General features: G+C 65.3%; 56 protein-coding genes and 1 pseudogene (2 of these 57 cut by a window edge). 41 read left to right on the top strand and 16 right to left on the bottom strand.

Annotated features, from left to right (window positions below; genetic code table 11):
• Window positions 1-1,618 carry the 5' portion of a ShlB/FhaC/HecB family hemolysin secretion/activation protein gene (locus tag LRR16_RS17445; protein WP_023264560.1) on the bottom strand. The gene continues 62 nt to the left of window position 1, outside the view, so 1,618 of the gene's 1,680 nt are visible here — the first part of the coding sequence; it begins with the start codon at window positions 1,616-1,618; its stop codon lies beyond the left edge, outside the window.
• Window positions 1,619-1,790: 172 nt separating this feature from the next.
• On the bottom strand, window positions 1,791-3,407 hold the full coding sequence (locus LRR16_RS17440) for a collagen-like triple helix repeat-containing protein (RefSeq protein WP_232206665.1): 1,617 nt from the start codon (window positions 3,405-3,407) through the stop codon (window positions 1,791-1,793).
• A gap of 112 nt (window positions 3,408-3,519) precedes the next feature.
• Here LRR16_RS17440 and LRR16_RS17435 point away from each other — a divergent pair, with 112 nt between their 5' ends.
• From LRR16_RS17435 to LRR16_RS17365, 15 genes are all read left to right on the top strand, one after another.
• Complete coding sequence (locus tag LRR16_RS17435; protein ID WP_232206664.1) at window positions 3,520-3,771, top strand: hypothetical protein; 252 nt, start codon at window positions 3,520-3,522, stop codon at window positions 3,769-3,771.
• Between the two features lie 266 nt (window positions 3,772-4,037).
• The gene (locus tag LRR16_RS17430; RefSeq protein ID WP_232206663.1) at window positions 4,038-5,141 is read left to right on the top strand and encodes a collagen-like triple helix repeat-containing protein; all 1,104 of its coding nucleotides are present in this window, start codon (window positions 4,038-4,040) and stop codon (window positions 5,139-5,141) included.
• A gap of 361 nt (window positions 5,142-5,502) precedes the next feature.
• Window positions 5,503-5,700 (top strand): Flp family type IVb pilin, encoded by a 198-nt coding sequence (locus LRR16_RS17425; RefSeq protein ID WP_023264562.1) that lies wholly within the window; start codon window positions 5,503-5,505, stop codon window positions 5,698-5,700.
• A 21-nt stretch (window positions 5,701-5,721) separates the two neighbouring features.
• On the top strand, window positions 5,722-6,222 hold the full coding sequence (locus LRR16_RS17420) for a prepilin peptidase (protein ID WP_370646839.1): 501 nt from the start codon (window positions 5,722-5,724) through the stop codon (window positions 6,220-6,222).
• Between the two features lie 53 nt (window positions 6,223-6,275).
• Window positions 6,276-6,749, top strand: coding sequence for a TadE/TadG family type IV pilus assembly protein (locus LRR16_RS17415; protein ID WP_023264564.1), 474 nt, complete (start codon window positions 6,276-6,278; stop codon window positions 6,747-6,749).
• A 79-nt stretch (window positions 6,750-6,828) separates the two neighbouring features.
• On the top strand, window positions 6,829-7,773 hold the full coding sequence (cpaB, locus tag LRR16_RS17410) for a Flp pilus assembly protein CpaB (protein ID WP_232206662.1): 945 nt from the start codon (window positions 6,829-6,831) through the stop codon (window positions 7,771-7,773).
• A 76-nt stretch (window positions 7,774-7,849) separates the two neighbouring features.
• Window positions 7,850-9,268 carry a type II and III secretion system protein family protein gene (locus LRR16_RS17405; protein WP_232206661.1) on the top strand — a complete coding sequence of 473 codons (1,419 nt, stop codon included), beginning with the start codon at window positions 7,850-7,852 and terminating at the stop codon, window positions 9,266-9,268.
• A 14-nt stretch (window positions 9,269-9,282) separates the two neighbouring features.
• Window positions 9,283-10,548: a pilus assembly protein gene (locus tag LRR16_RS17400; protein WP_232206660.1), complete on the top strand. Its 1,266-nt coding sequence runs from the start codon at window positions 9,283-9,285 to the stop codon at window positions 10,546-10,548.
• A 9-nt stretch (window positions 10,549-10,557) separates the two neighbouring features.
• Window positions 10,558-11,883 carry a CpaF family protein gene (locus tag LRR16_RS17395; protein WP_232206659.1) on the top strand — a complete coding sequence of 442 codons (1,326 nt, stop codon included), beginning with the start codon at window positions 10,558-10,560 and terminating at the stop codon, window positions 11,881-11,883.
• Entirely contained in the window at window positions 11,876-12,802 is a 927-nt protein-coding gene (locus LRR16_RS17390; protein WP_232206658.1) for a type II secretion system F family protein, read from the top strand. Before LRR16_RS17395 ends, LRR16_RS17390 begins: the two co-directional genes overlap by 8 nt.
• A gap of 10 nt (window positions 12,803-12,812) precedes the next feature.
• Entirely contained in the window at window positions 12,813-13,925 is a 1,113-nt protein-coding gene (locus LRR16_RS17385; RefSeq protein WP_232206657.1) for a type II secretion system F family protein, read from the top strand.
• A gap of 206 nt (window positions 13,926-14,131) precedes the next feature.
• Window positions 14,132-14,950, top strand: coding sequence for a tetratricopeptide repeat protein (locus LRR16_RS17380; RefSeq protein WP_232206656.1), 819 nt, complete (start codon window positions 14,132-14,134; stop codon window positions 14,948-14,950).
• Window positions 14,951-15,004: 54 nt separating this feature from the next.
• Window positions 15,005-15,370 carry a DUF3613 domain-containing protein gene (locus LRR16_RS17375; RefSeq protein ID WP_232206655.1) on the top strand — a complete coding sequence of 122 codons (366 nt, stop codon included), beginning with the start codon at window positions 15,005-15,007 and terminating at the stop codon, window positions 15,368-15,370.
• The gene (locus LRR16_RS17370; RefSeq protein WP_370646838.1) at window positions 15,370-17,106 is read left to right on the top strand and encodes a TadG family pilus assembly protein; all 1,737 of its coding nucleotides are present in this window, start codon (window positions 15,370-15,372) and stop codon (window positions 17,104-17,106) included. The genes LRR16_RS17375 and LRR16_RS17370 overlap by 1 nt, the downstream gene beginning before the upstream one ends.
• Before the next feature lie 58 nt (window positions 17,107-17,164).
• On the top strand, window positions 17,165-18,535 hold the full coding sequence (locus LRR16_RS17365) for a sigma 54-interacting transcriptional regulator (protein ID WP_023264610.1): 1,371 nt from the start codon (window positions 17,165-17,167) through the stop codon (window positions 18,533-18,535).
• 68 nt (window positions 18,536-18,603) lie between these two features.
• Here the strand turns inward: LRR16_RS17365 and LRR16_RS17360 are convergent, their stop codons facing one another.
• Together LRR16_RS17360 and LRR16_RS17355 are read right to left on the bottom strand one after the other, a co-directional pair.
• Window positions 18,604-18,954, bottom strand: a complete 351-nt coding sequence (locus LRR16_RS17360) for a helix-turn-helix domain-containing protein (protein ID WP_370646842.1) — start codon at window positions 18,952-18,954, stop codon at window positions 18,604-18,606.
• Between the two features lie 21 nt (window positions 18,955-18,975).
• Window positions 18,976-19,371, bottom strand: coding sequence for a hypothetical protein (locus tag LRR16_RS17355; protein WP_370646837.1), 396 nt, complete (start codon window positions 19,369-19,371; stop codon window positions 18,976-18,978).
• Between the two features lie 237 nt (window positions 19,372-19,608).
• On the opposite strand from LRR16_RS17355, the gene LRR16_RS17350 reads away from it, so the two are divergent.
• A complete protein-coding gene (locus LRR16_RS17350) occupies window positions 19,609-19,872 on the top strand; it encodes a helix-turn-helix transcriptional regulator (protein ID WP_006575377.1) in 264 nt (87 codons plus the stop codon).
• Window positions 19,873-19,874: 2 nt separating this feature from the next.
• The gene (locus tag LRR16_RS17345) at window positions 19,875-21,224 is read left to right on the top strand and encodes a type II toxin-antitoxin system HipA family toxin (protein WP_232206652.1); all 1,350 of its coding nucleotides are present in this window, start codon (window positions 19,875-19,877) and stop codon (window positions 21,222-21,224) included.
• A gap of 58 nt (window positions 21,225-21,282) precedes the next feature.
• On the opposite strand, the gene LRR16_RS17340 is transcribed toward LRR16_RS17345, so the two are convergent.
• Together LRR16_RS17340 and LRR16_RS17335 are read right to left on the bottom strand one after the other, a co-directional pair.
• Complete coding sequence (locus LRR16_RS17340) at window positions 21,283-23,406, bottom strand: TonB-dependent siderophore receptor (RefSeq protein ID WP_232206651.1); 2,124 nt, start codon at window positions 23,404-23,406, stop codon at window positions 21,283-21,285.
• A 223-nt stretch (window positions 23,407-23,629) separates the two neighbouring features.
• Entirely contained in the window at window positions 23,630-24,565 is a 936-nt protein-coding gene (locus tag LRR16_RS17335) for a LysR family transcriptional regulator (RefSeq protein ID WP_232206650.1), read from the bottom strand.
• 152 nt (window positions 24,566-24,717) lie between these two features.
• On the opposite strand from LRR16_RS17335, the gene LRR16_RS17330 reads away from it, so the two are divergent.
• The 3 genes from LRR16_RS17330 (at window position 24,718) to LRR16_RS17320 (ending at window position 28,710) form a co-directional block, all read left to right on the top strand.
• Window positions 24,718-26,238, top strand: coding sequence for a CoA-acylating methylmalonate-semialdehyde dehydrogenase (locus LRR16_RS17330; RefSeq protein ID WP_232206649.1), 1,521 nt, complete (start codon window positions 24,718-24,720; stop codon window positions 26,236-26,238).
• 285 nt (window positions 26,239-26,523) lie between these two features.
• Window positions 26,524-27,510: a tripartite tricarboxylate transporter substrate binding protein gene (locus LRR16_RS17325; protein ID WP_232206648.1), complete on the top strand. Its 987-nt coding sequence runs from the start codon at window positions 26,524-26,526 to the stop codon at window positions 27,508-27,510.
• 6 nt (window positions 27,511-27,516) lie between these two features.
• On the top strand, window positions 27,517-28,710 hold the full coding sequence (locus tag LRR16_RS17320) for a CaiB/BaiF CoA-transferase family protein (RefSeq protein WP_232206647.1): 1,194 nt from the start codon (window positions 27,517-27,519) through the stop codon (window positions 28,708-28,710).
• 31 nt (window positions 28,711-28,741) lie between these two features.
• Here the strand turns inward: LRR16_RS17320 and LRR16_RS17315 are convergent, their stop codons facing one another.
• Window positions 28,742-29,641, bottom strand: a complete 900-nt coding sequence (locus LRR16_RS17315; protein ID WP_064574091.1) for a LysR substrate-binding domain-containing protein — start codon at window positions 29,639-29,641, stop codon at window positions 28,742-28,744.
• A gap of 359 nt (window positions 29,642-30,000) precedes the next feature.
• Here LRR16_RS17315 and LRR16_RS17310 point away from each other — a divergent pair, with 359 nt between their 5' ends.
• Together LRR16_RS17310 and LRR16_RS17305 are read left to right on the top strand one after the other, a co-directional pair.
• Window positions 30,001-30,981: an LLM class oxidoreductase gene (locus tag LRR16_RS17310; protein WP_232206674.1), complete on the top strand. Its 981-nt coding sequence runs from the start codon at window positions 30,001-30,003 to the stop codon at window positions 30,979-30,981.
• Window positions 30,982-31,222: 241 nt separating this feature from the next.
• Window positions 31,223-32,401 (top strand): MFS transporter, encoded by a 1,179-nt coding sequence (locus tag LRR16_RS17305; protein WP_232206646.1) that lies wholly within the window; start codon window positions 31,223-31,225, stop codon window positions 32,399-32,401.
• Window positions 32,402-32,426: 25 nt separating this feature from the next.
• On the opposite strand, the gene LRR16_RS17300 is transcribed toward LRR16_RS17305, so the two are convergent.
• The 3 genes from LRR16_RS17300 to LRR16_RS17290 form a co-directional block, all read right to left on the bottom strand.
• Complete coding sequence (locus LRR16_RS17300) at window positions 32,427-32,990, bottom strand: 2,4'-dihydroxyacetophenone dioxygenase family protein (protein WP_232206645.1); 564 nt, start codon at window positions 32,988-32,990, stop codon at window positions 32,427-32,429.
• Entirely contained in the window at window positions 32,977-33,411 is a 435-nt protein-coding gene (locus LRR16_RS17295) for an ester cyclase (protein ID WP_232206644.1), read from the bottom strand. Before LRR16_RS17295 ends, LRR16_RS17300 begins: the two co-directional genes overlap by 14 nt.
• Window positions 33,412-33,473: 62 nt before the next feature.
• Window positions 33,474-34,436, bottom strand: coding sequence for a tripartite tricarboxylate transporter substrate binding protein (locus LRR16_RS17290; protein ID WP_232206643.1), 963 nt, complete (start codon window positions 34,434-34,436; stop codon window positions 33,474-33,476).
• Between the two features lie 203 nt (window positions 34,437-34,639).
• Between LRR16_RS17290 and LRR16_RS17285 the strand changes: the two genes are divergently transcribed.
• The 4 genes from LRR16_RS17285 (at window position 34,640) to LRR16_RS17270 (ending at window position 38,116) form a co-directional block, all read left to right on the top strand.
• Entirely contained in the window at window positions 34,640-35,179 is a 540-nt protein-coding gene (locus LRR16_RS17285) for a VOC family protein (protein ID WP_232206642.1), read from the top strand.
• Window positions 35,176-35,952, top strand: coding sequence for an SDR family NAD(P)-dependent oxidoreductase (locus LRR16_RS17280; protein WP_232206641.1), 777 nt, complete (start codon window positions 35,176-35,178; stop codon window positions 35,950-35,952). The genes LRR16_RS17285 and LRR16_RS17280 overlap by 4 nt, the downstream gene beginning before the upstream one ends.
• 95 nt (window positions 35,953-36,047) lie before the next feature.
• Window positions 36,048-37,124: a LacI family DNA-binding transcriptional regulator gene (locus tag LRR16_RS17275; RefSeq protein WP_232206640.1), complete on the top strand. Its 1,077-nt coding sequence runs from the start codon at window positions 36,048-36,050 to the stop codon at window positions 37,122-37,124.
• Between the two features lie 98 nt (window positions 37,125-37,222).
• Window positions 37,223-38,116, top strand: a complete 894-nt coding sequence (locus tag LRR16_RS17270) for a LysR family transcriptional regulator (protein WP_232206639.1) — start codon at window positions 37,223-37,225, stop codon at window positions 38,114-38,116.
• 42 nt (window positions 38,117-38,158) lie between these two features.
• Here LRR16_RS17270 and LRR16_RS17265 read toward each other — a convergent pair whose 3' ends face one another.
• Window positions 38,159-38,617, bottom strand: coding sequence for a PaaI family thioesterase (locus LRR16_RS17265; protein ID WP_064574077.1), 459 nt, complete (start codon window positions 38,615-38,617; stop codon window positions 38,159-38,161).
• 135 nt (window positions 38,618-38,752) lie between these two features.
• Between LRR16_RS17265 and LRR16_RS17260 the strand changes: the two genes are divergently transcribed.
• The 6 genes from LRR16_RS17260 (at window position 38,753) to LRR16_RS17235 (ending at window position 44,566) form a co-directional block, all read left to right on the top strand.
• Entirely contained in the window at window positions 38,753-39,340 is a 588-nt protein-coding gene (locus LRR16_RS17260) for a helix-turn-helix domain-containing protein (protein ID WP_232206638.1), read from the top strand.
• Window positions 39,341-39,460: 120 nt separating this feature from the next.
• A complete protein-coding gene (gene fabF / locus LRR16_RS17255; RefSeq protein ID WP_232206673.1) occupies window positions 39,461-40,732 on the top strand; it encodes a beta-ketoacyl-ACP synthase II in 1,272 nt (423 codons plus the stop codon).
• A gap of 144 nt (window positions 40,733-40,876) precedes the next feature.
• Complete coding sequence (locus tag LRR16_RS17250) at window positions 40,877-41,683, top strand: SDR family oxidoreductase (protein WP_232206637.1); 807 nt, start codon at window positions 40,877-40,879, stop codon at window positions 41,681-41,683.
• 204 nt (window positions 41,684-41,887) lie between these two features.
• The gene (locus LRR16_RS17245; protein ID WP_232206636.1) at window positions 41,888-43,015 is read left to right on the top strand and encodes an alkene reductase; all 1,128 of its coding nucleotides are present in this window, start codon (window positions 41,888-41,890) and stop codon (window positions 43,013-43,015) included.
• Window positions 43,016-43,047: 32 nt separating this feature from the next.
• Window positions 43,048-43,797: an SDR family NAD(P)-dependent oxidoreductase gene (locus LRR16_RS17240; protein ID WP_232206635.1), complete on the top strand. Its 750-nt coding sequence runs from the start codon at window positions 43,048-43,050 to the stop codon at window positions 43,795-43,797.
• 91 nt (window positions 43,798-43,888) lie between these two features.
• On the top strand, window positions 43,889-44,566 hold the full coding sequence (locus LRR16_RS17235; protein WP_064574067.1) for a peroxiredoxin-like family protein: 678 nt from the start codon (window positions 43,889-43,891) through the stop codon (window positions 44,564-44,566).
• A gap of 121 nt (window positions 44,567-44,687) precedes the next feature.
• Here the strand turns inward: LRR16_RS17235 and LRR16_RS17230 are convergent, their stop codons facing one another.
• Window positions 44,688-45,605, bottom strand: a complete 918-nt coding sequence (locus LRR16_RS17230; protein WP_232206634.1) for an MBL fold metallo-hydrolase — start codon at window positions 45,603-45,605, stop codon at window positions 44,688-44,690.
• Window positions 45,606-45,949: 344 nt separating this feature from the next.
• Window positions 45,950-47,629 carry an amidohydrolase gene (locus LRR16_RS17225; protein WP_232206633.1) on the bottom strand — a complete coding sequence of 560 codons (1,680 nt, stop codon included), beginning with the start codon at window positions 47,627-47,629 and terminating at the stop codon, window positions 45,950-45,952.
• A 252-nt stretch (window positions 47,630-47,881) separates the two neighbouring features.
• Between LRR16_RS17225 and LRR16_RS24525 the strand changes: the two are divergent.
• From LRR16_RS24525 to LRR16_RS17210, 4 genes and pseudogenes are all read left to right on the top strand, one after another.
• Window positions 47,882-48,082, top strand: a pseudogene (locus LRR16_RS24525) (ABC transporter ATP-binding protein); the annotation flags it as partial.
• A 60-nt stretch (window positions 48,083-48,142) separates the two neighbouring features.
• Window positions 48,143-48,934: a VWA domain-containing protein gene (locus LRR16_RS17220; RefSeq protein WP_370646841.1), complete on the top strand. Its 792-nt coding sequence runs from the start codon at window positions 48,143-48,145 to the stop codon at window positions 48,932-48,934.
• 77 nt (window positions 48,935-49,011) lie between these two features.
• Window positions 49,012-50,067: a glycerophosphodiester phosphodiesterase family protein gene (locus tag LRR16_RS17215; protein ID WP_232206631.1), complete on the top strand. Its 1,056-nt coding sequence runs from the start codon at window positions 49,012-49,014 to the stop codon at window positions 50,065-50,067.
• Window positions 50,058-50,582, top strand: coding sequence for a GNAT family N-acetyltransferase (locus tag LRR16_RS17210; protein WP_232206630.1), 525 nt, complete (start codon window positions 50,058-50,060; stop codon window positions 50,580-50,582). The genes LRR16_RS17215 and LRR16_RS17210 overlap by 10 nt, the downstream gene beginning before the upstream one ends.
• An 81-nt stretch (window positions 50,583-50,663) precedes the next feature.
• Here the strand turns inward: LRR16_RS17210 and LRR16_RS17205 are convergent, their stop codons facing one another.
• On the bottom strand, window positions 50,664-51,068 hold the full coding sequence (locus tag LRR16_RS17205) for a VOC family protein (protein WP_232206629.1): 405 nt from the start codon (window positions 51,066-51,068) through the stop codon (window positions 50,664-50,666).
• 131 nt (window positions 51,069-51,199) lie between these two features.
• On the opposite strand from LRR16_RS17205, the gene LRR16_RS17200 reads away from it, so the two are divergent.
• From LRR16_RS17200 to LRR16_RS17190, 3 genes are read left to right on the top strand one after another with little or no spacing between them, the layout of a single operon-like run.
• Window positions 51,200-51,412 carry a ParD-like family protein gene (locus LRR16_RS17200; RefSeq protein ID WP_232206672.1) on the top strand — a complete coding sequence of 71 codons (213 nt, stop codon included), beginning with the start codon at window positions 51,200-51,202 and terminating at the stop codon, window positions 51,410-51,412.
• A complete protein-coding gene (map, locus tag LRR16_RS17195; protein ID WP_232206628.1) occupies window positions 51,409-52,182 on the top strand; it encodes a type I methionyl aminopeptidase in 774 nt (257 codons plus the stop codon). Before LRR16_RS17200 ends, map begins: the two co-directional genes overlap by 4 nt.
• 60 nt (window positions 52,183-52,242) lie before the next feature.
• Window positions 52,243-52,845, top strand: coding sequence for an isochorismatase family cysteine hydrolase (locus tag LRR16_RS17190; protein ID WP_232206671.1), 603 nt, complete (start codon window positions 52,243-52,245; stop codon window positions 52,843-52,845).
• A gap of 99 nt (window positions 52,846-52,944) precedes the next feature.
• Here the strand turns inward: LRR16_RS17190 and LRR16_RS17185 are convergent, their stop codons facing one another.
• Together LRR16_RS17185 and LRR16_RS17180 are read right to left on the bottom strand one after the other, a co-directional pair.
• A complete protein-coding gene (locus LRR16_RS17185; protein ID WP_232206627.1) occupies window positions 52,945-53,274 on the bottom strand; it encodes a DHCW motif cupin fold protein in 330 nt (109 codons plus the stop codon).
• A gap of 131 nt (window positions 53,275-53,405) precedes the next feature.
• Complete coding sequence (locus tag LRR16_RS17180; protein ID WP_232206626.1) at window positions 53,406-53,885, bottom strand: YaiI/YqxD family protein; 480 nt, start codon at window positions 53,883-53,885, stop codon at window positions 53,406-53,408.
• 110 nt (window positions 53,886-53,995) lie between these two features.
• On the opposite strand from LRR16_RS17180, the gene LRR16_RS17175 reads away from it, so the two are divergent.
• Window positions 53,996-54,349 carry a YggL family protein gene (locus LRR16_RS17175; RefSeq protein WP_232206625.1) on the top strand — a complete coding sequence of 118 codons (354 nt, stop codon included), beginning with the start codon at window positions 53,996-53,998 and terminating at the stop codon, window positions 54,347-54,349.
• Window positions 54,350-55,062: 713 nt separating this feature from the next.
• Window positions 55,063-55,328, top strand: partial view of a serine protease gene (locus tag LRR16_RS17170; RefSeq protein WP_232206624.1) — the start only. It continues 724 nt past the right edge of the window; 266 of the gene's 990 nt are visible here — the first part of the coding sequence; its start codon is at window positions 55,063-55,065; its stop codon lies off the right edge, out of view.

The raw sequence follows: 55,328 nt of genomic DNA, 5'->3' as shown, positions 1-55,328 counted from the left end.
GCTTGTCGCCGACCGGTTGCGCCAGCGACAGGTCCAGCGTGTAGTAGCGCCGGTCGGAGAAGCGCACGCCCAGCGCCACCGACGACAGCGAGCGGTGCGTCAGCGAGTAGCTGTTCGAGTAGACACGCGCGACGTCGGCCATCACATACGGCTGCAGCGTCTTCAGATAGGTCATGTCCATGCCGAACAGCCGGCTGATCTCGGCCGACGCGCCCCAGCCCTTGTCGCCCGCCACTTCGCCGGCGGGGTAGCCGAGCCCGAAGAAGCGCCCGCCGAAGCTGATCTGCTCGCTCGACGCCAGCCGGTCGCCGCTGTACTGACCGGCGGCCGACACCGCCATGCCGAAGCCGAAGGGCAGGTCGGTGGCCTGCGACAGCAGCAGCCGCGTGCGCAGGAAGCTCAGGTCGTTGGCATTGTTCTCGCGGCGCGCGCCCAGCGCATCGACGCCCTTGTACAGGCCGAGCGTGGCGCTGCGCGAGACGCCTTCCTTGCGCTGGACATAGGCCAGCTCCGCATTGACGACCCGCACATTGGTACCGATCGCCACCGAGCGATCGGTGCCGGCCTGCGTATAGCGCTCGAACTGGTCGGTGCCGTAGAGACCGCCGCTCAGCGTCACCGAATGCCGCGCGCTCAGCAGCAGCGGATAGCTCAGGCTCGCGCCGAGCCGCTTGTTGTCATTGACGTAGCGCCGATTGAAGCCGATCTGCTCGAGCGTGGCGTTCTGCGGCACGCCGCGATAGTGCGACGCGTTGACGCGCGCGATCAGCCCTTCGGTGCCGATCGGTTGCGCATAGCCGAGCGCGTAGTACTCCTCGTCGTCGCGTCCCTTCGGAAACAGCGCCGATACCGTCAGCTGCTCGCCGAGCGGCGTCAGGCCGCTGGCAGTTGCCGTTGCAATCGCCCGCACGCCGGGCGACATGTAGTCGACGCCGGTGCCGAATGCGATCGGCTTGCGCTTGACGTCGAGCACCATTTCGCTGGCACCGTCGGTGGTGGTCGGCGGCTGCACCGTCGCGCCGACCTGCACGCCGGGCTGCAGGCCCAGCACGCTGGAATAGCGGTCGAAGCTGGCGCGCGTCAGCGGCCGTTCTTCCTTCAGCCGTTCCGCGATCGCGCGCAGCCGATTTTCCAGCGGGCCCGCATTGCCGCGGATGGTCACGCGCGCGACATAGCCCTCGACCACGGTGATCAGCACATTGCCGTTCTCGAAGGACTGCGCGGGAACGAAGGCGAACGACAGCGGATAGCCCTGCTGCTGGTACATCTCGGTGACCGCATTGGCGGCCTGCAGCAGTTCGGCGACCGTGATTTCCTTGCCGGCGAGCGGCTTGAACTTGTCGGCAATCTGGTCGAAGGGCAGCGTCTTGACGCCTTCGATCTGGAAGCGTGCCGGCGTCAGCTTGGCCGACAGCAGGTTCTGCATGGCCGGGTCCGGACGTTCTACCTGTACCTTGACTTCCCCGGTGGGCTTGGGCGGCGCGATCTTCGGCAGCGTTTGAGTCGGGTCCCCCTGGACCGGGCTGCGCGGATCGGCGGCCAGAACTGGATGCATGCCGCCTTGCCAGGCCCCGAGGCCGAGCAGCAGCATGGCGACGCGAGTGTGCGTGCGCGACATGGTCAATCCCCTTTCACAATAAAACGGATGCGGCTGTGGAAGCCGGTTCTCCACCGGCGCGCAGGCTGCCGCTGCCTGCGCGCTTATCGAAGTGGAGACCGGCTGTACTGCAGGACTGAGCGAGGGGATGCGCGCGTACGGAGGCGCGCATCAGGTGGCCATCAGGCCCCGATCAGCGGCGACCCCCCAGCAGCCCGCCGACGGTGCCGAGCACACCGCCGACAATGCCGCCGACCGCGCCGGTCACCGGACCCGTGGTCGCGCCACCGCCCGTGCCACCCGGAGCGGGAGCAGGAGCCGGCGCCGGAGCCGTGCCGCCGGTCAGGCCGCCGGTGACACCCCCCACCACGCCGCTGACCAGATTGGTCACCGGCGCCAGCGGACCGCTGCCGGCACCGCCGTTGCTGCCGCCGGTGAGACCGCCGGTCAGGCCGCCGACGAGGTTGGTGACGGGAGCCAGCGGACCGCTGCCGGCGCCGCCGTTGTTGCCACCGGTGATACCGCCAACCACGCCGCCGACCAGATTGGTCACCGGTGCCAGCGGGCCGCTGCCGCTGCCGCCGTTGTTGCCGCCGGCGAGGCCACCGGTCAGCCCGCTGACCAGGTTCGTGACCGGGGCGAGCGGACCCGTGCCGCCATTGCCGCCGCCGGCCAGTCCGCCGGTCAGGCCGCTGACCAGATTGCCGACCGGAGCCAGCGGACCGCTCGGGGTCGCGCCCGGCGCATGCACCGCGCCGCCCAGCGCGGCAACGGTGTTGCCGGCACCGGTCACGACGCCGCCCACACCGCTGACGACCGGCGTATTGGTCTGCTGCAGCTTGCCGCCCAGCTGTGCCACGGTGCCGCCGACCACGGTCAGCAGGTTGTTGACCGGTTGGCCGAGACCGGTGGCCGCCCCCAGCGACTGCGTGGTGCTGGTCAGCTGCGAGGTCAGCGGCACGATCGCGCGGCTGACGCCGCTGGTCAGCTGTTCGACCGGACCGGTCGACAGCACGGTGCCCAGCGTGCCGCCGAGCGTCTGCACGCCGGTACCCACCTTGTCGACCAGCGCGCCGACCGGCGAGGTCACCGCGCCCAGCGGCGACAGCGGGCCGGTGCCCACGCCGCTGACGGCGCTGCCGACCTGGCTGACCGCGGTGCCGACATGGGTGACCACGTTGCCGGTGCTGGCGACGGTGGTGCCGATCGGGTTGGCGCTGTTCGGAATATTGCCCAGGCCGTCCTTCAGTCCGGTGCCCAGCGAGTCGACCGCGTTGCCGACCGACACGATCGCGCCGCCGACACCGCTCTGCGTCTGGTTCGAGACCACCGGCAGGTTGACGCCGGTTTGAAGCTGTTCGCCGATGCCGCCGATGAGGTCGCCGGTCTTGCTGACCACGTCTCCGGTCTTGTTGATGATTTCGCCGGTCGGGCTGCGTACCGGCGTGCCGCCGCCGCCGCCACCATCGCCACCACCGCCGCCACCACCACCACCGCCGCCACCATCGCCGCCACCGCCGGTACCACCGCCGCCGCCGCCATCACCACCGCTGCCGCCGCCACCGGTACCGCCGCCGCCGGTGCCACCACCGCCGCTGCCGCCACCGTCAGTACCACCACCACCGCTTCCACCACCGGTTCCACCTCCGTTCGGGCTGCCGGTGCCGCCATTGGTGTCACCGACCGTGCCGCCGCCTCCCTTGCTGCCCGTACCCATCGAGGTCGAGCCACTGCCGCTCGCGCAGCCGCCAAGCAGCAGCAATGCGCTGAGCAGCGCCGTGGCGGTCAAGGTTGTCTTGGTTTTTTTCATCATTGATCCCCTGGTCAACAAGTGTTCTCGTGTTTGGACGTTCCCGAGTTGAAAGGCACTGGACGCACTGCGCCACCGTGCTGCCATCACAAGCGCAAGCGGTGTGCCACTGATGGAAGGGCTGTGCGCCGCGCGCATGGCAGAACTCGCGCGCTCCCCGCAAAGCCTTGTGGCGCAACGGTTTGCGGGAAATGAACAGCGCCGCGCGAAGGCCGCGCAAGGCCATGCGCGCAGCGTGTGGCGGCGTTACGCGTTACGTAACGCGCTACGGCGCGAATGGAACATCGAAGGGGGTGTAGGGGATCGGTGCGATGCGGCCGGCGCGGTGTTCGCGGACGCGGGCGTGTGGCGATGGACGCCGTAACACGTTACGTAGCACGTAACGTCGCGAAGCCGCGCCACGCGAGCTTGTGCGGCCTCGTTTCCGTGCCGGGGCATCGCCCGGAAAGCCGCGTCATACAAGGCTTTGCGGGTGATGCACAGCGCCGTCCGATCGGAGCGGCATGCATGGTTTCCGCCGATGGCACGCGCCTTGCGGACCAAGGGGCCGAGTCCCCGCTGCACGGGGACCGCCGGCACCACGGGACAGGTCACGGTTCCGCGCCGGTCCGATCCACAAGGAGAAACACAATGAAGCGGACGAATTCGACGCGACGCGCGCCGGTGATGATGGCGCTGGCGTGCGCATGCGTACTGGGGATGATTGCGGGCTGCTCGTCGAGCGGTTCGGGCAGCGGTACGCGGCCGCCTGCGACGACGCCCCCGCCGAGCAACGGTGGCGGCGGCGATGACGGTGGCGGCGGCACGCCTCCGCCGACCACGTCGAAGCCGACCACGCCCACCGGACAGGTGGCCGAAGGCGCCGGCAATACGGTGACGGCGGCCGGCAATGCCATCACGGAAATCGGCAAGCAGGTGCAGGGCGCCAATCTGCCGATCGTCAGCGACGGAACCCGCAATGCCACTGGCCAGGTGGTGATCGATGCCGGCAACACGGTGGCCGCGCTGGGTGCGGGCGTTCGCGATGGCCTCGGCAAGATGGGCGCGGTGGACAACCCCGTCGGCGTGACCGTGGCGAGCACCGGCAATGTCGTCACGCAGGCCGGTCATACCTTGTCGAGCACGGGCGATCTGGTGACCTCGCTGGGCAAGGATCAACTGAAGGTGCTGTCGCCGGTGACCACGCCAGTGGGCGCGGTGGTCAATCACGTGGCCGGCGGCGTGCAGCAGCTGGGCGAGAAGCTCGGCGACAAGCTGTCGACCGGACCGGTCGCACAGCTGACGGGCCAGACCAGCAAGGTGATCGTGCCCTTGACCAGCAAGCTGACCGATACCACGCAAGCGCTCGGTGCCACCACGCGCCTCGGTGCGCCGGTCGACAACCTGCTGACCAAGGTCGGCGGCGTGGTTGCACACACCGGCACGCACCTGAGCGCCACCAAGGCGCCAGTAGTGGGCCCGGTCGGCGGCGTCGTGACGGAAGTGGGCAGGACGGTCGCCGCGGCTGGCGGCCTGGTCCATGGCGAAGGCAATTCGGCAGGCGGCAGCGGCAATCCGCTCGGTGGCCTGCTTGGCGGTCTGCCTCTCACCCAAACGGGTGGGCAGGCGGGCAGTGGTGGTGGTTCTGACAAGGGTGCCGGCAGCGGCAAGACCGGCGGTGTGTTGGCACCGGTCGGCGGGCTATTGGCACCTGTGACCGGCCTGGTCGGCTCGCTCGGAGCGCTTGGGCGCTAAGGCGACGCTGACTGCTGCCATGGCACCAGTCCGGGGGCCATGCCAGGCAGCTTGACGGTGCGCAGCCGGACGATCCCCGCGGCTGCGCATCTTTTTTTATTCAGGGGAACGCACTGACGACTCGGGCGTTGGTAGTAGTCCTGATGGACGATCCAACAGCAAAAGATGCTGTCAATCGGGCAATTTAAAACTTTTGTCAAGACCGCAAACGGATGTAGCTGAAACTAAAAAATTCCTTTATAAAAAGAACACGGATGCTGCTGCACGAGGTCAGCCAAGCCATTAGAGCCAGGCGATCGCGCGGATCGACGCGGTATCCAGAGTGTTGGGATAACTAGCAATAAAAGTAGGAGCGGTCATCATGAAACAGGGGTTCTTGCGTTTCATTCGGGACGAACGGGGGGCGACGGCCATTGAATATGGCTTGATCGCGGGTCTCATCGCACTGGCAGTGGCCGGCGGAGCCAAGATGCTCGGCGACAATCTGGACGACGCCTTCGACCGGCTCGCCACCAAGGTGCAAACCATCATTGCACCGACTCAGGCCTCGGGCAGTTGACGGAATTACCGACCGCCATTCATGGCATTGATCGTCGCGCTGCTCTGCGCGACGGCCCTTTGGACTGATCTTCACTACCGCAAAGTACCGAATCTCGCATTGGCGCTCGCGCTGATTGCGGGGGCTCTCGTGTCTGCGCTCGGCTACGACTCGTCGTTGCCGCTTGCGGCGCGCGTGCTCGGATTCGCGTTGGGCTTTGCCGTCATGCTGCCGGCCTATCTGTTTGGCCGCATGGCGGCCGGCGACGTCAAATTCTTGGCGGTAGTGGGGTTCTTCATCGGACCGTCGAGCCTGTTGCCGGTCTGGCTGACCGGGACGCTGCTGGCATTTATCCATGCCTGTCTCGTTCTTGCCTTTCGCCATGCCGAGGCACGTGGCGGCCTCATTGCCGCGGTGGGCCAATGGCCACGACGCATGCGCTGGTTTGCCGCGATGACCGACCCGTCGCGCGGCATTCCTTATGCCGCTTATCTCGCCGTGGGTGTGCTCCTATGGATATCGGTCGGTCAGGGCCATTCCTGAAGGGCGGAATGCGCCACCGGTTGGCGCACAGATAAATGCAACCGGGTTTGTCTATGAAACAGGGGCGAAGGGGAATCGTTCGCCGGCATGGCCGCGAGCGGGGGATTGCTGCGCTCGAATTTGCGGTGGTATTGCCGGTGCTGCTCGCTCTGGTGCTGGGGATCGTCTATTACGGCATGATCCTCGCGCTCGAGCAGATGCTGACGCTCGCCGCAGCGGAAGGCGCACGGGCGGCCTTGCGCTATCCCGCTGGCGCGCCCGACGGCAGCCTCGCGGCTACGCAGGACCTGCGCGTGGCCGCGGCGGCCAACACCGCGCTGGCCACGCTGCCCGCCACCATTCAATCGAAGCTCGCCTCGCGTGGCGACATTGCGTCGGCCAGCGATTGCGCCGCGCCGGCCGACACTGTCTGCGTCAACGTGACGCTGCGCCTGCCGGCCACCAATATCCTGCCGCGCGTGCCGTTCGTGCCGATGCCCGACACGCTGATGGGCACGGCCGTCGCGCAGCTGGCGCCGGACATCTGAGGCGCGCCATGCCTCGCTTCTGCTTCCGCTTTCGCTACTTTTCGATCGCCACGGCGGCACCGCGCACCGGGACTCCATCATGACCAGCAAACAAATCCGAATCGTCGCCATCGTGCTGCTGGCCCTGGCCGCGCTGTTGGCGCTGCTGGCCTGGCAGGTCGGGCGCAGGACCGCCAAGCCGCCGGCGCCATCTTCGTCTTCCCCAGCGGCGCTGCACGCGGTCGTGATTACCACCAAGGCGGTCGAGGCCGGCAAGCCGTTGGGCGCCGACGCGTTGAAGGTCGAGATGCTGCCAATCGATCCGGCCGGCGGCTATGAATCCGTCGAAGCGGTGGCCGGCCAGATTCCGCTGGTGGCGCTGGGCGCCAACGTGCCGGTGCTGGAGAGCCAGCTGGCCGGCGGCCTGGCCACGCAGGTGCCGGAAGGCGAGCGTGCCGTGGCGATCGCCGTCGACGAAGTGATCGGCGTGGGCCATCGCGTGCGTCCCGGCGATCTGGTCGATGTCTTCCTCGTGCTTCGGCGCGACAGCCAGGAGATCGAAGGCAGCCAGGCGCGTCTGCTGCTGTCCCGGCTGCGCGTGCTGGCCTATGGCGTGCAGGCGGTCAACGACACGCGTGGCGCCACGCCCGATCAGATGATGAACCGGCGCGAAGGCGCCAAGACCGCGGTGCTGACGGTGCCGCTGGCGCAGGTCAGCAAGCTGACGATGGCGCAGCAGGCGGGCCGCCTGGTGCTGGCGCTGCGCAATCCGCACGACGACGGCATGCCGAGCGAGACGCTGTTCGCGGAGCCCGCGCCTGCCGTCGCCACGCGCGGAGGCGGACTGGCGAGCGCGGATGCGCTGGAGCCGGCGGACCGCGCCGCGGCCGGCGTTGCGCTGGCCGGCCTGGCCGGCGCTGCGAACAAGCCGCGCGTGCCCGCGGCGCGCACCGAGCCGCCGCAGATCGCGCAGGCCAGGCCCGCTGCCGCACCGTCGCCCGCCGGCGTCGAAGTGATCCGCGCCGGCAAGCGCGCCATCGAATAGGGACACGACGATGAATCTCCCGCTGCCGAGGGCGCGTCGATCCTGCTTTCAAGCGATACCTGCCTTGTCTTTCCCGATGAATTCATTGCACCGGCCGCGCACGCTGACCGCGTTGCTGTTGACGGCGAGCCTGCTCGGCACCGCGCCGCTGGGCGCGCAGCCCGCGCCAACCCGCGATCCGGTTCGCGATCAGGCCCGCGATCAAGCAGAGCCTTCCGCGCAACGGCCCTCGCAACGCGTCACGCTCGCCGTCGGCGCGCAGCGCGAAATCCGCATCGGCCGGCAGCTCGAACGCATCGCCATCGGCAATCCCGAGGTCGCCGACGCGCTGCTGCTCAAATCGCGCGGCGCCAGCACCGCCGTGCTGCTGGTCGCGCGCAAGCCCGGCAATACCGATCTGATGGTGTGGCCGTCCGGCGAGGCACCGATCCGGTACACGGTGCAGGTCGACGCGATGGCCTCCGATGGCCAGGGCGCGCAGATCGACGTGGCGGGGCAGGGCGCCATCATCCGGGGCCAGTCCCCCGATGCCGCCGCCGCAGCGGGCGCGCGACAGGCGGCGCGCGCGACCGTGGGCAACGGCCCGGTGCTCGACCGCTCGACCGTGCCGGTCACCGGCACCGTGCAGGTCGATGTCCGCGTGGTCGAGATCAGCAAGAACGTGCTGAAGCAGGCCGGCTTCAACTTCTATCGCAACCGCTCGGGCTTCGCGTTCGGCAGCTTCTCGCCGTCCACGCTGACCCGGGCCACGTTCACGCCGCGCCCCGGCGGCAGCAATACCGGCGGGGGCCTCGCCACGGAATCGACCGCGCCGATCAGCAGCGCGTTCAACCTGGTCGCGGCGTCGATGAGCCATGGCATCTTCGCCAACCTGAGCCTGCTCGAAGGCAATGGCATGGCCCGCATCCTGGCCGAGCCGAGCCTGGTGGCGCTGTCCGGTCAGAGCGCGAGCTTCCTCGCCGGCGGCGAGATCCCGATCCCGGTGCCGCAAGCGCTGGGCACCACCACGATCCACTACAAGCAGTTCGGTATCGGCCTGACCGTCACGCCGACCGTGCTGTCGCCGGAGCGGATCGCGCTGAAGGTCGCGCCCGAGGCCAGCGATCTCGATCCTTCGCGCGGCATCGTGATGAACGGCGCGACGATCCCGGCGATCGTCACTCGCCGCGCCGACACCACGGTGGAACTGGGCGATGGCGAGAGCTTCGTGATCGGCGGCCTGGTCAGCCGCAATACGGTCAGCAATGTCGACAAGGTGCCGGTGCTCGGCGACCTGCCGCTGATCGGCGCCTTCTTCAAGAACCTGAACTTCCACCAGGAAGACCGCGAGCTGGTGATCATCGTCACGCCGCATCTGGTGCGTCCGCTGGCCAAGGGGGCGAGCGCGGCGGCGCGGGTTGGGGCCGACGGCCGCACCTCCGCCAATCCACCGGTCTGGGGCAAGTTCCTCGGCGGCGATCTGGTCGATCCGGCGTTGCCGGGCTTTTCGAGGTAGAGGAAGGCATGGACATGACGCTGCCCCCCATCGATGCGGCCCCCGTGGCCAGTAATGCCACCTTCCTGTTGAACACCACCGGCGAGGCGCCGCGGCGCTGGCTCGAACGGGCGCTGGCGCCGCTCGGCCAGGTGCATGCGGTCGATGGCGTCGACCCTGCGCGCGACGGCATCGTCGAGCGGATCGGCACCGCCAATCCGGGCATCGTGTTCCTGCATTTCAGCGCCGAGCATGCCCAGGCATCGACCCGGCTCGGCCAGCAATTGGCCCGGCTGTTTCCGAACCTGCCGCTGGTCGCCCTTGGCGAGGCGCAGGAGCCCGAGTTGATGCTGGCGGCGCTGCGTGCCGGCGTGAAGGACTTCGTCGACATGCGCTCGCCCGCGGCCAATGCGATCGCGACGGTGCAGCGGCTGCTCGCCACGCGCGAGATCGTGCAGCCGGCGCGCCGCGGCAAGGTGCTGGCGGTGCTGGGCGCGCGGCCCGGCGTGGGCGCCACCACGCTGGCGACCAATCTCGCGGCAGCGGCGAAACGCCGGCAGAACGGCGAGGTGCTGCTGCTGGACCTCGGCCTGCCGGCACGCGACGGCGCGCTGTACACCAATGTCGCGCCGGGTTTTCACTTCGTCGAGGCGGTGCGCAACCTGCGCCGCTTCGATCAGGTCTTCGTGCAGACCGCGCTGACCCGGCATGCCGGCGGCGTCGCGGTGCTGCCGCTGCCGCAGACGCTGGCCGAGCTGCGCGACATCTCGTTCTCCGAGGCGCTGACGCTGCTCGGCACGCTGCGCAGCCACTTCGACCTGCAGGTGATCGACCTGGGCGGATTCAGCAATCTCGATTTCATGGCGCAGCTGGTCAAGGTCGCCGACGAGGTGCTGGTTGTGGCCGAGCAAAGCGTCGCGGCGATCGTGTCGGCGGCGGAGCTGCTGGAAGAGCTTGGCCGCCGCGACGCGGGCCGCGAGTCGATGCGGCTGGTGGTGTCGCGCTATCAGGCGCGCCTCGGTCTCGAAGCCGACCAGATCGCGCAGCGGCTCGAGCTGCCGCTGGCCGGCACGCTGCCCGACTGCCGCGAGACGATGCTGGCCGCGATGAACAGCGGCGCGGTGCTGGCCGACCGGCAGCCCACCGCGCCCTATGTCCGCGCGCTGGCGCCGATGCTGGAGCGCGTCGGTTATCGCTGCGAAGCGCGCGCGTCGGGCCCCGGATGGCTGGAGCCGATCGCGCAGGCGGTGCAGCGGCTGCGGGCGGGCCATGCAGCGGGCAAGAACAAGGCAGACCATTGAGATGACGAGATGACGCAACCCATCGAATTCTCGGACAACGCCGCCGCGCCGTTTCCGACCTCGCAGGAATTCCACACGATCAAGGAAGCGGCGCACGAACACCTGCTGACGCGCATCGAGGAACTGGGCGCGGAGTTCGGCCGCTGGTCGCGCACGGCCATCCAGCGCTTCGTCGATCTCGAACTGGAGAGCTTCACGCGGCTGCGCCGGATTCCGATCAACGAGGCCGAGCTGCATCAGATTGCCGAGGCGCTGACCAAGGAGCTGGCCGGCTTCGGTCCGATCGAGGATCTGCTGAACGATCCCGCGGTCGAGGACATCCTGGTCAATGGCCATCTCGACGTCTATGTGTCGCGCCACGGCATGCTCGAACGCATTCCGGTGCGCTTTGCCGATGCCGGCCATCTGCTGCGCATCGTGCGCCGGATCCTCGCGCCGATCGGCCGGCGGCTCGACGAGTCGAATCCGATGGTCGACGCCCGGCTGCCCGACGGCGGCCGCATCAACGTCGTGATCCCGCCGCTGGCGCTGCAGGGCCCGGTGGTGTCGATCCGCAAGTTCCGCAAGGATCCGCTGACGCCGGAGGCGCTGCTTGGGCTCGGCACCATGAACCAGGAGATCGGCGATCTGCTCGAGGCCGCGGTCAAGGCCCGCTGCAATATCCTGGTCAGCGGCGGCACCAGCTCGGGCAAGACTTCGCTGCTCAATGCGCTGGCGATCTTCGTGCCGGATAGCGAGCGCGTGATCACCATCGAGGACACAGCCGAACTCGCGCTGAACCACCCGCACGTGGTTCGCCTCGAAAGCCGGCCCGGCGGGTTCGAGGGCACCGGCGTGGTGTCGATTCGCGACCTGCTGCGCAACAGCTTGCGCATGCGGCCGGACCGGATCATCGTCGGCGAAGTGCGCGGCGGCGAGGTGCTGGAGATGCTGCAGGCGATGAGCACCGGTCACGACGGCTCGATGGGCAGGATCCACGCGAGCAGCCCGCGCGAATGCCTGTACCGGCTCGAGATGCTGGCCGGCTTCGCGGGCTTCCAGGGCAGCGAGGTCAGCCTGCGCCGGCAGATCGCCAATGCGATCGACTTCATCGTGCAGATCGGGCGGCTGTCGAATGGCAAGCGCCGCATCCTGTCGATCACCGAAGTGACCGGCATGGGCGACAACATCGTCACCACGCAGGAGTTGTATCGGCACGACCCGTATATTGGGCCCGATGGCGTCGAGGTCGACCGCTGGCAGTCGCTCGGCATCCTGCCGCACTCGCCGAAGCTGGCGCGGATGCGCCAGGCCGGTTTTGGCATGGACGATCCGTTGGGACGCTTCGATGTCTAGCGCCGGCCTGGCCCTCGCCGCGATTGCCTTGCTGCTGCTCGGCGCGGGCCTGCTGCTGCTCGCGCAGGCCGGCACGCGCGCCGAGCGCGAGGCCGCGCGCGCCTTCGTACAGGCGCAGACCGAGCAGGTGCGTTCGCGCTATGCGTCCGCGGCCGAGCTGCCGCCGGTCACCGGCGCGCGCGACCTGAAGCGGCGCTGGGCCGATCTGCTTCGGCGGGCGGACCTCGAGCCGACGCGCCGGACCCATCTGCTGTGGGGCGGCCCGCCGCTGCTGCTGTGCGCCGCGGCCCTGATCGGCGGCGGCCTGGTGGCGGCTGCCGCGATGGCGGTGGTCTGCCTCGCGATCTGCGCATGCCTGTTGTGGCGCCGGACCACGCGTTTTCATCAACGCCTGTGCGAGCAGCTGCCTGGATTTCTCGACGGCGTGGTGCGGCTGATGACGATCGGCAGCGCGGTGCCGGCGGCGTTCCAGCATGCGATCGGCAATACCGAACTGCCGCTGCGCCAATGCCTGGTGCAGGCCGTCCATCTGCAGCGCGCCGGCAAGGAGCTGGACCAGGCGGTGATGCAGGTCGCGCGCAGCTATCGCTTCGACGAACTGATCCTGCTCGCTTCGGTGCTCAGGCTCGCCACGCGCTACGGCGGCCGGGCCGACATCGTGATGGAGCGTACCGCCGCGTATATGCGCGACCGCGAGCAGGCGCAGCGCGAGCTGTCGGCGCTGTCGGCGGAAACGCGGATGTCGGCGTGGATCCTGGGTTTGCTGCCGGTGGTCGTGGCCGGCTTGATGTTCGTCTTCAACGCCGGCTACCTGCTGATGATGTGGAACGATCCGTCGGGCCGCCTGCTGCTGATGGCGGCGTTCGGGCTGGAGATCGTCGGCGCGCTGCTGCTGTATCGGCTGGCGCGTTCGGTATAGGGGCGGCGTGATGAATCGTGACAGCTTGATCGCCCTCAGCCTGCTGATCGCCGCGCTCGGCGTGGCGGCGCTCGCGCTGCCGCTATTGCAGCAGTGGTGGCTGCGCTGGCGCGCAGCGCGCACGCTGGACGCCGCGCTGGCGCGGCAGGGGGCGACGGCGGGCCGAGATGCGGCGGCCGCTTCCGGCGAGCCGGCCTCGCCCGCATCGGCTGGCGCGGCGCCAGTTGCGGGGCGTCAGGGTGCCATGCCGGCCGCCGTGAACGTCCCGGCCACCGCCCCCGGCGCGATCGGGGCCACGTCGGTTCCCGGCGCTGCAGCCGGAACCGGCCCGAACGGTGCGCGGGCGCGTATTGGCGCCCAGCTCGGTGGCCGCTTCGACGAACGCTGGCTCGCCAGTCCGCTCGGCAAGGCCATCGTCGGCCCCGAGGAGATCCGCTTGCTGGAGCAATGTGGCTGGTATGGCCCGAAGGCGCGCGCCATGTTCGGCGGGCTGCGTCTGTGCGTGCCGCTGCTGATCGCCGTGGTGCTGATGCTGTGGCGGTTGCCCGAATCGCTGCAGGGCGCGGTGTTTACCGCGTTCGGCGGCTTTGCGGTGTCCTTTCTCGCGTTCAAGTCGGTGCTGCGCCGGCGCGCCGCCAGCCGGATGCGCCAGCTTGACGACGAACTGCCGGTGCTGGTCGACATGCTGCGGCTGCTGCAAGGCGTTGGCATGTCGATCGACCAGAGCCTGCAACTGATCGTCACCGAGTTCGGCAGCATGCTGCCCGTGCTGGGGCCCGAACTGAAGCGCGCCAACGATCAATTCGCCTCCGGCCGTTCACGCGAGCAGACGCTGCAACGGATCGGCAAGCTGTTCGAGAGCGAGGACCTGCGCAATCTGATCATGCTGCTGAACCAGGTGGATCGCTTCGGCGGCGCGGTGCAGGAGCCGCTGAAGCTGTTCGGCTTGCGGCTGCAGGAGGCCCGCAAGATGCGCCTGAAAGAACAGGTCGGCCGCCTGACCGTCAAGATGACCGGCGTGATGGTGGTCAGCCTGCTGCCGGTACTGCTGATCGTGACCGCGGGGCCGGGGTTTCTCGGGGTGATTCGGATGCTGGCGAAGTTTGCGGGAGATGTGCAATGAAGGGCTTTATTCGGGAAATCCGCTCGGCAGCATGTTTTCTCCCCTCTCCCGCTTGCGGGAGAGGGGCAGGGGGAGAGGGCAAGGGCGCTCGTCATGCTTCCGACGGTTGCGATGCGGCCCCCGTTCCCTCTCCCCCGACCCCTCTCCCGCGGGCGGGAGAGGGGGGCCTTCTGCGGGCGCCGGCTAGGAATAAGTGGCGCCAGGCAATGACTGCGGCAACGATCGCCGGCGCCGGCTGGCTCGCCGCTGGCTGCGCCACCGGCGATCCGGCCGCGCTGATGAGCAAGCAGGCCGACGCGCAGATCGCGCTGTCCAAACTGCAGGACAAGCAGGCGCAGGAGCAGTACGACGATCGCGCGGTGTACCGCGGCCTGATCGAGCGGATGCAGCAGCAAGGGCTGTACTACGCCTCGCTCGCGCATCTCGATGCCTACCAGCAGCGCTTCGGCGACAGCGCCGACGTGGCGATGCTGCGCGCCGATGCGCTGCGCGAAACCGAACAGGACGAAGCCGCCGCCATCGCCTACCGGAACCTGCTCGGCAGCAGTTACGCCGCCCGGGCCTATCACGGCCTCGGCCTGCTGGCCGGCCGCAGCGGCGATTTCGGTGAAGCGGTGACGCAGCTGGAGGCATCGTTGTCGCGCGATCCGACCAATGCGCTGGTGGCCAGCGATCTCGGCTATGCGCTGATGCGCGCAGGTCAGTTGCAGCAGGCCCGCGTGCCGGTAATGCAGGCCCTGCAGCTCGATGGCGCCAATCCTCGCATCGTCAGCAACGCCGCGGTGTGGATGCTGGCGACCCGACAGCGCGAGCAGGCGACGGCGTTGATGGAGCGTGCCTCGATGTCGGCATCGACCCGCAAGGCGATCGCCCAGGAGGCGGACCGCATTGCACGCGAGGCAGCGCGGCAGGAGCGCGCGGCGTCGCGTACCAACGGCACGCGACCCAAGCCCCAGCGCGTCGCGCTGACGACCGCCGCGCAGCCCGGCGAGGCCGCGGCAACGAACACGAGCAGCGCGCCATGACGAGCGCTGGACGATCCCCGATCGCCTCCAGGCGGAACAGCAACAGGAGAAGGCATGAACTTCATTAGACCGCCGCGGCTATTGCGCATCGCCAGTACGGCCGCGGTCGCCTTGTGCGCCGCGAGCTGGATGCCCGTTGCTGGCGCGCAGACCACGGCCCCGGCCAACACGAATGCGAGTACACCCACACAGGCCCGGAAGCCCGCGAACGGCGCGATCGGTACCGACACGCGCAGCTTGCTGGCGATCCAGCGCGACGGCAGCCAGGCCGGCGCCACGCTGCAGATGCCCGGCGAGCAGGCCGCGCTCGCGCATGCCCGTTATCTGAAGAGCTTCGAGCATCCGATTCCCGAGCGCTTCGTCGGGCAGTCGAGCGGCGGCGGCAATGTCAGCCTGCCTGGATTGACGCCCTCGAAGTAATGACGATGGCTTGGCGTAGGCGGACACACCGGACACGCGCGCAAGCGCGCGGTGCGGTCAGCATCCTGATGGTGGTGTTGCTCGCCACCATCGGCATGGCCGCGCTGGTGTCCATCGACGTCGGACATGTCTTCTATCGGCAGCGGCAATTGCAGTCCGTTGCCGACATGGCGGCGCTGGCCGCTGCCCAGCAATTGCGGCGCGCCGATAGCAACGCGGTGATGACCGAACGGGCGCTGGCGGCAGCGCAGGCGTCCGGGACCCAGAACGGCTTCAGCGGTGCGGCGCGCGAAGACTGCGGCGCCAGCCCCGGCGGCGAAGACGGCATGGCGGTATGCGCCGGCGTCTGGGACCCGAACGATGCGGCAGCGGCCGCTGGCGGCCGCCATTTTCGCGGCAGCTACGATCCGGCCCGAATGTCGCCGAACGCCGTGCGGGTCGTCGTCTCGAAGACCGTGCCGATCCTGTTCGGGATACCAGGCGGTGAAGGGCGGCGCCTGCGTGCCGAGGCGATCGGCAATGCCAGTCCCCCTGTGGCGGCGTTCTCGGTCGGCAGCGGTCTGCTGAACTTCGAGTCCTCGAGAAGCGCGCTGGCGCTGTTGCTCGGCAATACCATCAGCCTGTCGGCATCGGATTGGCAGGGGCTGGTCAATACGACGGTCACGCTCGACCAGCTGCGATTGAAGGCCGGTGTTGGCACGGTCGACGAATTGCTGAACGCCGGCCTGTCGCTGTCCGAGTTCTATGCCCTGGTGCTCGGCGCGGCAAACAAGGAGTCGCTGCTCAACGCAATGCTGGGCGGGATGCCGGCGATCATCGATGCCAGGGCGCTGGCGGCGGGGCTCAATGTCGGACGCGTACTCGACCTCGGCGTGCTGGCTCCGGCGATGTCGTCGGCGGCGGACGTTGGGCTGAATGTGGCTGAGCTGTTGATGCTGGCGGCGCAGGTGGCGAACAGGGGCGCAGCGGTGGATCTGGCTGGCGCGGTGCCTCTGCTGCCAGGCTCGCAACTGGCGCTGCGGATCGTCGAGCCGCCGCGCATGGCGGTAGGGCCGGTGCGGCCCTCCACGACGGATCCGATGGGGTGGGAGACGACTGCGAGGACGTCGCAGATGGACCTCGGTATTCAGTTGCAACTTGGAGCGAACCTGGTCGATAGTCGCGTGCTGTCGGCACTCACACCGACATTGGTTCTGCCACTGCGCGTGCAACTTGCAACTGCGCAATCCGCGCTGACCGGACTGCGATGTGCCGCGGCACCCGCGGATCGACGGGCAACGCTCAACACCGTGACGACGGTGTCCAGCATCTGCCTTGCGCGCAAAAACGACCTGGGCCAATGCGCCAATTCCGACGTGGAACTGGCCAACGTTCCTCTGGGGGTGGCACACGTTGCCGTCATGGCCAGCCCGAGGCAGCAAACGGTGCCGGGAAACAGTATTACCTCGGTGCTCGCGCCCGGCGATCATCAGGAGGTCAGCTCTCGTGGCCAGCTTGCCGCGCTGGTCGAGGATCTGGCGCGAAACCTCGACCTCAAAGTGACGGTCAGCCTGCTCGGCATTCCGCTGACGACCGAACTCAAACTCGGCGGCATCGTCAGCGCCCTGAGTTCCGTGATCTTCGGCGTGCTCGGCCCCACCCTCGACGGCCTGCTCGCCGCCCTCGGCATCCAGTTAAGCAACGCAGACCTCTGGGTTCACGACGTCGATTGCGACAACACCAGACTCGTCTATTGACCCGCGAGAACCGCGACATGAATACGACCAGCCGCCGTGCGGCCATTGCAGCATCGCCATGAAAACAGACCGCTGGGCCTACGAAAATCTCGAAGTCTACGTATGGGAAGGCAAATACGAATTTGCCGACCGCGTAGCCCGCTTTCTCGCGCCGCTCGGCGCCGAAGTGATCCGCGCCGGTGGCCTCGAAGGCCTGCCGACCGAGCCCCGCCTGAAACTGTCGGTCGCGATCATCAGCGTGTCGGTGATCGGCGCGGCCAAGTTCACCGCGCTCGATTGGGAGGCGGTGCACGGCATGCCTGTGATCTGGGTAGCCGCGCCGACGAGAGACAATGACCCCGGCCGCTTCCCGCCGGAGTACGCGCACATCCTGTCCGACGATTTCACCGGCGCCGACCTGCGCGCCCAGCTCGGCAAGCTGCTGCCGCAACTGCTGGCGGCCAGTGAGGTGCAGCCGGACATCGCCGAACTGGTGGCCGGCTCGCCGGCGATGCAGCAGTTGATGTCGCACGTCGATACCTATGCGGACTTCGACAGCAACGTGATGCTGTATGGCGAGACCGGTGCCGGCAAGGAACGGATCGCGCGGCTGTTCCACGAGCGGCACAGCCTCTATGGCAAGGGACCGTTCGTCGCCGTCAACTGCGGCGCGATTCCCGATGGACTGTTCGAATCGCAGTTCTTCGGCCACGCCAAGGGCGCGTTCACCGGCGCGATGTACGCGCACCGCGGCTACTTTGAGCAGGCCAACGGCGGCACGCTGTTCCTCGACGAAATCGCCGATCTGCCGCTGTTCCAGCAGGTCAAGCTGCTGCGCGTGCTCGAGGAGAACGTCGTCACGCGGCTCGGCTCGACGCTGCCGGTCAAGCTCAATTTCCGCCTTGTTGCGGCCACCAACAAGGACCTGCGCGAGGCGGTGGGGCAGGGCAAGTTCCGCGCGGACCTGTATTTCCGGCTGGCCGTGATCGAACTGCGGATTCCCAGCCTGGAGGAGCGCGGCGCCGCCGACAAGGTTGGACTGCTCGAGGCCTTCCTGCGGCAGATACTCGGCCGGTCAGGCTACGACGCGCTGCCGCCGATGCCGGATTGGCTCAAGGGCGCGGTCGGTACCGCTTACTTCGCTGGCAACGTACGCGAGCTGCGCAATCTGGCCGAGCGCGTCGCGATCGTCGTCCAGCACGACGGCCTGTGGGACCAGGATCGCATCCGCCCGTTGTTCCGCACGCTGCGCCCGGGCGCGTTCGAGGGCAACGATCGCGGCGTCGACTGGCGTACCGAGGTCGAAGAACGCCGCCGCATCATCGCCGCCCTCGATGCCAATGGCTGGCGTCGCCAGGACACCGCCGCCAGCCTTGGCATCAGCCGCAAGGTGCTGTGGGAGAAGATGCGCAAGTTCCAGATTGCCGACAACGAGGCGGAACCGGCCTGACGAAGTGGGCTGCGGTCTGCGTCGCCGCGCAGCGAAATTGCGCAGAACTTCGCAGCCTTGGCGATCCCCTAGCGGTTCCGCTTCGCCGCCTCATGCTCGAGCAACTGACGCAACTCGGCCCGAATCGTCCGCAACAGCATCACGCGCTCCTCCGGCGTGGGATCGCGCAGAAAGGTGTACGCGTGCAGCGTCAGAGGATGCAGCTCAAGGACGCTGGCGATCTGCGCCACCTTGTCCAGCGTCGGACTCTTCTGCCCGCGCTCCAGGCTGCTGACATAGGTGCGGCTCGACACGGTGCCGAACGCGCCCTGCGACAGGCCTCTGGCAGTGCGCGCCGCCCGCAGCGCCGCACCGAAGTGCAAACGCAACCTCGTCTTTTCCGGGTTCAGGGGGACGTCTGAGTCTGAGCCTTGCTGCATCTTCAATCACTGTCATCACATTCATCGTGCGCTCGCCGTCGGCTCGCGCACGGTCAGTCCGCCGCCGAAGGCGAAACCCTGTCCGAAGGGCAGGGCCGGTTGCGCGGGCGCCTGGCGGTGGCGGGAGGCCGTGTCCGCGGCGCGGTGGCCCTCGGCCGATGAACCGGACAGGATCTGCCGGATACGCGCCAGATACCGCTCGCCGACAGCCCGATTGGTCCGGGCCGCTTCCATGCGGAAGGCGCTGCGTGCCGGCGGACGGATGTCCAGCGCACGGCAGACTTCGGAGACATAGGGCTTCGATTCGCCGTTCAGGCGCCTGGCAGCCAGCCGCACCGCGTCGTCACCGACCTGTTGGCGCAGCCACCGAAGGACAAGACGGTCGTATTCGTTCTGAATCCGGATCAGGTCTTCCATGGGCACTCCCGCAACTGTATGTTTGTACAGGTACTGTAAGGATATACAGTATCAACGGGGATGCAAGAAAAATGTTGTGAACGGGTCCCCAATGGAGGGTTGCTCGGGTTTTTTACTCGTGATGCGTTGTATTCTTGTTTTACTGGGGATGACGAGTAATCTGGAAGTACATAAGATACGAAGTAAATGCAAAATACAACGAATTCGCTGTAAATGCACACAGCCTCGAGGGAATGTATGAGCAACTTCACCGTCCGCACCGCGGAGCAATTGCCGCAACTGCTCCAGGCCTTTCGCAAGGAGGCGGGCCTGACGCAGGCGGAGGCGGCGTTGCGGATGGGGGTCAGCCAACAGACCTTGTCCGCGCTGGAACGTAATCCGGCACGGGTCAGCGTCGACAAGCTGATGCGCGTGCTCAGCGTTCTCGGCGTCGAACTCGTGCTGCACAAGCCGGCTCCCCAACCGCGTAAGACCGCATCCTCCAGCCCGCAGGTCTGGTGATCATGGGACGGCGATCCCACACCCGCACGCTGACGCTTTGGATGAACGGCGCATTCGTCGGCACCTGGCATTTCAGCCCGCGTGCCGGCGATGTGCTGCAGTACGCGCCGGAGTGGGTGTCCTCTGAAGCCGGGCGGCCCTTGTCCCTGTCGCTGCCTTTCACGCCGGGCAATGCGCCGCATCGTGGAGACAAGGTGCGGGCCTACTTCGACAACCTGTTGCCGGATACCCGGGAGATTCGCGAGCGCATCGCGCGGCGGTATCGCACCGGTTCGACCGATGCCTTCGACCTGCTCGCCGAAATCGGCCGCGATTGCGTGGGCGCGCTGCAGCTATTGCCGGACGGGACCGTGCCTGAAGGTGTGCAGCCGGTCGAGGCGGAACCGCTGACCGAGGCTCAGGTCGCGCAGGTGCTGCGCGGCACGCTGCGATCCGCGCCGCCGGGCTTCGTGGACGAGCAGGACGAGTTCCGCATCTCGATCGCCGGTGCCCAGGAAAAGACCGCGCTGCTGTACGACAACGGCGCCTGGTGCCTGCCGCACGGGCAGACGCCGACCACCCACATCCTGAAGCTGCCGCTTGGCCTCGTCGGCGGGCTGAAGCTGAACATGACGGAATCAGTAGAGAACGAGTGGCTGTGCTCGCTGATCCTGCGCGAGTTCGGTCTGCCGGTCGCGCACTGCGAACCGGTGCAGTTCGAGGACCTGAAGGCGCTCAGCGTGCAGCGGTTCGACCGCATGTGGTGGCAAAGTCCGGACGGCGATCGTCGCCTCGTCCGGCTGCCGCAGGAGGACATGTGCCAGGCCAAGGGCGTGCCGCCGGCGAGCAAGTACGAAGCCGATGGCGGACCCGGTATCGACAGCATCATGGAAACGCTGGCGGGGTCCACGACGCGCGACGAGGACCGCCGAACGTTCTTCCAGGCACAGGTCCTGTTCTGGATGCTGCGGGCCACCGATGGCCACGCGAAGAACTTCAGTCTGTTCCTGCGCCCGGAGGGCCGGTATCAGCTGACGCCACTCTACGACGTGCTCTCCGCATACCCGATCATCGGGGAGACGCCCGGCAAGCTGTCGCCGTTCCGGGTCAAGATGGCGATGGCCGTTCGAACGCGCAATGCGCATTACCAGATGCGGGAAATCCAGCGCCGCCATTGGGTCGCTGTCGGCGAGCGGCATGGTGTGATCACGCCGGACGGACGCCCCGCTCGGTACGTGGTCGACGATCTGGTCGAACGCGCACCGCGGGTGGCACAGGCGATACGGGAAGCGCTGCCGAAGCGCTTCCCGGAACCGCTGGCCGACTGCATTCTCGATGGAATGCTGGCCGAGGCCGAAAGGCTGGCCGGCTGATCCGCGGGCAGGCCATGCCAGGCCAAGCCGACGTTCCACCGCAGCCGCTCTGCCTCTCCTAGAAATCCACCGTCATCGCAACCTTGAACGTGCGCGGCGCACCCATCGTCAGATAGCCGCCGTATGCGGACGCCCAGTACGCCTTGCCGGCCACGTTGTCGATGCCGGCGCGCAGCGTGTAGCGCTGCTGCGCCGCCTTGAAGGTGTAGCGGGCGCCCAGATCGAAGCGGCGCCACGACGGCAGGCTGACCCGGTTCGCCACGTCGAGATACTGGCGTCCCGTCTGCAGATAGCGGCCCGAGACCGTGAAGCCGGGCACGCCGGGGATGTCCCATTCCGCGCCGACATTGAGCGTGTAGTTCGGTACGCCGACGGCCTTGTTGCCGTCGGTCGCCGGTGAGGCGGTACGGTCCAGCCTGGCGTCGATATAGGCAACGCCGGCGAGCAGACGTACGCCAGGCAGCGGCTCGCCGAACCCGCTCAGTTCGATGCCACGATTGCGCTGTTCTCCGGCCATCGAATAGACATTGCCCTGCAGGATGCCGGACGGTTGCTCGATCTGATAGACGGCGAGCGTGGTGCCGAACTTGCCTGCGTCCCACTTGACGCCAGCCTCGACCTGCTTGGACTTGATCGGCGGGAACACTTCGCCGCGGTTCACGGCGGTGTTGGGCGCGGTCGGTCCCTGCGCCAGGCCCTGGATGTAGTTCGCATACAGCGAAACATTGCGCACCGGCTTGACCACCAGGCCGAAGGCCGGCGACGTGGCCGAGTCGTCGTAATTCGATTGCTGCACGCCCGTATAGCTGTAGCCACGCACGCTCAGGTTCTGCTGCCGCACGCCCGCGGTCAGCAGCACGCGATCGTCGAGGAAGGACAGCGTGTCCGAAATCGCGAACCCGCTCAGGTTGGTCCTGCCGGTGACACCCGGGTGTGCCATGTCGCCGCCGATCAGCGTCGTCGCCGGTCTCGGCGTCTGCACCGGGTCGTACAGATCCGTAGCGAACCGGCCCGTCATCTCGTAAGCGGTGCGCTTGACCGTCTGCATGCCGGACCACGCCAGGTTGACGCGATGCTTGATCGGCCCGGTATGGAAGGTGCCGCGCACGCCCACTTCCTCGGCCGTGGTGTTGGACTTGTACGGTACCGTCAGCCGGGCAGCGGTACCGGCGCCGCTGCCGTCCACCGTCAGCGACGAATAGTTGCCGAACTCGTTGGTGTGGTGGGCGCCGACCGCGAGATAGGTGGTCCAGTCCGGCGCCACCTCATATTCGGCGCGCAGGGTCCCGTAGGTGTCCTCCAGCATCGAATCGGTCCATGCCTGCGCGAAGTTGGCGCTTGCCGATGGCACCGCGGGCAGCGTGGTCCCGGTCAGCGACACCATGGGCCGCCCCTGGCGAATGGTCTGCTTCTGGTAGCCGAAGTCGGCCGACACGCGCAGCTTGTCGCCCTGGTAATCGATCCCCGCGGTGAACAGCCGCTGCTGGCGGCGCTCGTCGTCGATGGCGGTTTCACCGCCGCGCGCCAGCGCGTTGATGCGCACGCCCCAGCGCTGGTCCTCGCCGAAGCGGCGGCCGATATCGACATGGCCGCCGGCCTGGCCCTGGCTGGTGTAATCGATGGTGGCCTGGGTCAGCGGCTGGTATGGCGCGAATTTCGGCACCAGATTGATGCCGCCGCCGATGCCCGAACCGGTCGGCGTGACGCCGTTCAGGAACGCGCTGGCGCCGCGGAACACCTCGACCCGATCAAGACCCTCGACCGCCACGAGCTGGCGCGGGGCGATGCCATACAGGCCGTTGTAGCCGATGTCGTCGCCGTTCAATTGGAAGCCGCGGACCACGAAGGTCTCGGAGAAATTGCCGAATCCCAGACTGCTGCGTACGCCTGGATCGTTGGCGAGGACATCGGCGACGCTGCGCGCCTGCTGGTTCTGGATCGCTTCGGCCGTGTACGCGGTGATGCTGAACGGCACGTCCATCATGTCCTGGTTGCCGAGGATGCCGAGCCGGCCACCGCGCGCAACCTGGCCGCCGGCATAGGCAGGGGGCGGCTGGTCAGGGGCCGACTCCGCGCGGACGGTCACCTGGGGTAGCGTTTCGGCAGATTGGGCGGCTTCGTCGGCGGTGTTGGACTGCGCTTGCGCCAGGGCCGTCAGCGGCAGGGTGCCGGCAACCGCCATGGCCAGCAGATTCGGCCGGATTCGGCGTGGGCGGTATGGGCAGGACGGCGCGGCGTGGCGGGCCGAGGTTCCTGGAGAAGGGAGGCGGCGGGGAAGAAGGAGCGGAGACACAGTGCGGCAATGTCATATTGAAAGCACATAATGATAATCGTTTTCATTATCATTTGTGCCGACATAGCCGCGTTGTGCAAAGGGTCGTCGTCAGGACTAAACAGCCCGCGGCTTACTGCGCCTCGAATCCTTCCTTCAACGCTTCGCGCAGATAGTCCACCAATAGCCGCACCGGCCGCGGCAGCAGCGGGCTATATGGGCGGATCGCATAGATCGCATCGCCAAAGGCCCCCGAAGGCCGCCAGCCGGGCAGCACGCGGACCAGCTTGCCCGCATTCAGATCGGCCTGCGCGGTGAAATCCGGCACCAGCGCGATGCCGAGGCCGCCCAGCGCCGCATCGCGCAGCGCCTCGCTGTTGTCCGCCGCGAAATTCCCCCGGATGCCGACGCTCTGCCGGGCCGCACCGCCTCGGACCGGCTCGAAGCTCCAGGTCGGCTGCTCGCCGCGGCGGAAGTAGTGCAGGCAGTTGTGCGCCGTCAGGTCGGACGGCGACGCGGGCGTGCCGTGGCGCCGCAGATAGGCGCGCGTCGCCACCAGGACGGTACCAGTGCGGCACAGCGTCCAGGCGATATGCGTGTCGGGTGCCCGCGAGGCGTGGCGTACCGCCAGGTCGAACCCTTCGCGCGCCAGCGAGGCGAAGCTGTCCGACAGTTCCAGTTCGACGCGGATCTGCGGATACATCGCCAGAAATGGCGGCAGCCGCGGCACGATCTGCTGGCGGCCCAGCGCGACCGGCGCCGTCATCCGCACCAGGCCGCGCGGCTCGCCGCCCATGTCCTTGACGTCGCCGAAGCTGCGTTCGATCGACTCGAACGGTACCCGCGTCGCGTCCACCAGCCGCTGGCCTGCCTCGGTCAGCCGGACACTGCGCGTGGTGCGCTGCACCAACGGGATGCCCGCCGCGCGCTCGAGTTCCGCAATGCGCTGGCTCATCGCGCCCTTGCTGATGCCGAGCTGCGTTGCAGCAGCGGTATAGCTGCCGACGTCGCCGAGCACGACCAGCGAATGCAGATGCACCCACAGCGATTCGATCTTTTGCTTGTCCATCGGGCGATTGTTTAGTTCATTGAACAGTGAGTCAAGCGTGGCGCTATTGAATGGGCCGGGGAGCGACGCCTACACTGGGCCCATTCCACCGATTCCAGAACTGATTCCGGAACTGAATCCCGGAACTGAATCCCAGAACCAAGGAGCCCGAGATGACCCAAGCGCATGCCTATACCGACCGTGCCGACGTCGGCCACTACATCGGCGGCCAGCGTACGAGCGGCAGCAGCCAACGCCGGCAGGACGTGTTTAATCCGGCCACCGGTGAAGCCCCGCGCAAGGTCCTGCTCGGTGAAGTCGCCGATGTCGACGCGGCCGTCGCCGCGGCCGCCGCTGCGTTCCCGGCCTGGGCCGACACGCCGCCGATCCGCCGCGCCCGCGTGATGCAGCGCTTCCTGCAGCTGATGAACCAGCATCGCGACACGCTGGCGGCGATCATCACCGCCGAGCACGGCAAGGTCTTCTCCGACGCGCAGGGCGAAGTCATGCGCGGCATCGACGTGATCGAGTTCGCCTGCGGCATTCCGCAACTGCTCAAGGGCGACTACACCGACCAGGTCAGCACGGGCATCGACAACTGGACCATGCGCCAGCCGCTGGGCGTGGTGACCGGTATCACGCCGTTCAACTTCCCGTGCATGGTGCCGTGCTGGATGTTCCCGGTGGCAATCGCGGCGGGCAATACCTTTGTGCTGAAGCCCAGCGAGCGCGATCCGAGCGCGAGCCTGTTCATGGCCGATCTGCTGGCCGAGGCGGGTTTGCCGGCCGGCGTGTTCAACGTCGTGCAGGGCGACAAGGTGGTGGTCGACGCGCTGATCGCCCATCCGGAAGTGAAGGCCGTCAGCTTCGTCGGCTCGACGCCGATCGCGCGGGCGATCAGCGAGCGCGCCGCGCAATTCGGCAAGCGCGTGCAGGCACTGGGCGGCGCCAAGAATCATCTGGTGGTGATGCCCGATGCCGATCCTGAAATGGCCATCGACGCGCTGATCGGCGCGGCCTACGGCTCGGCCGGCGAGCGCTGCATGGCGGTGTCGGTCGCGGTGCTGGTCGGCGATACCGCCGATCGCCTGATTCCCAAGCTGGCCGAACGCGCCCGCGCGCTGAAGATCGACAACGGCATGAACCCGGAAGCCGAAATGGGTCCCGTGGTCACACGGCAGGCGCTGGAACGGATCGAAGGCTATATCGGCCTGGGCGTGGAAGAGGGCGCGACGCTGGTGCTCGATGGCCGCAACCATCGCGTGCCGGGCCATGAAGGCGGTTTCTTCACCGGCGCCACGCTGTTCGACAACGTCACGCCGCAAATGCGCATCTATCGCGAGGAAATCTTCGGCCCGGTGCTGGCCTGCGTCCGCGTCAAGGACTTTGCCGCGGCGGTCGAGCTGATCAACGCGCATGAGTTCGGCAACGGCGTGGCGTGCTACACCAGCGATGGCGGCATCGCCCGCGAATTCGCGCGCCGGATCCAGGTCGGCATGGTCGGCATCAACGTGCCGATCCCCGTGCCAATGGCCTGGCACGGCTTCGGCGGCTGGAAGCGCAGCCTGTTCGGCGATACCCACGCCTATGGCGAAGAGGGCGTGCGCTTCTACACCAAGCAGAAGTCCGTGATGCAGCGCTGGCCGCAGAGCATCGGCAAGGGCGCGGAGTTCGCGATGCCGACGGCGAAGTAAGGCGCGCCGAAACGGCGACATCCGGCGGCGCCGGCGGGGTGAATACCCGCCGGCGCCGCTTTTTTTTTCGCCGGACGCTTCAACGCCGGGACGCTGTCGTTGTTCAAGATAGCGAAACATGCGTGGCATGTATGAAGCCCCCCGCGTTAGTTTGCACGTGCTGTTCCCCGCGCTGGATTGACGTCAACGCCGGAATGTCTCGAACGCGAGAACACCGGCATTCGAGCACGCCGATCCCGCCAGCAGGAAGCACCGCGAATATCGGCAGATAAAGGGAGACAAACCATGAACACGCGCAGGCAATGGCTGGCCGCCATGCTGGCACTGACGGCTTCATCGATCGCTTCATCGATGGCGTTTGCCCAGGATAACGAAGGCTGGCCGAACCGCCCGGTCAAGCTGGTCGTCGCCAGTGCGGCCGGCGGCGGTACGGATACGCTCGCGCGGCTTCTTGCCGAGCAACTCGGCTCGGTGTTCGGCAAGCCGTTCGTGGTCGAGAACAAGCCCGGCGCGAACGGCTTGATTGCCAGCGAAACCGTGTCCGCCGCGAACCCGGACGGCTACACATTGCTGCTTACCTATGCCGGCGCGATGGTCGTCAACCCTGCGCTTTACACGCGAGCGCCCGATCCGCTCAAGCGTTTCGAACCGATTGCGCAGATCGGCAGCTTCGGCAACCTGATGGTCGCCTCCCCCAAGGTGCCGGTCCACAACCTGAAGGAGCTCGTGGCCTACGCCAGGCAGCGCCCGGGCCAACTCAGCTACGGATCGTGGGGCATGGGATCGGGTGGGCACCTGACCATGGAGAGCTTTCTGAAGAAGGCGAATCTCGCCATGGTTCACGCATCGTACAAAGGCACCGCCGCCGTGGCGACGGACGTCCAGAGCGGTCTGTTGCCCGTCGGCTGGGTCGACGTCAGCTCGCAGATTGGCCTCGTCAAAGCCGGCCGGCTAGTGCCGATCGCCGTCAGCGGCTCCAGTCGATTGCCGCAGTTCCCGAATGTGCGGACCATGGGAGAGCAAGGCTATCCGTTCCCGACCACCAGCTGGTACGGCATGTTCGCGCCGGCGGGCACATCCGGGGCGCTGGTGGAGCGGTTGAACAAGGAGGTGGTGCGCGCCATCGCGACGCCGGCGTTTCGCGACCGCCTGACCGCGCTGAACCTCCCTGTCGCTCCAGCCCTGACGCCGGCGCAGTTCCGGAAAGTGGTCGCCGACGATACGGTGGCATGGCAACGCATTGCACAGGACGCCGGCGTCAAGCCGGAGTGAGAAGGCATGCAATCCAGCAGTTCATTCGATAAAAGCGGCGTGGATGCGGCCATGTTGGCCGGTCTGCGCGTCGTCGATTTCGGCCAGTTCATCGCAGCGCCGTCGGCAGGACAGGTCATGGCGGATCTGGGCGCCGACGTGATCAAGGTCGAGCCTCCGGGCGGCGATGCAAGCCGTCGCTCGGGCTGGCAGGCGGATGCCTGTGGCCCCATGTTTTCCGCTTATAACCGCGGCAAGCGTTCGATCGTCCTCGATCTGCGCCGCGCGGAGGATCGTGGCGTGGCGATGGATCTGGTGCGCCGCGCCGATGTGGTGCTGCAGAACGCGCGTCCGGGCGTGATGGAGAAGTACGGGCTTGGCGCCGAGCAGCTTCGGCGTCCGCTTCCTCGGCTTGTCTACGGCTCCGTCAACGGCTTCGGCGACAGTGGGCCGGCGGCGGCGCGTCCGGGCCTCGATATCGCCGCGCAGGCCGAAAGCGGAATGATGAGCATGAACGGAGATGCCCACGCCGATCCGACACGCGTCGGGTTCACGGTCGTCGATGTGCTGGCCGGCCGTACGCTGGCGACGGGCGTGCTCGCCGCGCTGGCGCGCCGTGGCATCACCGGACAAGGTGCCCACGTCAAGGTGTCGCTGATCGACGTGGCAGCCGATGCGCTGAGCCAGCAATGGGCCGAGTACCAGTTGCTCGACGCGGCGCCGTCACGCTGCGGCAACGGCCAGCCGACGATGGCGCCGGCGGCGGATGTGGTCCCGACGGCCGACGGCAGAATCGTGATCTCGGCCTATCTGCAGGACCACTTTGCCCGCTTGTGCGAATGCCTGGGACTGCCGGAACTCGCGCAAGACCCACGCTTTCACGACAACGCCGCGCGCGTGGCGAATCGACCGGCCTTGCTCCAGATGCTCGCCGGCGCATTGTCGGCGCTGACCACCGAGGAAGCTTGCCGAACGCTCAATGCCGCTGGGGTCGTCTGCGGCGCGGTGCGCGACCTGCGCGATGCCATCCAATACGCGCAGGCCACGACACCGGAACGAGTGATCAGCGTGCCGTCACCCGGCAACCGGACACTGCGCATGCCGGCCTTGCCCATGACGATCGACGACGGAAGGCCGCGCGATGCTGCGCTTCCCGATCTCGGCCAGCACACGGCCGAGATCCTTGCCGAACTGGACGGGCAGCGGGAAACGATGGCGTAAGTCGCTTCAAACGAGCGCCTCGCGATGAATGTCACGCGGCGCTCGTTTGGCGTTTGGCTTCGTCCAGCAGCCATCGCAGAAAGCTGGCAATGGCCGGCTTCTCCTCCGCCTTGGGCATGGTGACGGCGTAGTACGCGAATTCCGTCGGCCAGGGCCGATCCAGCGCAATTGCAAGCCGACCGCTGGCAATTTCCTCTCGCGCATAGAGATCGCGAACCAGCGCAATGCCTTGGCCGGCTTCCGCCGCGCGGATCAGCAGGAAATCGTCATCGAAGGCGGGGCCGCGCTCGATGCGCGGATCGCTTTCCACGCCCAGCGCCTTCAGCCAGAGACGCCAGTCGGACCGGTCCGAATCCTGCAGCAACGGATAGTCGAGGCAATCGATCGCTTCACGGATCGGTGGCCCCTCGGCCAGCAATTTCGGACAGGCGACCGGAATCAATACCGGTGCCATCAGATAGTGCGCTTCCAGTCCAGGGTAATTGCCCAGGCCATGCCGGATCGCGATGTCGACGCGGTCGCGGCGCAAGTCGGCCAATGCGGACGACGCTTCGACACGCACTTCGATATCCGGGTGCCGATCGGTAAATGTGCCCAGCCTTGGCACGAGCCACGATGCGGCGAAGGTGGGCACGGCACTGACGGTCAACGTCTGGCGCGCATTGATGGCGTCCAGCGTGGCAAGGCTGGCTTCGATCTGGTCGAACGCCCGCAACAGGGCCGGATGCACCTGTGCTCCCGCGGGCGTCAGTTCGACGCCGTAGCGTGTACGGCTGAACAGGCTGACACCGGTACGCTCCTGCAACAGCTTCAATTGCTGGCTGACCGCGCCGGGCGTCACGCCCATCGCGTCGGCCGCCCGTTTCAGGCTGCCGTGCCGGCCGGTTTCGACGAAGGCGCGCAATGCCAGCAACGGAAGTACCGAGCCCATGTATTGAGGTTTTCTCTTGTCGGAGTTCAGGGAAATCGAGCATGCAAAGCGGATCGCTCGCATCGCCGATATATGGGGTTTGTGTGTTTAGTCTAGCTGACTTCCAAAGGAAGGCAAACGAGGTGCTATCCAAGGTCGCCATGTGTACAGATTCGCGGCATGGATCGTGGCGGTGGTTGGCCGTGGAATTTAGCTGATCTATATACACGAGCCAGATTAAATCGTTTCTCGTCGCGCTTGTTTCGCCATAGAGTTTTCTCTGTTTTACCAATGAGGAAACCGCAATGACATTGAATCCTTTCCCCGACGAAAATCTCCCTGCTGCCGGCATGTCCGGCGCTTCCGCGCCGGCGTTTGCCATGCATGCGGGTTACCGCCGCATGTTCAGTCCCGATGCGCTGACGGTCGGGATCTTCCTTCCCTTGCGGTTCTATCAAGGGGATATGACCGTCCTTTCCGGCCAGGCCGATCTGGTAACCAGGATCGATCGCCTCGGCTTCGCGGCCGTCTGGGTTCGCGATGTTCCGCTGTTCGATCCGAACTTCGGCGATGCGGGGCAGGTGTTCGATCCCTTTACCTACCTTGCCTTTCTGGCGGCCGGCACCCGGCGCGTCGCGCTCGCGACCGGAAGCGCGATCTTTACCTTGCGCCATCCGATCGATCTGGCGAAAGCCGCCACGACAATCGACCAGCTTTCCGGTGGCCGGCTGGTGCTGGGCATTGCGTCCGGCGATCGGCCGGTCGAGTTTCCGGCCTACGGCATCGATCATGATGGACGTGGCGCGCGTTTTGCCGAGACGGTTGCCTGCTTCCGGCAGTTGATGCAAGGAGGAAGGCTCGACATACGCTCATCGCTGGGAGAGATGCGGAATGTCGAGCTGCTCCCCAAGCCCGTGTCGGGCGCGATTCCGCTGATCGTGACGGGTAGCTCGCGCCAGTCTCTGGAATGGGTGGGTCGACACGCGGATGGGTGGCTGACGTATCCAGGGCCGACATACACCGGCGCCGGTCCGCAACGGCTTGCCGAAAAAATACGCGCGTGGCGCGCGCTGATTCCCGATGGTGGTTTCCGGCCCCATATGACCAACGAATGGATCGAGCTGGTGGACGACCCGAACTATCCGCGCACACCGATGAACGGCGGGTTCATCCTGAAGACCGGCCGCAAGGGCCTGATCGATCTGCTTCAAGAGTGGAAAGCGGCTGGCGTCAACCATGCCGCACTTGGCATCCAGTTTTCGTCGCGTCCCGCCGCCGAGATCCTTCAGGAGTTGGCCGAAGAGGTGCTGCCGTTGTTCCCTTCGCATGAAGGCCCGGAACCAGCGAACGCCGATTGGTAGCCGGTCCGGGCGCCGCGCATCCATAACAACGTCTCTGTCAGGGTTAATGCCCGCCGTCGCCGATGCTGGCAAAATCCGCACCGTGGCCCGTTGGGGCAAGCCTTGAACCTGCCGAATCGCTGAATTGCATCGCGCAGGTTTTTTACATCGTAATTTAGTACCGATCGATATAAAAATAAACGATATAACACCAATGACAAGCGTGTCCACTACACCCCCCTCGACTCGCACGAAGGCGGCCATGCCGTTCGCCGTCTATATCCTCGGACTGACCGTCTTTTGCCTGACCACCTCGGAATTCATGGTGGCCGGCATGATGCCGTCGCTGGCCGCGGCCTTTGGCGTGCCGGTCGAACGCATCGGCTATCTGGTGTCGATCTATGCGGCGGGCATGGTGCTCGGTGGACCGGTGCTGACCGTGGCGCTCGCGCGCGTACCGCTGCGCCCGGCGCTGCTCGGTTTGCTGGCCACATATATGGCCGGGCAGATCGGCTGCGCGATGGCGGAAGATTATCTGGTGATGGCGATCGGCCGTGCGGTGACCGGCATCGCCGCATCCGCGTGCTTCGGCATCGTGCTGTCGATGTGCGCGGAGATGGTGGCGCCGGAGGTGCGCGGGCGCGCTGCGGCGATCGTGATCGGCGGCCTGATGATCGCCACCGTCGCAGGCTTGCCGCTGGCTACGCTGGTCGACCTGCACCTGGGCTGGCGAGCGAGCTTCTGGCTGCTGGTGGTGCTGACCGGCCTTTGTGTGCTGGCGGTGCGTTGGAAGATTCCCGCGACATTGACCACCAGCACCAACGGCATGCGCAGTGAACTGGCCTCGCTGGCCAATCGCGAGCTGTGGGCCGCCTATACGACCAGCGCGCTGATCATCGGCGCGACCTTTGCCGGCTTCAGCTATTTCGCGCTGGTGCTGACCAAGGTGTCCGGCTTCTCGCCGTCCTCGATTCCCGCGCTGCTGGGCCTGTATGGCCTGGCGACGGTGATCGGCAACGCAATGATCGGCCGCTTCGCCGATCGGCATACGATGCGCATTCTGCTGTGGGGATTGGTCGTGCTGGCAGGCGCGTTGGCCTTGTTTGCCGTCTATGCGGATCAGCCGATGGTTGCGGTCATCGCGATGCTGCTGGTCGGACTGACCGGTGTGTCGCTGAACCCGGCGATGGTGGTGCGCGTGATGCGCGCCGCGCCGCCGGGGCCGCTGGTCAATACGATGCATACCGCGGTAATCAATATCGGCCTGATGTCCGGCTCGTGGCTCGGCGGCGTGGGCATCAGCCAGGGCTGGGGGCTGCGGTCGCCGTTGTGGGTCGGCACGGTGCTGGCGGTGGCCGGCGTGCTGGCTGTGCTGCCTTATGCGTTGCGGCGATCGCAGGTATCTGGTGCGGGCTTTCAGGCGGAGTGCGCGAAGGGATAGACCCGCTTCGCGCGTCCGTTTCCAGTCAATCGCGCGAGAACACGGCACCCTTGCCAGGCCGGATATAGCGCGGCGCCGGAAGGCCCATGGCCTTCGCGGCATTGAGGATGCCGTCCTCGATCGCCCCGGCGTCGCGCACGCCTTGATATTCGCCGTCCTTGAAAATCACGTTGGCGCCGTAGACCACCATGAATCCTTCCGCCGCCTCCTTGGCGTCCGCCGGAACGGAAAAGGTATGGACCGAGCCGCCCGGCTCATACAGATAGCTGCCGGCGGTCTGGCGATCGTCCGGGTATTCGACGTAGTTCCATTCGCCTTTCGTCGTAAAGAAGTGGACGGTGCCGGTGTGGAAGTGCGGGGGCAGCGTCGTGCCCGGTTCGAACTTGCCGTACAGCACCCAGACGCCGTTCTCGCGGTCGAGGAAGAGCGGAATGATCGTCGAGCCGGGCTCGGAACCGGCGAATTCCGCCGCGTCATGGATATTCACCGTCAGCAGGCGGTCTTGATGCGTGACGACCTTGGGCAAGGCCATGATTTGAATCTCCTCTGATGTGGGGTGGTTCTGCTGATACCGTTCACAGAAGACCAAGCGCGCGCAACTTGGCATCGGGCGCCGAGTACGGGCGTTCGCAGATGATCTTGTCCGAGCCCGGCGCGAATTCGAACGTGGCGGCGATCCGGATGCGGAAGGTGCGGCCGGTCGGCTCGTAGGTCTTGCCATGGGCTTTCAACGGGCCAAGATGCGTGCCCTGCAGCCAGAATTCGACCAGCACGGTATCGCCATCGGCCGCAATGGCAATGATCTCGTTCTTCAGATCGGGAAAGGGCACCCGCGACGAATCGAAATACCCGCGCACCTCGGCCTCGCCATCGAATACCGCGCCACTGCCGTGCATCTCGTAGCGCGGATGCGCGAAGGTATCGATCACGGCGTCCCAATCGTGGACGCACTCCAGCGCCATATGGTCGCGTACGGTCTGGATGCGGGCTTCATTCAGGGTGGAAGACATAGACGATTCGTGTGGTGATGTCATGGAAGAGGGGCACCGCCCGCATTCGGGGCGGCAAGGCATCAGTCGAGCGACATGTGCGCCTGCCTGGCGATCGATTTCCACATCGGGATATCGCGCGCATTGATCGCTTGCTGCTCGGTGCCGGAAACGTATTTGGCCGTAATGCCCAGCGACAGCAGCTTGCTGACGACCTCGGGTTCCTTCAGCGTCTTCTCGAGCACGGTCGACAGCTTGTCGACGATCGGCTTCGGGGTCTTGGCGGGGACATACATCGCCCATGTCAATTCGCGGTCGAAGTCGACGCCTTGCTCCTGGTAGCTGGCCACGTTCGGCAGACTCGGCGATCGCTTGGTGCAGACGGCCAGCGCCTTGACCTTGCCTTCCTTGACGAACGGTGTCGCGGTCACCATGTCGACGAACGCCACGGAGATATGGTTGCCGAGCAGATCGGTGATGATTTGCGAGGTGCCTTTGTAGGGCACGTGCTGCAGCGGGATGCCGGCCTTCTGGCTCAGGATCTCGCCGCAGAAATGTCCGGTCGAGCCCGATCCCCAGCTGGCGTATTGAATGGGCGCCTGCTGTTTGCGGGCCAGCGCCGTCAGCTCTTTCAGATTGCTTGCCGGGTACGAATTCGACGCGACCATGACAATCGACGAATTGCCGATGGTCCCCAGGCTCTGGAAGTCGCGCACCGGATCGTAGGGCAGCTTCGCGTAGGTCGCGGCCGCCAGCGGGTGCGTCGACATGCCGCCGATCATGATCGTGTAGCCGTCCGGCGTCGCCGTCGCCACCGCCTGAGTGCCGATCGTGCCGGCCGCGCCAGGCTTGTTCTCGACCACCACCGGTTGCTTCAGCTGCGCGGCAAAGCGCTCGGCCAGGAAGCGGCCCAGCGTATCGCCGCCACCGCCAGCGGAGAAGGGCAGCAGCATGCGGATCGGGCGCTCGGGATAGGGGGTTGGATCGGCCGCCTGCGCGGTGGCGGCCGCCACGGCCAGCAACGCGGTGGTAAAGAGCTTCTTCATGTCTTGTCTCCAAGGGTGTTCGCCCGTTCTGCGATGCGGGGTTCGGGGGTGGCGTTTCCTTGCGTGTGGAAACGTTTCCATTGTAGTGTCGTTGAGCGTGGAGCGGGCAGCAATCATGGTTAACGCTATGCTGCGCCGAATCGGCGCATCGGCTACTGTGTCTGTATGGAAACGTTTCCAATATTCGATGACATGGAGCCAAGATGAGCTTGCTGTTCGGAGGCGTATGCCAAGTCGGCTACGTCGTGCGGGATATCGAAAAGGCGATGCGGCACTGGAGCGAGGTGCTCGGCGTCGGGCCGTGGTTCTACAAGAAGGAAGTGGGCACGACTGAATTTCGCTACTACGGTGAAGCGTCGGCCTTGCCGGATCTGTCCATCGCGCTTGCCAATTCCGGCGGCGTGCAGATCGAGCTGATCCAGCAGCGCAATGACGCGCCGTCGCTCTATCTCGATTCGCTGAAGCACTTCGGCGAAGGCATGCAGCATATCGCGTACTGGACCGACGACCGTTTTGACGAATTCGCCGAACGGCTGCGTGCCAGCGGCTATGTCGAGGGGCACGGCGGACGCATGGGCATGCGCGGCCGATTTGCCTATTACGTCCATGCGGACTTGCCGGGCAACATCGTCGAGATTTCGGAAATGTCCGGTGGCAAGGGCGAGTACTTTGCGGCGATTGCGGAGGCCGCGAAAAGCTGGGACGGCGCCGATTCAATTCGGCGCTTTGGAGCGCCGCAATGAGCGCGGCCGAGGCCACGACGGCGGGCCGGCACGTTGCGGTGGTGACCGGCGCTGCGCGCGGCATTGGGCTCGCCATCGGCAATCGGCTCGCGGCGGACGGATACGTGGTCGCCATTTGGGATCGCGACCGACCCCTGTTAGATGAGGCCGCTCGCACCTTGCGAAGCAATGGCGCACGGGTACTGCCGGTGTCAGTCGACATTACCGATCGCCAGCAGGTCGAGCGGGCATTTGCACAGACGGTAGAAACTATGGGCATGCCAACAGCGCTGGTGAACAATGCCGCCATCCTCGGACGCAGAGGGCCGACGGTGGAGGCGTCCGTCGACGAATGGAAGCTCGTCTTCGACGTCAATGTGTTCGGCGCATTGCAATGCGTGCAGGCAGTCGTGCCCTCGATGGTGAAGAACGGCTGGGGGCGCGTCGTCAACGTGGCGTCGGTGGCTGGCAAGGAGGGCAATCCGTTTGCCGGTGCCTATGCGGCATCGAAGGCCGCATTGATCTCGATGACGAAAAGCCTCGGCAAGGAGCTCGCGGAGACCGGCGTACTGGTCAACTGCATCACGCCCAGCGCCGCCGATACCGATATCTTTGGCCAGCACGACGAGAGCCAGCGGGCGCAATTGCAGGCCCGCCTTCTCGAACGCGTGCCCATGAAGCGGTTCGTGCGGGTCGAGGAGGTGGCGGAAATGGCCGCATGGCTGTGTTCCGCGCGCTGCAGCTTCAGTACCGGGGCGGTATTCGATATCAGCGGCGGCCGCGCGATGTACTGATGGGCGGGTAGGGCAGGGCCATCGGATCGACGATAATAGCGGCCCCAGGGCCCGCTACGATTACCGCCAGCTCAGACCTCCCAGCCGGACCATCGATGACCAGCCGAACGCGCACCCCCAGCTCCGACACGCCAGCCCGCGTCACGATCCGCGACGTGGCGCGCGCCGCCGGCGTCTCCGTGGGTACGGCATCTCGCGCACTGAACCGCAGCGGACCCGTCAGCGAGGCCGCGCTCCAGGCCGTCGAACGGGCCGCGAAGGCGCTGGCCTATGCGCCCGACCCCATTGCGCAAAGCATGCGCACCGGTACCTCCGGCGTCGTCGGCCTGCTGGTGTCCGACCTGGCCAATCCGCTCTACGCCCGCATCATCACCGCGGTGGAAGCGCGCCTGCAGCGCGAAGGCTATGCAATGGTGGTCGGCAACACGCATAACGACAAGGCGCAGGAAGAGCTGATGGTCGACCTGTTCCGCCGCCGCCGCGTCGACGGACTGATCCTCGGCCCCTGCGAAACCGAGCGCCCCGATTACCTCGCCCAAATCTCCCGCGATCTCGCCGTCGTCGCCATGGACCGCGACTTCGGCGCGCAAGGTTCCGGCGTCCACGTCGAACACGCCCGCGGTTCCTACGAAGCGACCCGCTATCTGCTCGACCTCGGACACACCCGCATCGCCCTGATGACATCCGACGGCGCCCTGCGCCCCGGACGCGAACGCATCAGCGGCTATCGCAAGGCACTGGAGGAGCGCGGCCTGACCGTCGATACCGCCCTCGTGCGCTCCAGGCGCTCGGCGATGGATCTGTCATTCAGCGATGCACTGGCGCTGCTATCCGCCAGGGACTGCCCGACGGCCTTTATCTGCCTCGGCACCCGGATCCTGTCCGGTGTCCTGCAAGCGATGAAGCAGACGGGGCACCGCATGCCGCAGGATGTCAGCCTGATCTGCGTGGGGGATAGCGATCTGGCACAGCTCTATACGCCGGCGATTACCGCCATCGATTGGGATCTGGCGGCGGTGGGGACGGCGGCGGCGGAGATGTTGTTGCGGGGTATCGGGGGCGGTTCAGGCGCGGACGATGCGAAGGCGGCGGCGGGGCGGGAGATTCGGCTTGGTACTCGGGTTGTTTTGCGGGAATCGTGTGCGCCGCCTGCGCATGGCGGAAGAACATAGAGGGTTGGCGACAAGGCCCGCTGTGGGCGGGGCCGCGACGTCGCACGCCGGCGTGCCAAGCGCATCGGTACGTGAGACGTTTGGAATGGGAGCGGGACATGGATCGGCTGGCGGCGATGGAGACCTTTGTCGGGGTGATTGAGGCAGGATCGTTTTCGGCGGCCGCACGGCGGCTCAACCTCGGGCAGCCCGCGGTATCCAAGTCGATCGCCCAGCTCGAAGAACGGCTGGGCACTCGATTGCTGTTGCGTTCAACGCGCGGCTTGACACCTACCGATGCAGGTCAGCGCTTCTATGAGCATGCCAAGCGGGCCATCGAAGAAGCAGACGAAGCCGAACAGGCGGCTCGCGATTCCTCGGAAGGGCTGTCGGGCCGCCTGCGGGTTTCGGCGGCGGTCACGTTTGCCCGATTGCATATCCTGCCCGGGTTGAAGGCGTTCATGGACCGCCATCCCCAATTGGAAATCGATATCGCACTTGACGACCGCAATATCGATTTGCTCGAAGAGGGCACCGATGTCGCGCTACGCATGGGGATGCTGGACGATTCGTCGATGACGGCGCGGCGCATTGCCCGAAGCCCGCGGCTGGTAGTCGGCACGCCACGGTACTTCGCGCAGGCCGGTGTGCCGCGTACCCCCGCAGACCTGAGCGGGCATCAAGCCATCGTCTATTCGCAGCGTGGCGGTGGAGAATCATGGTCCTTCCGGCAGGGCAGCACGGAAGTCGCCGTCGTCGTATCGGGGCGCGTGCGTGTCAGTGCTGCCGAGGGAATCCGTACCGCAGTGCTCGCCGATATGGGACTGGCGGTGGCGTCAAGATGGATGTTTGCTCCGGAAGTGGAACAAGGCGTCGTACAGACGGTGCTGAACGATTGGACCTTGCCGCCGATCGATTTGTGGGCGGTCTTTCCATCCGGAAGAATGGTCACTGCAAAGGCGCGCGCCTTCGTCGCTTTTGTCGAAGAGGCGCTGGCGGGTCAGGTGTCCTGAAGCCGCGACACGCGCGGCCTGGTACCGTGCGCGATGGGACGATCAGCGTTCGAAAACCAGCAACGTCGAAGTCGCCGAGGCATACAACCGCCCATCGGCGCCGACCAGATCCGCGCGAGAGAACGCGGCACGGCGGCCGAACGACAGCACCTGTCCTTCGGCCCGCAACAGGCCTGAGTCGCGCGTGATGGCCTTGTGATACGACACTTTCAATTCCAGCGTGGTGTAACCCTGACCCGGCGCCAGCCGCGAGTGCACCGCGCAGCCGCAAGCCGAATCCAGCAAGGTCGCTGCATAGCCGCCGTGGACCGTGCCGATCGGGTTATAGGCATGCTCCCCTGGAATCCCGGCGAACACGGCCCGACCTTCCGCCACTTCGACGAAATCGAAGTCCAGCGACACAAGGATGCCCGGCTTCCTGCCCGAGGCGAGCAGCGCCTGCAACTGTGCCAATCCATTTTGGCCTTCCATGCCTTTGCTTACTTCGTCGATCAGACTCATTACCGCTCCTGGTTTTCCGCCAGCGCGCCGGAGCATGCGAGACTGGGTGGGTGACTTGCATGATGGAAGTTACGAATTTACAATGACTTTCATGATGAAAGCAACCAGCATTTTCCAGCCCTGCGGAGGCACGTCATGAAACGGACCGACGTCGGCACCTCATGTTGTCCGGTCGCACGCAGCTTGTCCCATGTGGGCGAGTGGTGGAGCATCCTGATCCTTCGCGACGCGATGATCGGTCTGACCCGATTCGATGAATTCGAGAAGAGCCTGGGCATCGCACCCAATATGTTGACTCGCCGTCTGGCCAGCCTGGTGGAGGCCGGTCTGCTCGAGCGCGTGCAATATCAGGACCGTCCGCCTCGCTACGAATATTTCCTCACCGAAGCCGGCAAGGCGTTTCGCCCGGTTCTGCTGGCCTTTGTCGAATGGGGCAGCCGATATTTCGCACCCGAGGGCCGCAGCGTGCAATTGGTCGAGCGTGCGACGGGCCGGCCGGTGCGAGTCGGCATGGTCGATCTCGATACCGGCAAGCCGGTCGACGCCCGCGATTACGTCATCGAACCGGGGCCCGCAGCTGATGATCACCTACGTTACTGCTTCGCGTATGGCAAGACCAAGCGCCGTGGCGGCGACACCGGTCTGAAGTTCGCTCCCCCATCGATCTCCGTCGTCGATGACGACGGCCACGGCCGAGCGCGACGCGGCAAAGCGCGGACCTGACGCCCGGAACACGGGTCCGCATTCAACTTCGGCAGTACGACCGGCGACGCCGCGCAGGCGCCTCGCCCGGCCAAGTTCGTCCCAAACTTCCTGCGGCTTTCAATTGCATAGGCAACAATGATGAGTACAAAGAGAATCGTGGTAACCGGCATGGGTGTGGTGTCGCCGCTCGGATGCGGGGTGGAAGCGGTATGGGGCAGGCTGCTCGATGGCAACTCCGGAATGGTCTTGTTGCCGGAGGACATGGTCGACGGTATCGCGGCCAAGGTGGCAGCGGTGGTGCCAGCGTTCGGCGAGAACGAGCCTGCCGGGTTCGATCCGGCAAGCGCTGCCGAGCCAAAGGACCTGAAGAAGATGGACCGCTTCATTCTGTTTGCGTTGACGGCCGCAAAGGAAGCCCTCGCGCAAGCGGGATGGGCGCCGCGGGACGAGGCAGGGCAGCAGCGTACCGCGACAGTCATCGCATCGGGTATCGGCGGCTTTGGCGCAATCGCAGAGGCGGTGCGCACTACTGAAACCCGCGGACCTCGTCGCCTGTCGCCCTTCACGATTCCCAGCTTCCTCGCCAACATGGCTGCAGGCAACGTGTCGATTGCGCATGGCTTCAAGGGCCCGCTAGGCGCGCCCGTGACGGCGTGTGCCAGCAGTGTGCAGGCCATTGGAGATGCGGCGCGCATGATCCGGGCCGGCGAGGCGGATGTTGCCATTTGCGGCGGCACCGAGGCGGCGATCGATCGCGTCAGTCTTGGGGCCTTCGCAGCGGCGCGTGCGCTGTCAACGGGCTTCTCGGACAGACCGGCTCAGTCCTCTCGTCCGTTCGATCAGGCCCGCGATGGCTTCGTCATGGGCGAGGGCGCCGGCCTGCTGGTCATCGAAGAGCTCGAGCACGCGCTGCGACGAGGCGCCACGCCGATTGCGGAACTGGTCGGCTATGGCACCACGGCCGACGCCTATCACCTGACGTCCACACCGGACGACGGCGACGGCGCACGCCGCGCCATGGCGCTGGCGCTACGACAAGCCGCAATCGCGCCGGAGGCTGTCCAGCACCTGAACGCGCATGCCACTTCGACACCGCTGGGCGATCGCAGCGAACTGGAAGCGATCAAGGCCGTATTTGGAAGAGGCAAAGGTCCAGCCGTTTCCGCAACGAAATCCGCCACAGGGCATTTGCTCGGGGCAGCTGGCGGCATCGAAGCCATCTTCACCGTCCTGGCTCTGCGCGACCAGATTGCGCCGGCTACCTTGAATCTCGTCGAACCGGATCCCGCGGCGGACGGCGTCGATATCGTCCACGGATCCCCACGTGCGATGGCGATGGAGTACGCGATCTCGAACGGCTTTGGCTTTGGGGGCGTCAATGCGAGCGTGGTGTTCCGCCGCTACTGCTGACGCTGCTGTATGACGCCTGATGCCGCAGCGAGCCGCTATGCCGGCGAGGAATAACATCTATTCTTTCCAACGCCTGCCATGACATGCAACACCGCTTCACTATCGCCAAACGGCGACATTCACTGAAGAACAAGGAGTTACATCATGCATGTACAAGGAAAGAGGGTGCTGATCACGGGCGGCTCCAGCGGCATCGGCCTTGCCACTGCCGAAGCGTTGCTCAGCAAAGGCGCATCGGTGGTGATCGTTGGTCGGCGGGCCGCCGTGGTGGAACAGGCGCTCGCCCGCTTGCGGGTCATCGGCCACGCAGACGGCGTCGAAGCGGACATTACGACCGAAGCGGGGCGCATGCGGGCGCTGGCCGAGGTGCAGAGTCGCATGGGAGGCTTGCAGGTGCTGATCCACAGCGCTGGCGGCGTGCGTGCGGGACGACTGGAGGAGACGCCGGAGGACGACATCCGCAAGATGGTGGAAGTCAATCTGCTGGCGCCGATCTTGTTGTCACGTCTTGCCTTGCCGATGCTGCGTGCCTCCTCCAGTGGCGGCATGATCGTCAATATTTCATCCGGCATCGCGCTGGTCGGCGTGCCGTTCTACGCGACCTATGCCGGCGTCAAATCCGGCATTGCGCATTTTGGCGAGGCAATGCGGCGCGAATTGAAGGGCGAGGGTGTGCATGTGCTGACGGTATATCCAGGGGCGACTGACACTCCAATGATGTCATCGTCCGATGCCGGACCGGAACTCGGCTTCGTACGCGAGCCGGCCTCCACTGTGGCGGACGCGATCGTCAAGGGGATCGAGCAGGACGCGATGCAGGTCATTCGCGGTGGCGAGGTTCGGGCCGCGATGATTGCGCAGAACCGCACGGATCCTGCCGCATTGGACCAGCGTTTCGCTGCGTTGAAGCCGAAGCTGCTCCAGGCCGTCAAGCGGCACGTCGCGCTGTAGCACCATTCGCCCTTATGTCGGCGACCGTCGCATCGCGCTGGCGCGATGTGCCGGGACACCGGGATGGATTTGCTCGCCTGACTGAACGCCTGGAACGCTGCCATTACTGGCAGGAATGAGTGCTATTGCTCCAGGCTGCCTTCCGCCTCTCCGGACACCGGCGGATCATGCCGTCACCGATTCACTGACATCGAGGTAGACGGCATGCAAGCAACGCAATTGACTCTCTTCACCCCGACCACCGTCGGCCCCTACGATCTGCAGCACCGCGTCGTGCTCGCTCCCCTCACGCGGATGCGGGCCGGCCTCAATAACGTGCCTACGGATCTGATGGTGGAGTACTACGCGCAGCGTGCGACCCAAGGTGGCTTGCTGATCGCGGAGGCAACCGCCGTGTCGCCGCTCGGCATCGCCTATGTCGACGGGCCCGGCATCTTCAACGAGGCGCAGGCGGCGGGATGGAGGCGCGTCACCGATGCGGTGCACGCCAGGGGCGCGCGGATCTTCCTGCAGCTATGGCATGCGGGACGACAGGCGCATCCCGCCAACATCGGCGGGGAAACGCCGATCGCGCCTTCCGCGATTCGGGCCCTCGAACATGCGGCCATTCGCGATGCGCTGGGAAATATCGTCGAGGCCGAGCAGGTCATGCCGCGCGCGCTCGCCATCGAAGAGATTCCGGCAGTGGTGGAGGAATTCCGGCGCGGCGCGGAACTCGCGAAGGCGGCCGGCTTTGATGGTGTGGAGCTGCATGCGGCGAACGGATATCTGTTGGACCAGTTTCTGCTCGATGGCTCGAACCGCCGGACCGACGCCTACGGCGGGCCGGTGGAGAACCGCGCGCGCTTTCTGTTCGAGGTGCTGGATGCCGTCCGTTCGGTCTGGGGGGATGGGCGCGTGGCGGTGCGGCTGTCGCCCAGCGGCACCTACGGCACGATGTCGGACCGCGACCCACATGGCACCTTCGGCTATGTCGCCTCACGCTTGAACAGCTACGCGTTGGCGTATCTGCATCTGGTCGAGCCGCGTGTGCGGGGCAACGAGGACACCGTCGCCCACGACACCGACGTATCGACGCGCCACCTGCGCCCGCCGTACCACGGCACCATCATTGCGGCCGGTGGATTCACTTGCGACAGTGCCGAGCTGATGCTCCGCAACGGGACGGCCGACCTGATCGCCTTTGGCCGGACCTTTATCGCCAATCCCGACCTGCCAGAACGCCTGCGCATCGGCGCGCCACTGAATTCCTATGACCGTGCGACGTTCTATGGGGGCGATGCGCGTGGCTATACCGACTACGCCTTTCTTGGCGACATGATCCCAGCGTGATGAGGGGATCGACAAAGGCTAAAGGTGAAGCCATGGGAAAACTCGAAAACAGAACGGCCGTCATTACTGGCGGCAACAGCGGAATCGGGCTCGCAACAGCCAGGCGTTTCGCCGAGGAAGGAGCCCATGTTTATATCGTCGGACGCCGGCAATCGGAACTCGACAAGGCGGTCCGTGAAACTGACGGCCGTGTTCGCGCGGTGCGGGCCGATGTGTCGAGCCCGGCGGATCTCGACCGCTTGTTTGCCATCGTCGAACGCGAGCGAGGCGGGCTCGATGTGCTGTTCGCTAACGCCGGCGCTATCGAACAGCGAGCACTCGACGCCATCACGCCGGAGCACTTCGATCAGACCTTCGGCGTCAACGTCAAGGGCCTGATCTTCACGGTGCAACGAGCCCTGCCGCTGATGCCGACAGGTGGCAGCGTCATCCTGACCGGTTCTGTCGCCGGTGTGAAGGGCCTGCCGGCGCATGACGTCTACAGCGCGGCGAAGGCGGCCGTGCGCTCCCTTGCACGTACCTGGACGATGGAGTGGAAGGACCGGGGTGTCCGCGTCAACGTGATCAGCCCTGGTGCCATCGATACGCCCATCATCGATAGCCAGGCTCGGACCAAACAGGAGGCCGACGCGCTGCGCGCCGCGTTTGCGGCCGCGACGCCGTTGGGGCGAATCGGTCGACCGGACGAGATCGCGGCGGCGGCGCTGTTCCTGGCTTCGGACGACAGCAGCTTTGTTGCCGGTATCGACCTGTTCGTCGATGGCGGCCTCGCCCAGGTCTGAACGGAATGACTGCTATTCCTGGCGGCCGCCTACCGCGGCCGCTCGTCCTATCCCACTATTGCCAATACCCACTCTCGATTGGAGAACAGACATGTCACTGCAGGAAAAACTCGATGCATTCAAGGCGGACTTCCGCGCGGGCAAGCCGCCGTACAACGCGCCCCCCGAGATCCATCCCATCATGGAACGAGCGACCGCCGAACTGATCGCCAGTGGCCAGGCCGCACGCGCAGTCAAGGCCGGCGACCGCGCGCCGGAATTTCGTCTGCGCGATCAGGACGGCAACGCGGTATCGTCGGCCGAGCTACTGGAAAATGGGCCGCTCGTGGTCACCTTCTATCGGGGCGTCTGGTGCCCCTACTGCAATATCGAACTGCAGGCGATCAACGAGGTGCTTCCCCAACTCGAGGCACTCGGCGCCAGCGTCGTCGCAATTTCTCCGCAGACGGCAGTCAATAGCCGAAAGTCGGTGCGGACCAATTCGCTCGGATTCCCGGTACTGAGCGACACCAATAACGAAGTCGCGGCTGCATTTGGTCTGCGCTTCAAGCTGCCCGACTATCTGGTCGATCTGTACAAGAAACTGAAGAACGATCTGCCGGCCTTCAACGGCGATCCAAGCTGGACTCTGCCGATGCCAGCGCGCTATGTCATTGGTTCCGACGGCGTCGTACTGTACTCGGAGGTCAACCCGGACTACACCCATCGCCCGGATCCTTCCGACATGTTTTCGGTATTGCAGAAGGCAGCGCCGGCGCAATCGGCTTGATCGCCTTCCACCGGTGGTGTAGCCCATATCGGTTCAGTGGGAAACTGCGGGGCGACGACGGGGGCGATGACATCGCCCCGCCACCGGGGGAGTCCTGGTTCAGTTGAGAGCCAACAAGCTGTCAGTAGTCCCAAAACACCGGCACCCACCGAAACGCCTCGCCCTGCACCGCCACGCGCCCAACCGACGGAAACGGCAGATGCGTCGCCACCAACAGCTCGCCAGTCGCCGCCGCTTCCCGCAACATGCGAACCCGAACCTGAACCGACTCCACCGGGTCATGTTCGAAGCCGTTGTGCCATTCGGGGTGGTCGAAACCGACCGGGAAGATGGCGTCGCCGGCGAAGGTCAGGCGTTCGCCGCTCGACGTCACGCGGACCATGCTGTGCCCGGGCGTGTGGCCGCCGGTGCGAAAGGCGGTGACGCCGGGCGCGACCTCGCACTGCTGGTCGAATAGCCGCAGCTGGCTGCGGTATTCCTTGGCGAAGCGCGTGGCGGCCGAGCGGAGCACGGGCGGTACCGGCGACGGCATGGTCGTGTCCGAGAAATCCGGCGATTCCCAAAACTGGACCTCGGTGGCGCACACGTGAATCCGCACGTCCGGACGCAGCTGCTCCTTGACGCCGTCGACCAGCAGGCCGCCCACGTGGTCCATGTGCATGTGGGTGATGACGATGTCGGTCAGGGAACCCAGGTCGATGCCGGCAGCCCCCAGGCGTTGGGGCAAGAGGCCGGCGCGCGGGAAGTCCGGATACTCGGCGCCGAGTCCGGTGTCGATCAGGATGGTTTGCTTGCCGCTGCGTACCACCGCCACGTTCAGCGGCCAGTCGAATGCATCCGGCGGCAGGAACATGTCTTCGAACCAGGCCGCCCGGTCCGCGGGGTCGGCATTGGTGGCCAACGTTGCGGTAGGCAGGGCCAACACGCCATCGCTGATCACCAGCACCTCGATGTCGCCGACTCGTACCGCGTAGCGCGACGGAACCAGGTCGTCGGGAGTGGCCTCACCGCGGTTTGGGGTGTTGTGTGTGCTGAGCATGATCGATTCTCCAAATGAGTCGGCCCGTTTGCCGGACCAGCGCAGTCGGGCAATGGGTTGCTTCGGAAAAGGGTGCCCCGCCGGCTTGCGGGGCAGAGGTCACGGCGTGAAGGCCGCGTGACCACATCGTAGGCAGCAGGGTTGCGAGGCGGAAGGCAGCGTGGGGAATCACGGTGTTGCCCGATACGCACCAAACGGATCGACAAGGACGAAAGATTAGTCAGGCAGAATCGCGCCTTTTTTGGATGTCTGCCGTTAGCCGAGGACGGCCATTACGCAGAAAAAAAGCCCTGCTGAACCATCGTCCAGCAGGGCTCTTATTGGCGAGATTGCGATCTAGTCGATCAGCGTTGCGCCGATTGACTGCCCTTCGCGTACACCCGTTCACCGGCCACCCAGGTCTCCAGCACCTGAATCTTCCAGATGTCCGCCGGTGCGACCTTGAACAGGTCGCGGTCCACCAGGATGAAGTCGGCCCACTTGCCTTTCTCCAGCGAGCCCAACGTCTTTTCCTGATGCTGCGCGTAGGCGGCATCGAGGGTGAACGCGCGGAATGCCTGCGGCAGCGTCATCGCTTCCTCGGGATGCCAGCCGTTGATCGGGCGGCCTTCATGGTCTGTGCGCGTGACCGCCGCGTGCAGACCGTAGAACGGATTGGCCGATTCCACCGGGAAGTCCGACCCGCCGGCGATCACGGTGCCTTGCTTCAGGAAGGTCTGCCAGGCGTAGGCGCCCTTGATCCGCTCCTTGCCGATGCGGTCTTCCGCCATGTTCATGTCGCTGGTCGCGTGCGTGGGCTGCATCGACGCAATCAGGTTCAGCTTCTTGAAGCGCGGGATGTCGGGCAGCGATACGACTTGCGCATGCTCGATCCGATTGCGCAGGTCGCGGCCGCCCACGTCCTTGTAGGCGACTTCCATCGCGTCGAGCACCTGATGGTTGGTCTTGTCGCCGATCGCATGCACATTGACCTGATAGCCGGCCTTCAGCGCCGTCTTCACGTTGGCCTGCATCACGGCATCGCTCATGAACAGCAGGCCGCTATGCGCGTGATCGTCGGTGTAGGGCTCCATCAGCGCGGCGCCACGGCTGCCGAGCGCGCCGTCGCCGTAGAGCTTCACGGCGCGCAGGTCGTAGCGGTCGTTGCCGTAACCGATCAGCGGACCCTTGGCGGACAGCGCCTTGAAGTCATCGCCAGTGTCGCGAATCATCCCGTAGATGCGCGTGGTCAGCTTGCCCTGGTCGGCGAATTCACGATAGATGCGGTCGTCGGCGACGGTCACGCCGGCATCGCCGACGGAGGTCAGACCCAGCGCGTTCAGATGCGCGACGGCCGCGGCCAGCGCGGCGCGGCGATCGTCGTCGGAGTAGGGCGGGATCACGTTGTTGACCAACGCCATCGCCTTGTCGATCAGCACGCCGGTCGGATTGCCGTTGGCATCGCGTTCGATACGGCCGCCGGCCGGGTCCTTGGTGTCACGCGTGATGCCGGCCGCCTGCAGCGCCTTGGTGTTCAGCCAGGCAGCATGGCCATCCACCCGCACCAGCCGCACCGGACGGTCCGATACCGCGGCATCCAGCTCGGCCGCAGTCGGGAAGCGGCCCAGCTTCCAGTTCACCTGATTCCAGCCATAACCGAGCAGCCACTGGCGCTGCGGATTCTTCTGCGCATAGTCGCGGATCTGGCCTTGCGCTTCCTGCAGGCTTTTCGTTCCCGACAGCGAAATCTCGGTCGTCTTGAAGCCCAGCCGGAACACGTGGCCGTGCGCGTCGATCAGGCCCGGCAGCAGCGTCTTGCCCTGGCCGTCGATGCGCTTGGCATCGGGATATTTCGCGCGCAGCACGGCGGCGTCGCCGGTCTCCAGTACCTTGCCCTGGTCGAACACCAGACCGCTGAAGCTGGCGATCTTGTCGTTCTGCAGCGTGTAGCCCTGTACGGACTCGACCAGCGTGGGAGCGGCGTGCGCATGCACCGCCGCCATGGCGGCCAGTGCGAGCAGACTCGTGCGGATGGACTTTTTCAAGGTGACTCCTTGTTGTTGTGCTGTGTTTTCTTATGGTGTTGCCGATGACGCCCGGGGCGGCGCCGATTCGCGGCATAGCGCCGCGAGTCATGGACGGGCGGTGGTCTGCCTTCTACTCGCCCGCTTGACGGGCGGCATCATAAGAGAAAACAGGGGTGCGGGAAAGGCCAAGGGAATGCCCGACCGGGAAACGCAGTACCATCGCCATATCACGTGCCAAGGAGTGCCAAGGAGCGCGGCATGCAGTTTCTCTGGCCACAAATGCTCTGGCTGCTGCTGGGTCTTCCGCTGCTGGTAGCCGCCTACCTGTACCTGATTGCGCGGCGCAAAAAAGCCGCGCTGCTGTATTCCAGTGTTGCGCTGCCGCGCGCCGTGCTCGGTCGCAGGCAACGATTGCGCCGCCACATCCCGCCATTTCTCGTGTTGCTGGGGCTGGGCGTGGCCCTGCTGGCCTGCGCTCGTCCTACCGCGACCGTCACGCTGCCTTCCGACACCGTCACGGTGGTACTCGCGATGGATACCTCTCGCAGCATGGCGGCGGCCGACGTGGCACCTACCCGCATCGCCGCCGCGCAGCACGCCGCCCGCGATTTCATCATCGGTTTGCCGGCCAGTGTGCGCCTGGGCATCGTGTCCTTTGCCGCCACGGCTACCGTGGTGCTTTCTCCGACTGACAGCCGGCAGGACATGCTCGATGCGATCGACCGCTTTCAACTGCAACACGGCACGGCCACCGGCAGCGGACTGATCCAGGCGCTGGCGGTGCTGCTGCCCAACGATGGCATCGACCTCGAAGCGATCATCTTCGGCGGCGAGTCGCTTGCGCCCGGCTCCGGCGGCAGATCACTGTCAGAGGCCGCCGCGGCGGAGGCCGTCCGCAAGCGCGAACAGGAGCAGCCTTCCGCGAGCCCCGGCTCCTATCGGCACGGCGCGATCATCCTGCTCAGCGATGGCCGCCGCACCACTGGCCCCGATCCTCTCGACGCGGCCAGGATGGCCGCGCAGCGGGGAGTCCGGGTCTATACCGTGGGCTTTGGTACGCCTCTGGAAGAGGGGGCGCCGGTTCCAGGCCTTTCTTCGCCCGTGCAACTGGATGAGGCTACGTTGCGGCAGGTCGCGATGTTGACCGATGGAGAGTACTTTCAGGCCAGTTCGGCGGCTGATCTGACGCAGGTTTATCGGCGGTTGAGCAGTCGGTTGGCGTTGGAGCGGAAAGAAGTCGAGGTTAGTGCGTTGTTGGCGGCGGGGGCGGTGGTGTTGTTGATCTTGGCTTGTGGGTTGTCGGTGGTTTGGTTTCGGAGGTGAGGTGCGCACGAGCCGGTTGCCGGGGCAATTTGAGTTTATTCTTGAGCCTCATCCGCTAACACGCCGTCGCCGAGATCATGCGAAAACCGTTGCGAGCCCTGGCACTTGCCGTGCCTGTCTTCATCGCGCTGGTCTTTATCAACAACACGACGATATTGGCATCGGACGGCGATGGCCGTCCAACGCTCCTTGCCCACCGCGGCATCTCTCAACAATTCGACCGCACCGACCTGCGCAGCGACACTTGCACCGCGACGCGCATCCTGCCGCCGACCCACGAATTCCTCGAGAACACCATCCCGTCCATGCAGGCCAGTTTCGCTGCGGGAGCCGATGTGGTCGAGCTCGACATTCATCCCACCACCGACGGCCATTTCGCCATCTTTCATGATTGGACGGTGGATTGCCGTACCAACGGGCAGGGCGTAACGCGAGAACATTCGATGACGCAGTTGAAGCGCCTAGACGTCGGCTACGGCTACACAGCGGACGGTGGAAAGACATTTCCTTTTCGCGGCAAGGGCGCCGGTCAAATGCCGTCTTTGGACGAAGTCCTCGCGACCTTTCCCGGCCGGCGCTTTCTGATCAATATCAAAAGCAATGACCCAGCCGAAGGCCATCGCCTCGCTAGCTTCTTGCGGAGCCTTCCCGCCGAGCAGGCCGCGCACCTGATGGTCTATGGCGGCGACAGGCCCATCGCCACGCTGAAATCCGACTTGCCCGCCGTACCGGCCATGTCCCGGGAATCCCTGAAGACCTGCCTGATTTCGTATATCGGCTATGGCTGGACGGGGCTCGTACCAAAAGCCTGCAGAAACAGCGTGATTTTCGTGCCGATCAACGTGGCGCCGTGGCTATGGGGATGGCCGGGACGGTTCCTTACGCGAATGCGCGATGCCGGTAGCCACGTATTCGTCATCGGCCCTTATCACGGCGGCGCGTTCTCCGCAGGCATCGATACGTCGCAGGATGTCGACCGCCTGCCGCCTGGGTACTCCGGCGGCGTGATGACCAATGAAATCGAAGCGATCGCTCCCTTGCTGAAGGAACCGTCGGCGCGCAAGGCCGAGACATCGGGAACGATGCCCGCCCCTTGCCACATGACTAGGTCGGAGAAGAACGTATGCGGATAGAGCGCGTCGACAGAATCGCGCCAGAGGCGTTGGCGGCGGAAGATTTCTCCTTCGACATCGAGTACGAGGCGGTCGCCCCATTTGATGGCCCGGGCATGCCGAACGTGGTGCCAGTCGAACCACGGACGAAGGCCTACGGTCTCGATGAATCGTTATCCGGACCGGGCTCCGATTCAAGTCGCCTGCTGCTCGCGGCGAAGGATGGATTGCATCTTGCAGGCTATTTGCTGGCCACCCAAGGGTGGAATGGCTGCGCGAGCATTGACGACATTGCCATATCACGCCGTTACCGTCGCAGCGGCCTCGGCAAACGTCTTATGGACGAAGCCGTGGCGTGGGCGGCGGCTTTGAACCTCAGGGCGATCCGACTTGAAACGCAATCGTCCAACGTGTCAGCTTGCCGCTTCTATGCACGCTACGGCTTTGTACTGGGTGGGTATGACCGCTATCTGTACAGCCAGCTAGACGAGAATGTCAGGAACGACGTCGCACTGTACTGGTATCTGTTCCTGTAGCTCGCGCACTTGGCGTATCGCCGACGCGAATGCTCGGTCGTGGCCGCATATGGGCCGCGCCCGTATTGCGGAAATGGTCTTCTATCGCGGGTCGAAACTTAGTTCAAGCCGTGTGCCACCCGGTTCCATCACCATCGCATGCCACTTGGGACCGTTGCCGGACAGCTCCGGCGCAAACTCGACCTGAACACCGGGATGAGCGCGGACCCGTTCGAAAAGGCTGTCGAGTGAAGATCGATCCGGAACCTTCAATGCAAGGTGGTGCAGGCCAACGGTGTTCTTCCGATCAAAGGGCGCAAACGCGGTTGTATCCGCGACTTGCCACAGCGTGATCTTGGCTGTCCCGTCCGTTACGTACGCCGCGGGATAGGCAGGGTTGCTGCCGAAGATCCGCCACCCCAGGCATTCCGTAAAGAAGCGCGTCGACGCTTCGAGGTCTGCAACGGTAAGGCCAATGTGGTCGATGCCGAGAGTCGCGGCAGTCATTGCGTCTACCCCCATTCTTGTGTTGGTTGGCGGAGATTGTGGCACGGCCGCATGGGACGACAGGCCAAACCACTTGCTTTGTCAACGGAATCGGGCATATGATCCATATACGTTTCATATATGGCATCGAAATGGGCATAGTCAATATCGACGACGATCTGCACGATCAAATACGCAAGGCGAGCGCCGTGTCGTGCCGGTCGATCAATGCGCAAGCGGCCTTCTGGATCAAGATCGGCATGCTGTGCGAAATGAATCCGACGCAGAGCTTCAATGAGATCGTAGCGAGGGAATTGCGGGCGGCCGGCGTGGCGCCGCAAGGCATTAAGGTCGCGTCGACATGACGAAGCGGCCAGAAGAAATTGCCATCATGGCAGAGTCAGGCCGATTGCTGGCGCAGGTTTTCAGTCATCTGGACCGGCTGAACCTCATCGGCATGTCGACCATGCAGGTCAATGACCTCGTCGACAGCTTCATCGTCAACGAACTGCAAGCGCGCCCCGCAAGCAAAGGGCAGTACGGCTATGCCTACGCGCTGAACTCATCTCGCAATAGCGTGGTCTGCCACGGCGTTCCTTCGACGTCGGACGTCTTGCAGAACGGCGATATCGTCAACTTCGATATCACGTTGGAGAAGAACGGTTATATCGCGGATTCCAGCAAAACGTACCTCGTTGGCGACGTGTCGCCGCTAGCCAAGCGCCTCGTGCAGGTTACCTACGAGGCCATGTGGAAGGGAATCCAGACCGTTCGACCCGGCGCCAGGCTTGGTGATGTCGGACACGCGATCGAGCGGCACGCCCGCAGGCATGGCTATTCGGTCGTCAGGGAATATTGCGGCCATGGCATCGGCCGGGAAATGCACGAGCCTCCAGAAGTCCTGCACTGGGGACGGCCGCGAACGGGGTTGGTGCTGCGCGAAGGCATGGTGTTTACCATCGAGCCGATGATCAACCAGGGCGGGCACGCCGTTCGGACCGAAGAAGACGGCTGGACGGTGGTGACGCGCGATGGGCAACTGTCCGCGCAATTCGAGCATACGGTGGCTGTTACCGGAAACGGCGTACGCGTTCTGACATTGCGTCCCGGTGAAAGAGTGCCGGATTTTGGCTGATGAGGGTCGTGGTAGAGTCGGTCGTTGTCCTCCACCGACTCCCGCAGCGATCAACCCGATATGGAAAGTACCGCCGATACGTCAAATATGACTACGCAGATTCCGGCAATCGTTCCAGCAAAGACAGCGCTGTTGGTCATGCACTATCAGACCGACATCCTCGAGTTGTTTCCCTCGGTCGCACCCACATTGCTCGCCAACACGCGCAGGCTGTGCGACGCTGCCCGGGACAAAGGCATCGGCGTCTATTTCGCGAAGTTCCACTTCAGTTCCGGCTATCCGGAAGTCAGCCCGCTGAACAAGAACGGGCAGGGCGTCAAGCAACTCGGCCTTTTCGTCGAAGATCAGATCTCGCCGGAGCTCGGCCGGCAAGCCAATGAGCCGATCATCATCGCGCACCGTGCCAGCGTGTTCTTCGGTACTGATCTGCAGGTCAGGCTATCCGCGCAAGGCATCGACACGCTGATCATGGTCGGCATTGCGTCGACCGGCGTGATGCTGTCTTCGGTCGCCTACGCCAGCGATGCGGATTTCCGTTTGTTCGCGGTCAAGGACTGTTGCTACGACCCGGATCAGGTCGTGCACGATCATCTCTTTGCGACAGCGTTTGAGTCGCGGACGACAGTGCTGTCGTTGGCTGATGCGTTGGCATTGCTTGGCTGACATCGCGGGCAGGCCGACAGCGCGTAGTCAGTCAAAGATAGAAACGCGGTTGCCCTTACCGCCGCAAAAAACACGGGCGACGCAAGACGCCGATATCGCTCAGTCGACCACAAATAGCTTTGCCCCGGTCTCCGTATACGAACGGTGCGCTTCGGCGTTATCCGCGACTTGATAGCTCATGCCCGGTCTGAGGATGTACTTCCTACCGTCCGCAAGCTCCGTATGCAGTTCGCCTTCCAGGCAAAACAAGATATGTCCCTTGGAACACCAATGATCGGCGAGGTAGCCGGGAGTGTACTGGACTAGGCGAACCCGAATCTGGCCAAATGTACGTGTGTGCCAGTATGCCGTTCCGCTTTCTCCCGGATGCTCCGTACGCTCAACGGTTGACCAATCGGTCGTGCCGAAAGGTATGTCGCTCATCTGCATCGATTTGCTCCAGGCTGATTCACTCAAAAATTTGACTGCTCTGCGTCTGAGTGGCGGCATATTCGTACGGCGTCGAATTCCGCTCCGCGCCTCCTCAGTTGGTTCACGGCCTATCGGCGCATGCTTTAAAGCTATGGCTCGGTAGGCCCGGAGGCGGCCTTCGGCGGTGCGTGGCGTGCGAGAAACCGATCCAGTTGCCCGGCAAACGCCTTGCTGTCCTGCGCGGAATACGGTGAAGGCCCACCGGTATCGATGCCCGAGGCGCGAAGCTGGTCCATCACCTCACGCATCGTCAACCGCTCCTGAATATTCTCACGCGTGAACCAGCTTCCTCTGGGATCCAGTACGTGAGCACCCTTGTCTAGGGCAGCTGAGGCAAGAGGTATGTCGGCCGTAATCACCAGGTCACCAGCAGTGACCAGCTCGACGATACGATCGTCGGCAGCATCGAAGCCGGCCGGCACCTGTATCGATTTAATGAAGCGTGATGGCGGCGTGCGCATGTACTGATTGGCGACCAGCGTGACGCACACCTCGACCCGCTGCGCCGCTCGGTACAACATTTCCTTGACGACGGCGGGGCAGGCGTCTGCGTCAACCAGTATTTGCATCGCGGTAGTTCGGTTGGGGTGAAGACGGTCATGATACTGCCTGCTTCGGCTGACACTCTCCCAAGAACTGGCACAATTGCGCCTTTCCCATGAAGCATCAAAGGATTCCCATGAAGTCTTCCCGCCGCTACAACCACCGCCAACGCAAGAAGCTCCATATTGGCGAGTATCAGGAACTGGCATTCGAAGTGATGGCCGACGTCGCCGAGCCGGCTCGCCAACGCGACCCCGAGGCCCTGCTAGACCGGTTCCTGAAAGAGGCGATCGAGGCCAATGGTCTGCTGATGGCCGGCACCATCGATGATGGCCAGCTGTCCGCCTACATCCTGCTGAACGCCGCGCGCGGTTCGGTCAGCGCCGAGCAGCGCGAAGCGGTCGAGAAGTGGTTGCAGGCATCTGGCGAATTCGAGAACGTCCGGGTCGGGCCGCTGCGGGATGCGTGGTACGGGCTGGACCAGGAGTAATTGGGACAGGCCAATGAGACAAGGCCCGGCATTGCCGGGCCTTGTTCAATATTTGCCTCAATACTCCGGCGGATTTACCGAAAAGGAAGGCTGGTGGGGCCGGCGGGAATCGAACGCAAGTCCGCGCCTATGGCGGCGCGATGCCCCGTAACCCACCCAGGAAAGCATCGAAGGAGAAAGCTCCTTGGGACCCGATCAAGCCTCGCCCAACATGGCCCACCCGCCGTGGGTAGTCCGGCACCTGGAGCAGCCACTAGCCGCGTTCCGTGAAGACGGGCTCTCGGTGAAGGATGTCCTGGTCGTTGGCCTTACCTGGCCAACGGATTACTGGCCCGCATTGGCAATCGAATGACTTCGTCAGGGTGCTTCTGTTGACGAAGAGATCGCCGAACTGCTGATGGCTGTGTCCCGACGTCGGGGATTTCGCCAATCGGTTAGGCACAGTGCGTTTACCATCTCAAAGCGCAGGTCCAGCGTAATACCGTTATAAGGCCACTTTCTGAGCTTCGAGATGATTGGCAATCTAAGCTGAATGCTCTGTAGATACTTTATCCACACGACCCTTCGCGACGCACAAATCGTTCAGCCTCGGGCACCGCAAAGGCCCGGGTTGGACCGATCTCATCATTGACGCGGGCCATGCCAACAAGGCGCTACTACTACGGCGATTTTTCAGCTGCAGGCCGTTATGCAGATAAACGCGGAACAGACCCATGAGCTTCCCGGTTGACCCATGTGCCGCAGATCCCAACCAACGCGGACTCTTTCTCGTGCAGGACCCGGCTATTCGGGCGAGGGTATTGCCGCTGTTCAGCTTCAATCCAGGGCGATCCGACGACCGCCCCGTCGGACACGGCACCGCTTTTCGCGTCGATCCGTGGTCTCGCTGTCTCACCGCATACCACGTCCTGCAAGATCTCCTGGAGGTTGACAAAGACGGTACCGGGACGGTGCTCCGATCGGATCTGCGGCTCGCGGC

Source organism: Cupriavidus sp. UGS-1 (assembly GCF_021213615.1).
Classification (GTDB): domain Bacteria; phylum Pseudomonadota; class Gammaproteobacteria; order Burkholderiales; family Burkholderiaceae; genus Cupriavidus.
The sequence above is the reverse complement of the archived record's forward strand: the minus strand, read 5'-3'. Positions and strand labels throughout refer to the sequence as shown.

Coding starts and splice junctions, on each gene's coding strand:
- LRR16_RS17440 (WP_232206665.1), bottom strand. CDS start 3,407: ATGAAAAAAACCAAGACAACCTTGACCGCCACGGCGCTGCTCAGCGCA.
- LRR16_RS17435 (WP_232206664.1), top strand. CDS start 3,520: ATGGAAGGGCTGTGCGCCGCGCGCATGGCAGAACTCGCGCGCTCCCCG.
- LRR16_RS17430 (WP_232206663.1), top strand. CDS start 4,038: ATGAAGCGGACGAATTCGACGCGACGCGCGCCGGTGATGATGGCGCTG.
- LRR16_RS17425 (WP_023264562.1), top strand. CDS start 5,503: ATGAAACAGGGGTTCTTGCGTTTCATTCGGGACGAACGGGGGGCGACG.
- LRR16_RS17420 (WP_370646839.1), top strand. CDS start 5,722: ATGGCATTGATCGTCGCGCTGCTCTGCGCGACGGCCCTTTGGACTGAT.
- LRR16_RS17415 (WP_023264564.1), top strand. CDS start 6,276: ATGAAACAGGGGCGAAGGGGAATCGTTCGCCGGCATGGCCGCGAGCGG.
- cpaB (WP_232206662.1), top strand. CDS start 6,829: ATGACCAGCAAACAAATCCGAATCGTCGCCATCGTGCTGCTGGCCCTG.
- LRR16_RS17405 (WP_232206661.1), top strand. CDS start 7,850: ATGAATTCATTGCACCGGCCGCGCACGCTGACCGCGTTGCTGTTGACG.
- LRR16_RS17400 (WP_232206660.1), top strand. CDS start 9,283: ATGACGCTGCCCCCCATCGATGCGGCCCCCGTGGCCAGTAATGCCACC.
- LRR16_RS17395 (WP_232206659.1), top strand. CDS start 10,558: ATGACGCAACCCATCGAATTCTCGGACAACGCCGCCGCGCCGTTTCCG.
- LRR16_RS17390 (WP_232206658.1), top strand. CDS start 11,876: ATGTCTAGCGCCGGCCTGGCCCTCGCCGCGATTGCCTTGCTGCTGCTC.
- LRR16_RS17385 (WP_232206657.1), top strand. CDS start 12,813: ATGAATCGTGACAGCTTGATCGCCCTCAGCCTGCTGATCGCCGCGCTC.
- LRR16_RS17380 (WP_232206656.1), top strand. CDS start 14,132: ATGACTGCGGCAACGATCGCCGGCGCCGGCTGGCTCGCCGCTGGCTGC.
- LRR16_RS17375 (WP_232206655.1), top strand. CDS start 15,005: ATGAACTTCATTAGACCGCCGCGGCTATTGCGCATCGCCAGTACGGCC.
- LRR16_RS17370 (WP_370646838.1), top strand. CDS start 15,370: ATGACGATGGCTTGGCGTAGGCGGACACACCGGACACGCGCGCAAGCG.
- LRR16_RS17365 (WP_023264610.1), top strand. CDS start 17,165: ATGAAAACAGACCGCTGGGCCTACGAAAATCTCGAAGTCTACGTATGG.
- LRR16_RS17360 (WP_370646842.1), bottom strand. CDS start 18,954: ATGCAGCAAGGCTCAGACTCAGACGTCCCCCTGAACCCGGAAAAGACG.
- LRR16_RS17355 (WP_370646837.1), bottom strand. CDS start 19,371: ATGGAAGACCTGATCCGGATTCAGAACGAATACGACCGTCTTGTCCTT.
- LRR16_RS17350 (WP_006575377.1), top strand. CDS start 19,609: ATGAGCAACTTCACCGTCCGCACCGCGGAGCAATTGCCGCAACTGCTC.
- LRR16_RS17345 (WP_232206652.1), top strand. CDS start 19,875: ATGGGACGGCGATCCCACACCCGCACGCTGACGCTTTGGATGAACGGC.
- LRR16_RS17340 (WP_232206651.1), bottom strand. CDS start 23,406: ATGGCGGTTGCCGGCACCCTGCCGCTGACGGCCCTGGCGCAAGCGCAG.
- LRR16_RS17335 (WP_232206650.1), bottom strand. CDS start 24,565: ATGGACAAGCAAAAGATCGAATCGCTGTGGGTGCATCTGCATTCGCTG.
- LRR16_RS17330 (WP_232206649.1), top strand. CDS start 24,718: ATGACCCAAGCGCATGCCTATACCGACCGTGCCGACGTCGGCCACTAC.
- LRR16_RS17325 (WP_232206648.1), top strand. CDS start 26,524: ATGAACACGCGCAGGCAATGGCTGGCCGCCATGCTGGCACTGACGGCT.
- LRR16_RS17320 (WP_232206647.1), top strand. CDS start 27,517: ATGCAATCCAGCAGTTCATTCGATAAAAGCGGCGTGGATGCGGCCATG.
- LRR16_RS17315 (WP_064574091.1), bottom strand. CDS start 29,641: ATGGGCTCGGTACTTCCGTTGCTGGCATTGCGCGCCTTCGTCGAAACC.
- LRR16_RS17310 (WP_232206674.1), top strand. CDS start 30,001: ATGCATGCGGGTTACCGCCGCATGTTCAGTCCCGATGCGCTGACGGTC.
- LRR16_RS17305 (WP_232206646.1), top strand. CDS start 31,223: ATGCCGTTCGCCGTCTATATCCTCGGACTGACCGTCTTTTGCCTGACC.
- LRR16_RS17295 (WP_232206644.1), bottom strand. CDS start 33,411: ATGTCTTCCACCCTGAATGAAGCCCGCATCCAGACCGTACGCGACCAT.
- LRR16_RS17290 (WP_232206643.1), bottom strand. CDS start 34,436: ATGAAGAAGCTCTTTACCACCGCGTTGCTGGCCGTGGCGGCCGCCACC.
- LRR16_RS17285 (WP_232206642.1), top strand. CDS start 34,640: ATGAGCTTGCTGTTCGGAGGCGTATGCCAAGTCGGCTACGTCGTGCGG.
- LRR16_RS17280 (WP_232206641.1), top strand. CDS start 35,176: ATGAGCGCGGCCGAGGCCACGACGGCGGGCCGGCACGTTGCGGTGGTG.
- LRR16_RS17275 (WP_232206640.1), top strand. CDS start 36,048: ATGACCAGCCGAACGCGCACCCCCAGCTCCGACACGCCAGCCCGCGTC.
- LRR16_RS17270 (WP_232206639.1), top strand. CDS start 37,223: ATGGATCGGCTGGCGGCGATGGAGACCTTTGTCGGGGTGATTGAGGCA.
- LRR16_RS17265 (WP_064574077.1), bottom strand. CDS start 38,617: ATGAGTCTGATCGACGAAGTAAGCAAAGGCATGGAAGGCCAAAATGGA.
- LRR16_RS17260 (WP_232206638.1), top strand. CDS start 38,753: ATGAAACGGACCGACGTCGGCACCTCATGTTGTCCGGTCGCACGCAGC.
- fabF (WP_232206673.1), top strand. CDS start 39,461: ATGAGTACAAAGAGAATCGTGGTAACCGGCATGGGTGTGGTGTCGCCG.
- LRR16_RS17250 (WP_232206637.1), top strand. CDS start 40,877: ATGCATGTACAAGGAAAGAGGGTGCTGATCACGGGCGGCTCCAGCGGC.
- LRR16_RS17245 (WP_232206636.1), top strand. CDS start 41,888: ATGCAAGCAACGCAATTGACTCTCTTCACCCCGACCACCGTCGGCCCC.
- LRR16_RS17240 (WP_232206635.1), top strand. CDS start 43,048: ATGGGAAAACTCGAAAACAGAACGGCCGTCATTACTGGCGGCAACAGC.
- LRR16_RS17235 (WP_064574067.1), top strand. CDS start 43,889: ATGTCACTGCAGGAAAAACTCGATGCATTCAAGGCGGACTTCCGCGCG.
- LRR16_RS17230 (WP_232206634.1), bottom strand. CDS start 45,605: ATGCTCAGCACACACAACACCCCAAACCGCGGTGAGGCCACTCCCGAC.
- LRR16_RS17220 (WP_370646841.1), top strand. CDS start 48,143: ATGGATACCTCTCGCAGCATGGCGGCGGCCGACGTGGCACCTACCCGC.
- LRR16_RS17215 (WP_232206631.1), top strand. CDS start 49,012: ATGCGAAAACCGTTGCGAGCCCTGGCACTTGCCGTGCCTGTCTTCATC.
- LRR16_RS17210 (WP_232206630.1), top strand. CDS start 50,058: ATGCGGATAGAGCGCGTCGACAGAATCGCGCCAGAGGCGTTGGCGGCG.
- LRR16_RS17205 (WP_232206629.1), bottom strand. CDS start 51,068: ATGACTGCCGCGACTCTCGGCATCGACCACATTGGCCTTACCGTTGCA.
- LRR16_RS17200 (WP_232206672.1), top strand. CDS start 51,200: ATGGGCATAGTCAATATCGACGACGATCTGCACGATCAAATACGCAAG.
- map (WP_232206628.1), top strand. CDS start 51,409: ATGACGAAGCGGCCAGAAGAAATTGCCATCATGGCAGAGTCAGGCCGA.
- LRR16_RS17190 (WP_232206671.1), top strand. CDS start 52,243: ATGGAAAGTACCGCCGATACGTCAAATATGACTACGCAGATTCCGGCA.
- LRR16_RS17185 (WP_232206627.1), bottom strand. CDS start 53,274: ATGCAGATGAGCGACATACCTTTCGGCACGACCGATTGGTCAACCGTT.
- LRR16_RS17180 (WP_232206626.1), bottom strand. CDS start 53,885: ATGCAAATACTGGTTGACGCAGACGCCTGCCCCGCCGTCGTCAAGGAA.
- LRR16_RS17175 (WP_232206625.1), top strand. CDS start 53,996: ATGAAGTCTTCCCGCCGCTACAACCACCGCCAACGCAAGAAGCTCCAT.